Raw genomic sequence first — 57,671 nt, forward strand, 5'->3', positions numbered from 1 at the left:
TTAGCGCCGCGCGCCGGCTCAGCCGTGACGTCACGGCTGTCGTCACCGTCGCTGACGACGGCGGATCCTCGGGGCGGCTGCGCGCCGAACTGGGTGTCATCCCGCCGGGGGATCTGCGGATGGCACTCGCCGCACTCGCCGCGGACGACCCCGAGGTGCAGGACTGGACGGACACCATCCAGCACCGCTTCGGCGGAATCGGCGCCCTCGCCGGCCACTCGGTGGGCAATCTCATCCTGGCCGGCCTCACCGAAGTGCTCGGCGACCCCGTCGCCGCGCTCGACGAACTCGCCCAGTTGCTGCGGATCAACGGGCGCGTTTTGCCGATGTCGCCGATCGCCCTGGACATCGAGGCCGACGTGCAGGGCCTCGAGGCGGACCCGCGGGTCAGCCGCTGCATCCGCGGGCAGGTCGCGGTCGCGACCACCCCCGGCAAGGTGCGCCGCGTGCGACTGCTGCCGGCGAATCCGCCCGCCTGCCCGGACGCGGTCCGGGCGATCGAGGTCGCCGACATGGTCGTCCTCGGCCCGGGGTCGTGGTTCTCCAGCGTCATCCCACACGTCCTCGTGCCGGAACTCCTCGTCACGCTGATCGCCACCGCCGCGCGGAAGGTGCTGGTGCTCAACCTGGCTCCGGAGCCGGGCGAGACCGCAGGATTCTCCACCGAGCGTCATCTGCACGTACTGTCCCAACACGCACCCGAACTCACCGTCGACTTCGTCGTGGTCGATTCGGGTTCGGTTCCACCGGGGCGCGAGCGCGAGCACCTCGCCCGCGCCGCCGGACAGTTCCAGGCACGCGTCGTGTACGCCGACGTGTCGGAGCACGGCACCCACACGCACCATGCAGGAAAACTTGCGTCCGTTCTCGAACAGCTCTGGAGCGACCCCGATGCGGGGTCTAGGGGGAGCGAAGTGGCCGAGACACCAGAGGAAAGGGAGAGCGCTTCGTGGCAATGACAGCAGAGGTCAAAGACGAACTCAGTCGTCTCGTCGTCACTCATGTGAGTTGCCGGAAGGCCGAAGTCTCGTCGCTGCTGCGGTTCGCCGGGGGATTGCACATCGTCGGCGGCCGGGTCGTGGTCGAGGCGGAAGTGGATCTGGGGTCCACGGCCCGCCGGTTGCGCCGCGAGATCTTCGACCTGTTCACCTACAGCGCCGACGTCCACGTCCTCAGCGCCGGCGGGCTACGCAAGTCGTCCCGGTACATCGTGCGGGTCGCGAAGGAGGGCGAGGCCCTCGCCCGCCAGACCGGTCTCCTGGACCTGCGGGGACGCCCCGTGCGCGGGCTTCCCGCACAGGTGGTCGGTGGCAGCGTCGCCGACGCGGAAGCCGCGTGGCGCGGCGCGTTCCTGGCGCACGGTTCGCTGACCGAGCCGGGCCGGTCGTCGGCGCTCGAGGTCAGCTGCCCCGGCCCGGAGGCGGCGCTCGCGCTCGTCGGGGCGGCGCGCAGGCTGGGCATCTCCGCGAAGGCGCGTGAGGTCCGCGGCACCGACCGGGTGGTGATCCGCGACGGCGAGGCCATCGGCGCGCTACTCACCCGGATGGGCGCCCAGGACACCCGCCTCGTGTGGGAGGAACGCCGCATGCGCCGGGAGGTCCGTGCCACGGCCAACCGGCTCGCCAACTTCGACGACGCCAACCTGCGCCGGTCGGCGCGAGCGGCCGTCGCGGCCGCGGCCCGCGTCGAACGGGCCCTCGACATCCTGGGTGACGAGGTGCCCGACCATCTGGCGGCGGCCGGTCACCTCCGGGTGGAGCACCGGCAGGCGTCCCTCGAGGAACTCGGCCAGCTCGCCGACCCGCCGATGACGAAGGACGCCGTGGCCGGCCGCATCCGGCGGTTGCTGTCCATGGCGGACCGCAAGGCCAAGGAAACCGGCATCCCCGACACCGAGTCGGCCGTCACCGCAGACCTTCTCGACGACGCCTGACCGTCGTCGGCGGTCGCCTCCCGCCACCCCCGGTCCCGGACGAACGGGACGCTCGTTGCGCCAGATCGGACGAGCGTCCCGTTCGTTCGGGTCGGGGCGGCACGGAAAGGGCGCCCGGAGGTGACTGCGCGCGAGCGTGGCCCGCGCACTAGGGTAAGAGCCACATCGACCGATGAAACCTCGCGCCGACCACCCGTCGGTGGTGTCGTAGCGGCGCGGGAGCAGAGCTGCACAACCAGAATCATGCGCAAAGGAGCAGATTGTGACTGTCCGGGTAGGCGTAAACGGTTTCGGCCGTATCGGACGTAACTTCTTCAGGGCGGTGGATGCGCAGAAGGCGCTCGGAACCACCGACATCGAGATTGTGGCGGTCAACGACCTCACGGACAACGCTACGCTGGCGCATCTCCTGAAGTACGACTCGATCCTGGGTCGTCTCCCGCACGACGTCTCGCTCGAGGGTGAAGACACCATCGTCGTCGGAAACCAGAAGATCAAGGCACTCGCCATCAAGGAAGGCCCCGCAGCGCTTCCCTGGGGTGACCTGGGCGTCGACGTCGTCGTCGAGTCCACCGGCATCTTCACCGACGCAGCCAAGGCGAAGGGCCACCTCGAGGCCGGCGCCAAGAAGGTCATCATCTCCGCCCCGGCCAAGGGCGAGGACATCACCATCGTGATGGGCGTCAACGACGACAAGTACGACGGCAGCCAGAACATCATCTCCAACGCCTCGTGCACCACCAACTGCCTCGGTCCCATCGCCAAGGTGCTCGACGACGAGTTCGGCATCGTCAAGGGCCTCATGACCACGGTCCACGCCTACACCCAGGACCAGAACCTGCAGGACGGCCCGCACAGCGACCTGCGTCGTGCCCGCGCCGCCGCCCTGAACGTGGTCCCCACCGGCACCGGTGCCGCCAAGGCCATCGGCCTGGTCCTCCCGCAGCTGCTCGGCAAGCTGGACGGCTACGCGCTGCGTGTCCCGATCCCCACGGGCTCGGTCACCGACCTCACCGCGAACCTGAAGAAGTCGGCCAGCGTCGAGGACATCAACGCCGCGATGAAGGCTGCCGCCGAGGGGCCCCTCAAGGGCATCCTGAAGTACACGGACGCCCCGATCGTGTCGTCGGACATCGTCACCGACCCGCACAGCTCGATCTTCGACTCCGGCCTCACCAAGGTCATCGACGATCAGGCCAAGATCGTGTCCTGGTACGACAACGAGTGGGGTTACTCCAACCGTCTGGCCGACCTCATCGGTCTCGTCGCCAAGTCTCTCTGAGCGAAGGTCCGGTAACAGTGGCAGTTCAGACTCTCGACGATCTGCTGAACGCTGGGGTCGAGGGGCGCGCCGTGCTGGTGCGCTCCGACCTCAACGTTCCGCTCGACGGTGACCGGATCACCGATCCGGGGCGCATCATCGCTTCCGCGCCGACGCTGAAGGCGTTGGCGGAGGCGGGCGCCAAGGTCATCGTCACCGCCCATCTGGGTCGCCCCAAGGGCGAGCCCGACCCGCAGTATTCCCTCGCACCGGTGGCGGTGAAGCTCGCCGAGGTGCTGGGACGCAACGTCCAGCTCGCCGGCGACGTCGTCGGGCAGGACGCTCTCGCACGTGCCGAGGGGCTCACGGACGGCGACGTTCTCCTGCTGGAGAACATCCGCTTCGATCCGCGGGAGACCAGCAAGGACGAGGCCGAGCGGACGAAGCTCGCCAAGGCTCTGGTCGAACTCGTCGGCGACGACGGCGCGTTCGTGTCCGACGGATTCGGTGTCGTCCACCGCGCGCAGGCGTCGGTGTACGAGGTGGCCAAGCTGCTCCCGCATTACGCGGGCAAGCTCGTCGAAGCCGAGATCAAGGTGCTCGGCAAGCTCACCGAGGAGCCCGAGCGGCCGTACGCGGTCGTGCTGGGTGGGTCCAAGGTGTCCGACAAGCTCGCGGTGATCGAGGCGCTGGCCCCCAAGGTCGACACCCTCGTCATCGGTGGCGGCATGTACTACACGTTCCTGGCGGCGCAGGGCGTGTCGGTCGGCAACTCGCTGTGCGAGGAGTCGATGATCGACACGTGCAAGGCGCTGCTCGAGCAGTACGCCGACGTGATCCACATCCCGCAGGACGTGGTCATCGCCGACTCGTTCTCGGCGGACGCCGAGTCGAAGATCGTGTCGGTGCTCGAGATCCCGGACGGCTGGATGGGCCTCGACATCGGACCGCAGTCGGTTCGCCGGTTCGCGGCGATCCTGACCAGCGCGAAGACCGTCTTCTGGAACGGCCCGATGGGCGTGTTCGAGTTCGAGAAGTTCGCCGCGGGCACCAAGGGTGTCGCCGAGGCGATCATCGAGGCCACCGGGAAGGGCGCGTACAGCGTCGTCGGTGGCGGTGACTCCGCCGCGGCGGTCCGCCAGCTCGGTCTGCCCGAGGACGGGTTCTCGCACATCTCCACCGGCGGCGGCGCCTCCCTCGAGTACCTCGAGGGCAAGGAACTCCCCGGCATCGCAGTTCTGGAGGGCTGAGGCATGGCACGGAAGCCGCTGATCGCCGGCAACTGGAAGATGAATCTGAACCATCTCGAGGCCATCGCGCTGGTTCAGAAGATCGCCTTCTCGCTCCCGGCGAAGTACTTCGACAAGGTCGACGTGACGGTGATCCCGCCGTTCACCGACATCCGCAGCGTGCAGACCCTCGTCGAGGGCGACAAGCTCCTGCTCACCTACGGTGCGCAGGACGTTTCGGCCCACGATTCGGGTGCGTACACCGGCGAGATCAGCGGCTCCATGCTGGCCAAGCTGGGCTGCACGTTCGTCGTCGTCGGGCACTCGGAGCGTCGAACCCTGCACTGCGAGGACAACGACACCGTGCTGGCCAAGACCAAGGCCGCGCTGAAGAACGGGATCACCCCGATCGTCTGCATCGGTGAGGGCCTCGACGTCCGCGAGGCCGGCGAGCACGTGTCCTACAACGTCGAGCAGTTGCGGGGCTCGCTCGCCGGACTGTCCGGCGAGGACATCGCGAAGGTCGTCATCGCGTACGAGCCGGTGTGGGCCATCGGAACCGGCCGCGTGGCCAGTGCCGCGAACGCGCAGGAAGTCTGCGCCGCGATCCGCGCCACGCTCGGTGAGCTGGCCTCGCAGGACGTCGCGTCCGGTGTCCGCGTTCTCTACGGCGGCAGCGTCAACGCCAAGAACGTCGGCGAGATCGTCGGTCAGACGGATGTGGACGGCGCCCTCGTGGGCGGCGCCTCACTGAAGGCCGACGAGTTCGCGACGCTGTCGGCGATCGCTGCGGGCGGACCTCTGCCGTAAGGCGCCTTCGGCGCCCGTGCGCCTTTCCGGTACCTACAGCTACCGGAAAGGCGCACGGGCGGGCAGCGCCTGTAGGGTGTACGAGGTCGTTGTTGTTCCTACTGGATGGGTGGACGTAGACAGACATGGAACTGTTCCTGGATATCCTGCTGGTGGTCACCAGCTTGCTGCTGATTCTGCTGGTGCTGCTGCACCGCGGTAAGGGCGGCGGTCTGTCCAGCCTGTTCGGTGGCGGCGTCCAGTCGAGTCTGTCCGGTTCCACCGTGGTCGAGAAGAACCTCGACCGGCTTACCGTCTTCACCGGCCTGATCTGGCTGATCGCGATCATCGGAATCGGCCTGGAGATCAAGTTCGGCTGATCGGCTTCATCATGCGGACGGGCCGTCACCGGTCGATACTGGATGAATGATCGAAACCCCACGTGAGGCCACTGAACCACTCCGCGAAGACATTCGGCTCCTGGGCGGCATCCTCGGTCAGATAGTGCGGGAACAGGCCGGGGACAGCGTCTTCGACCTCGTCGAGAAGGCCAGGGTCGAATCGTTCCGGGTTCGTCGTTCCGAGATCGACCGCGCAGATCTGGCGGACATGTTCACCCAGGTGTCCACGAGCGACACCATTCCCGTCATCCGGGCCTTCAGCCACTTCGCCCTGCTGGCCAATCTCGCCGAGGACATCCACCGTGAACGCCGGCGTGCCGTCCACGTCGCCGCCGGTGAACCCGCCCCCGACAGCACCCTGACCGCCACGTTCGCCAAACTCGACGCTGCGCACCTCGACAGCGCCGTCGTCGCGGACGCGTTGCGCGGGGCGCTCGTGTCGCCGGTCATCACCGCCCACCCCACCGAGACCCGCCGCCGGACGGTGTTCGAAACCCAGTCCCGCATCACCGAACTGATGCGCTACCGCGAGCGGACCGCCCTGACCGAGAGCGAGACGGCCGACGTCGACGTCCGGCTGCGGCGGCAGATCCTCACCCTGTGGCAGACCGCGCTGATCCGGTTGTCGCGGTTGCGGATCCAGGACGAGATCGAGGTCGGGCTGCGGTACTACGACGCGGCACTGTTCGAGGTCGTCCCGAAGATCAACGCCGAACTGCGCGGCGCCCTGCGATCGCGGTGGCCGGACGCGGATCTGGGCCGGGAACCGATTCTGCGCCCCGGCTCGTGGATCGGCGGCGACCGCGACGGCAACCCGTACGTCACCGACGAGGTGGTCCGGCAGGCCACCACCCGTGCCGCGGCCACCGCCCTCGAGCATCACCTCGGGGAACTCGAGACGCTCGAGCGCGAACTGTCCATGTCGGCTCGCCTCGTCACCGTCACGCCCGCACTCGACCTCCTGGCCGCGGCCTCGCAGGACGATTCCCCGTTCCGCGCCGACGAGCCGTACCGGCGCGCGATTCGGGGTATCCGGGGGCGTCTCACGGCCACCGCGCACCGCATTCTGGGTGAGGCACCCGATCACGGGCTCGACCTCGGGCTCGCACCCTACGACACCCCGCGGCAGATGCTCGACGAACTCGACGTCGTCGACGACTCCCTGCGGCGCGGAGGTGACGGCACCATCGCCGACGACGGGCTGGCGAACCTGCGGGACTCGGTGGAGGTGTTCGGTTTCCACCTCTCCGGACTGGACATGCGGCAGAACTCGGACGTGCACGAGACCGTCGTCGCCGAGCTGCTGGCGTGGGCGGGCGTGCACCCCGACTACCCGTCGCTGTCCGAGGACGAGCGGGTGGAGTTGCTGTCGGCGGAGCTGTCCACCCGGCGCCCACTGACCACCGCGAACGCGGAGTTCAGCGAGCTGACCGCGAAGGAGCTCGCCATCCTCCAGGCCGGCGCCGAGGCGGTCCGGACACTCGGTGCGGGCGCCGTGCCCAACTACATCATCAGCATGTGCACCTCCGTCAGCGACATGCTCGAGGCCGCTGTGCTGCTGAAGGAGGTGGGTCTGCTCGACCCCGGATCGGGGGAGGCGCCGTCCTGCCCGGTGGGCATCGTGCCGCTGTTCGAGACGATCGAGGACCTGCAGCAGGGGGCCGCCACCCTCGAGGCCACCCTCGAGGTGCCGATCTACCGGGCCCTGGTGACGTCGCGCGGCGACTCGCAGGAAGTGATGCTCGGGTACTCCGATTCCAACAAGGACGGCGGCTACCTGGCGGCCAACTGGGCGCTGTACCGCGCCGAGCTGGATCTGGTGGACGCCGCCCGCAAGACGGGAATCCGGTTGCGGCTCTTCCACGGTCGCGGCGGCACCGTGGGTCGCGGCGGCGGACCCAGCTACGAGGCGATCCTCGCGCAACCGCCCGGCGCGGTGGCCGGGTCGCTGCGGATCACCGAACAGGGCGAGGTGATCGCCGCCAAGTACGCGGAACCCCGCCTCGCGCAGCGCAACCTGGAAACGCTGCTCGCCGCGACCCTCGAAGCCACCCTGCTCGACGTCGAGGGACTCGGCGACGACGCCGAACCGGCATACCGCATCCTCGACGAGCTCGCCGCGCTGGCCCGCCGCGCCTACGGCGAATTGGTGCACGAGACACCCGGATTCGTGGAGTACTTCGAGATGTCGACTCCGGTCGCGGAGATCGGGGCCCTCAACATCGGCAGCCGCCCGGCCTCACGGAAGCAGACCACGTCCATCTCCGACCTCCGAGCGATCCCGTGGGTGCTGTCGTGGAGTCAGTCCCGGGTCATGCTGCCCGGGTGGTACGGCACGGGTGCGGCGTTCGAGGAATGGACGCAGGGCGACCCCCAGAGGGTGGCCACGCTGTCCCGCCTGTACGAGAAGTGGCCGTTCTTCCGGACGGTGCTGTCGAACCTGGCGATGGTGATGTCGAAGTCCGACATGGGTCTCGCCGCCCGCTACGCGGAACTGGTTCCCGACGAGGAACTCCGCCGACGGGTGTTCGGCAAGATCGCCGAGGAGCACGAGCGGACCATCCGGATGTACAAGGCGATCACCGGGAACGACACCCTGTTCGCCGACAACCCCGGTCTGGAGAGGTCGGTGCACAATCGGTTCCCGTACCTCGAGCCCCTCAACCACCTGCAGGTGGAACTGCTGCGCCGCTACCGGGCCGGGGACGACAGTGATCAGACGCGCCGTGGCATCCAGCTCACGATGAACGGGCTGGCGACCGCGCTGCGCAACAGCGGATAGCCGGACCGGTTCCCGCGTTCCGCGAGAAGTGCGTGAACTTTCTTGCGGGGCGGGGGAACCGAACCGTCCTTCGCTGCGTCAAAACGGGAAAGAGCACGAACGTTTCCGAGACGAATTGGGGCGACGGATGAGGCGCTGCACGGGCAACCCGGACCATTGGCGCGGGGGAATCGGACGGCGGGGGACGAGCACGGCAAGCCCTCGTCGTGCCGGTCGGATCGTCACCGAATGCCGGGTCACCCGGTCACCGGTCGAGCGGGACCCTCGGTCGCCCGCCGGGTTACCGGCGGACGACGACGAGGACCCCGTCGGATGAGAGCGTCAGTTCGGCAGCCGGGACGCGGCCGACGTGTCGAGCAGCCACCGGGTCGCCGACAGCCCGCGGGCCCCGGACGCCGGGATCTCGACGGGGGGAGCGCCCGCGATGGCGGCGGCCACGGCCTCGGCCTTCGCGTCACCCGACACGACCAGCCACACCTCGTCGGCGTGCCGGACGGCGGGCAGGGTCAGCGTGACCCGCACCGGCGGCGGCTTGGGGGAGTCCGTCACCGCGACCACGAACCGGTGCTCCTCGCGTACCGCGTCGGTGTCGGGGAACAGCGAATTGACGTGTCCCTCACCGCCCATGCCGAGCAGGTGGACATCGAACACCGGGACCTGCTTGCCTCCGGCGTGCGCCCCGAGTACCTGCGCGTACGCGACGGCGGCCGCCTCCGGATCGTTCTCGTAGATGCCGTCCGCGACGGGCATGGTGTGCACCCGGTCGGGATCGACGTCGACGTGGTCGAGCAACGCGGCCCGCGCCTGCACGTCGTTGCGTTCCGGGTCGCCGGCCGGCAGGAACCGCTCGTCACCCCAGAAGATGTCGATCGCACGCCAGTCGATGTCGCCCGGGTTCTCCCGGACCTTCTCGAGCAGGCCGATCCCGGTGCCGCCGCCGGTGAGGACCACCGACGCCGTGCCGCGGTCCTTCTGGGCGGCGACGACGGTGTCGACGAACCGCTCCGCGGCCTTCGTCACCAGCGTGTCGGTGTCGGGGTGGACCTCTACGTGGATGTCACTCATACGTCACCTTCGTCAGCCCGGCGAGTGCGGTCTCGTAGACCTCGTCGGGGTCGAGTCTGCGTAGCTCTTCGGCCAGGCACTCGCTCGTTTCCCGCCTGCGGAGCGCGACCCGCGCATCGGGCTTGCCGGTGCGGGACAGCGTCGCCGTGGTACCCGTCTGGGGGCGGCTGATGGTCAACGCACCACCGTCGGCGAAGTTGATCTCCACGAACAACGGGCCGACCCGCCGGGTGACCGGGACGTCGACGCGGCTCGCCAACCACCCCGCGATCATGTCGACGGCGGGCTCGTCCACCAGTCCGGACACCACCGCCGACGTGATCGGCGAGTGTGGCGGCTGGTCGACGGCCGAGGTCAGGAGCGCACGCCAGTAGGTGATGCGGCTCCAGGCCAGGTCCGAGTCACCGGACGAGTACGACGCCAGGCGGCTCTTGATCTCCGCAGCCGGATCCGCGCGATCGGTCGCGTCGGTGATCCGCCGGATCGCGAGCTTGCCCACCGGATCCTCGGCGGGAACCTCCGGGGCGGTCTCCGGCCACCACACGACAACGGGAGTGTCTGGGAGGAGGAACGGCACCACCACGCTGCTCTCGTGGTCGGCGAGTTCGCCGAAGAGGCGCAGCACGACGACCTCCGACGCGCCGGCGTCGCCGCCGACGCGGATCTGCGCATCCAGGCGGGGTTCCGCGTCACGGGACCCCCAGGCGACGACGATGACGCGGCACGGATGCTCCCGGCTCGCCTCGTTGGCGGCGTCGATGATGTCCTCCGAGTACTCACTGTCGCGGGTGCACACCACCAGCGTGAGTACTCGTCCCAGGGTCACCGCGCCGCCCGTCTTGCGCAGCTCCACCAGTTTCTTGTTGACCTGTCCGGTGGTGGTCGCGGGAATGTCGGTGATCATCTACGGCCTTCTCCATTCGCGACCGGTGCGGTGCATCATTTCGTCTGCCGACGGCGGGCCCCACGTGCCGGCCTCGTACGGTTCCGGCCTGCCGTCCGCGGCCCAGTGCTCGAGCACGGGGTCGAGGATTTCCCAGGACAGTTCCACCTCGGCGTTCACGGGGAACAGCGAGGGCTCACCGAGGAGCACGTCGAGGATGAGGCGCTCGTACGCCTCGGGCGACGACTCCGTGAACGCCTGACCGTAGCTGAAGTCCATGTTGACGTCGCGGACTTCCATGCTCGACCCCGGGACCTTGGACCCGAACCGCATGGTCACACCCTCGTCCGGCTGCACCCGGATGACGAGGGCGTTCTGCCCCAGTTCCTCGGTCATGGTCTGATCGAACGGCAGATGCGGTGCGCGCTTGAAGATCACGGCGATCTCGGTGACCCGACGGCCGAGCCGCTTCCCGGTGCGGAGGTAGAACGGCACCCCCGCCCAGCGGCGGGTGTCGACCTCGAGGGTGATGGCCGCGAACGTTTCCGTGGTGGAGTCCTTCGAGAACCCTTCCTCCTCCAGCAGTCCGACCACCCGGGTACCGCCCTGCCAGCCGCCCGCGTACTGGCCGCGCGCGGTGGTCTCGTCGAGCGGCTGGGCGAGCCTGGTGGCGGAGAGCACCTTGATCTTCTCCGCCTGCAACTCGGACGGTTCGAAGCTGATCGGCTCCTCCATCGCGGTGAACGCGAGGAGTTGCAGCAGGTGATTCTGGATGACGTCGCGCGCCGCCCCGATGCCGTCGTAGTACCCGGCGCGTCCACCGAGACCGATGTCCTCGGCCATGGTGATCTGGACGTGATCCACGTAGTGGGCGTTCCAGATCGGATCGAACAACTGGTTCGCGAAGCGCAACGCCAGGATGTTCTGGACGGTTTCCTTGCCGAGGTAGTGGTCGATCCGGAAGACCGTGTCCTCAGGGAAGACCTCGTTCACGACCGCGTTGAGCTCACGTGCACTCGCGAGGTCGTGACCGAACGGCTTCTCGATGACTACCCGACGCCACTGGTCGTCGTTCGACTGCGCGAGACCGGCCTCGGACAGCTGCTTCAGGACGACCGGGAACGCGTCCGGCGGAATCGCGAGATAGAACCCGTGATTGCCGCCGGTCCCGCGTTCGCGTTCCAGTGTCCCGAGAGTGTGGGCCAGTTCCTGGAAGGCCGCCGGGTCGTCGAAGCTGCCCTTGACGAAACGCAGGCCCTCCGACAGTCGCTCCCAGACGTCCTCCCGGAACGGGGTGCGGGAATGGTCGCGGACGGCATCGTGGACGATCTTGCCGAAGTCCTCGTCCGACCAATCCCTGCGGGCGAACCCGACGAGAGCGAACCCGGGCGGCAGAAGACCACGATTGGCCAGATCGTAGATGGCGGGCATCAACTTGCGCCGGGCCAGGTCGCCGGTGACACCGAAGATCACCAGCGCACACGGCCCGGCGATGCGTGGTAGGCGCTTGTCCCTACCGTCGCGGAGTGGATTGACCCAATCGTCTGACGCTGCGGGTTCGCTCACGTATCAGCTCTTCTGCCCTGCTGCGCGCAGCTGCTCCGCGGTGGCCTCCAGAAGCTCGGTCCAGGACACCTCGAACTTGTCCACACCCTCGTCCTCGAGGACCTTGAACACGTCTGTGAGATCGATGCCGACGGCGCTGAGCTTGTCGAACACCTCCTGCGACTCGACCGCGGTGCCGGAGACGGTGTCGCCGACGACCTCACCGTGATCGGCGAACGCGTCGAGAGTCTTCTCGGGCATCGTGTTCACTGTGTTCGGAGCCACCAGTTCGGAGACGTACAGGGTGTCGGGGTAGTCGGGGTTCTTGACTCCGGTCGACGCCCAGAGCGCGCGCTGCGGGCGCGCACCGTCCGGCAGCAGACCCTGGAACCGCGGCTGCACCTCGAAGACCTGCTGGTACGCGGCGTACGCGAGGCGGGCGTTGGCGAGCGCCGCCTTGCCGCGCAGCGCAAGCGCCTCAGGGGTGCCGATCTTGTCGAGCCGCTTGTCGATCTCCGTGTCGACGCGGGAGACGAAGAACGAGGCCACCGAGTGGATGCGGGACAGGTCGTGACCGGCCGCCTTCGCGGCCTCGAGGCCGTCCAGGTAGGCGCCCATGACGAGCTCGTAGCGCTCCACGGAGAAGATCAGCGTGACGTTGACGCTGATGCCCTCACCGAGCACCTTGGCGATGGCCGGGATACCGGCCTCGGTGGCCGGGATCTTGATGAACAGGTTGGGGCGGTCGACGATCTTCCACAGTTCGACGGCCTGCGCGACCGTCTTGTCGGCGTCGTGCGCGAGGCGCGGGTCGACCTCGATGGACACCCGGCCGTCGACGCCGTGGCTCGCCTCGAACTGCGGGGCGAGGACGTCGCAGGCGGCGCGCACGTCGTCGGTGGTCACCGTGCGGATGGTGGCCTCGACGTCGGCACCGCGCTCGGCGAGCTCCCGGACCTGTGCGTCGTAGACGTGGCCCTTGCTGAGTGCGGCCTGGAAGATCGACGGGTTGGTGGTGACACCGACGACGCTCTTGGTCGCGATGAGCTCGGCGAGGTTGCCGGACTCGATGCGGTCACGGGAGAGGTCGTCGAGCCACACCGACACGCCTGCTTCGGAGAGCTTCTGGAGGTTGGGGTTCTGAGTCATGGCTGTCTATCCCTTCACGCGTGCGAGCGAGCGCTGTGCGGCGGCGGTGACGGCTTCGGCGGTGAAACCGAACTCGCGGAACAGGGTCTTGTAGTCGGCGGACGCGCCGAAGTGCTCGATGGACACGATTTCGCCCGCGTCGCCGACGAAGCGGTACCAGGGCATGGAGATGCCGGCTTCAACGGAGACCCGCGCCTTGACCGTCGGGGGGAGGACGCCGTCGCGGTAGGCCTGGTCCTGGGCGTCGAACCATTCGACGCAGGGCATGGACACGACCCGGGTGGGGATGCCGTCGGCCTCGAGGGTCTCGCGGGCGGCCACGGCGAGCTGCAGCTCGGACCCGGTGCCGATGAGCACGACCTCCGGTGCGCCGGTGGACGCGTCGGCGAGGACGTAGCCGCCGCGGGAGACACCCTCGTAGCTGGTGCCCTCGAGGACGGGCAGGTCCTGGCGGGTCAGGGCGAGGCCGGCGGGAGCGCGGGTGGCCTCGTCGGCGCCCTTCTCGAGGACGGCGCGCCAGGCGTGGGCGGTCTCGTTGGCGTCGCCGGGCCGCACGACGTACAGGCCGGGGATCGCGCGCAGCGCGGCGAGGTGTTCGATCGGTTGGTGGGTGGGCCCGTCCTCACCGAGTCCGATGGAGTCGTGCGTCCACACGTAGGTGACCGGGGTCTTCATGATCGCGGCGAGCCGCACAGCGGGACGCATGTAGTCGCTGAAGACGAGGAAGGTGCCACCGTAGGGGCGGGTCGGTCCGTGCAGCGCAATGCCGTTGAGGATAGAGCCCATGGCGTGTTCGCGGACCCCGAAGTGCAGGGTGCGGCCGTAGGGCTGGGCCGTCCACATCCGGGTGGAGATGGCTTCGGGACCGAACGAGTCGGCGCCCTTGATGGTGGTGTTGTTGCTCTCGGCGAGGTCGGCGGAGCCGCCCCACAGTTCGGGGAGCACCGGCCCGACGGCGTTGAGAACGGCGGCGGATGCCTTGCGGGTCGCGACGCCCTTGGGATCCGGCTCCCAGGTGGGGAGGACGTCGGCCCAGCCGGCGGGAAGGTCGCGGCCGATCAGACGGTCGAGGAGCTTCTTGCCCTCGGGGGCGCGCTGCGTCCACTCGTCGTACTGGGCCTGCCATTGCTTGTGTGCCTGCGCGCCGCGCTCGACGACCTTGCGGGTGTGGGCGATGACCTCGTCGGCGACCTCGAACGTCTTGTCCGGATCGAAGCCGAGAGCCTTCTTCACGGCCGCGACCTCGTCGGCACCGAGGGCGGCGCCGTGCGCCGCGCCCGTGTTCATCTTGGTCGGTGCGGGGAAGCCGATGATGGTGCGGAGCAGGATCAGCGACGGCTTGTCGGTGACCTCGCGGGCCTTGTTCAGGGCCTCTTCGATGGCGACGACGTTCTCGCCGCCCTCGACGATCTGCACGTGCCAGCCGTACGCCTCGTAGCGGGCGGCGGTGTCCTCGGACAGCGCGATCGCGGTGTCGTCCTCGATGGAGATCTTGTTGTCGTCGTAGATCAGCGTCAGGTTGCCGAGCTGCTGGACGCCGGCGATGGAGGAGGCCTCGGAGGTGACGCCCTCCTCGATGTCCCCGTCGGAGGCGATGACGTAGATGTGGTGGTCGAACGGGCTGTCGCCGAGCGCGGGCTCGGGGTCGAAGAGGCCGCGCTCACGGCGGGCGGCCATGGCCATGCCCACGGCGGAGGCGAGGCCCTGACCGAGCGGTCCGGTGGTGATCTCGACGCCGCGGGTGTGGCCGTGTTCGGGGTGGCCGGGGGTCTTCGAGCCCCAGGTGCGCAATGCTTCCAGGTCGTCGAGTTCGAGCCCGTAGCCGGCGAGGTACAGCTGGATGTAAAGGGTGAGGCTGGAGTGCCCGCAGGACAGCACGAACCGGTCGCGGCCGATCCAGTCGGCGTCGGTGGGGTCGTGGCGCATGACGCGCTGGAACAGGGTGTAGGCGAGGGGCGCGAGGCTCATGGCCGTGCCGGGGTGGCCGTTGCCGACCTTCTGCACCGCGTCCGCGGCGAGCACCCGGATGGTGTCGACGGCCTTGGTGTCCAGTTCGGTCCAGTCGGCGGGGTGAACCGGTTGCGTGAGGACGTGGATGTCGTCTGTGATCGACACGGGCAGAAGTCTCCTGACATGGGTGAACGTGGAGCCTGAGGATGCGTGGGCCTCTTGTGCGACTCCAGCCTAGTGTGCGGTCGTATCCGGGTCGATTCGGTTCGCGCATTACGGCGGTCTACCATCGTTTGTAGTAGACGGCCGGCGGTCGCGAAGGACTTCGGGAGCAGGCGCCGGCATTCGGATATGGAATTACGCGTGGTGCGAGGAGAGAACGTGCGGACAGGGCATCAGCCGAGCGGACACGGCTTCGGCAGCCCCAGCCCCGCCCCCCGCGCGACCGACACCGGTACGGTGCTGGGTCGCGTCACGGGCAAGGTCCTGGCCTACATCGCATTGACCAAGCCGCGGGTGATCGAGCTGCTGCTGGTCGCCACCATCCCGGCGATGCTGCTGGCGGATCGCGGCAACGTCGACATCGCGCTGATCCTCAGCACGCTGTTCGGCGGATGGATGGGTGCGGCGAGTGCGAACTCGCTCAACTGCGTCGTCGACGCCGACATCGACAAGGTCATGAAGCGCACCGCCCGCCGGCCGCTGGCCCGCGACGCGGTCCCGACGTCCCACGCGTTCGTGTTCGGCATGACGCTCGGTGTCGCGTCGTTCCTGTGGCTGTGGTGGCGGGCCAACCTGCTCGCCGGCTGCCTGGTCGTCCTGACCATCGCGTTCTACGTGCTCGTGTACACGATGGTCCTCAAACGCCGGACATGGCAGAACGTGGTCTGGGGCGGCGCCGCCGGCTGCATGCCCGTCATGGTCGGCTGGTCGGCGGTCACCGGGTCGCTGAGCTGGCAGCCCATCGTGCTGTTCCTGGTCATCTTCTTCTGGACGCCGCCGCACACGTGGGCCCTCGCCATGCGGTACAAGGAGGACTACAAGGCGGCCGGTGTCCCGATGCTGCCGGTGATCGCCACCGAGGAGCACGTCACCAAGCAGATCCTGCTGTACAGCTGGGCGATGGTGATCACGTCGCTCACGCTCGTCCCGGCCGCGGGTGTCGTCTATGCCGCCGTGACCCTCGTCGCGGGCGCCTGGTTCCTGCTGATGGCCCATCAGCTGTACCGCAGCGTCCGAGGCGGAGCGGCCGTGAAACCGCTCCGCCTGTTCCTGCAGTCCAACAACTATCTGGCTGTCGTCTTCGTCGGTCTCGCCGTCGACTCGGTGCTGGGACTGCAGACCGTCGGCAGCCTGCTGAGCTGACGCTCCGTGTCAGGGCCTGAGTTGACGCTCCGCGTCAGGGCCTGAGTTGACGCTCCGCGTCAGGGCCTGACTCGACGCTCCGCGTCAGGGCACCAGCACGATCGATCCCGTCGTCGCACGCGCCTCCAGGTCGCGGTGCGCCTCCTCGGCCCGCGCGAGCGGGTACTCCGCGCCCACCCGGACCGTCAGCGAACCGTCGGCGAGGGCGGAGAACACGTCTCCGGCCCGCCACGTCAGTTCCTCACGGTTTCGGATGTAGTGCGCGAGGGTCGGCCGGGTGAGGAACAGCGAACCGGCCGGGTTCAGCCGTTGCGGATCGAACGGCGGCACCGGGCCACTGGCCGCACCGAACAACGCGACCGTCCCCCGGATCCGTACCGACGCGAGACTGGCCTCGAACGTGGACGCTCCGACACCGTCGTAGGCGGCTGCGACCCCGTCGCCGTCCGTCAGTTCACGCACCCGGGCGGCGATGTCGTCGTCGTATCGCAGCACCTCGTAGGCGCCGGCGTCACGGGACAGTTGTTCCTTGGCGTCGGAGGACACGGTGGTGATCACCCGCGCGCCCAGCGTGGTCGCCATCTGGGTCAGCAGCAGACCGACTCCGCCCGCTCCGGCGTGGACGAGGACGGTGTCGCCGGACCGGATCGGGTAGGTGGAGTGGGCCAGGTAGTGGGCCGTCATTCCCTGCAGCAGAGCGGAAGCGGCCTGCGGGGCGGGCACGGAGTCCGGGACCGCGATTGCGACCGCCGCGGGGACGACCACCTTCTCGGCGTAACTGCCGGGGCCGGAGCACCAGGCCACCCGGTCACCAGGAGCGATACCGGTCACGTCGCCGCCGACGGCCTCCACGACACCGGAGCCCTCGTCTCCGGGAACGTAGGGCAACGGCCGTGGGTACAGCCCAGTCCGGAAGTAGGTGTCGATGAAGTTGATGCCGATCGCGTCGGTGCGAACCAGAAGATCCGTCGCCCCGATCCGGGGTTCGGGAACCTCTGCCGGTTCGAGGACGTCGGGACCACCGAGACGGGAAACCTGTATAGCGCGCATGGTTTCAGTTCTACACGGCGCGGGCCGCCGTACGGAGCCTGGCGGACACGATGCCGCTACCGCCCAGTATTCTCGGGGTCATGAGTACCGACACCCATGCCGAACAGGCGCCCGCGAGCCCGGCGCCCTCGCTGCCGTCCCACACGGTCGACGCGATCAAAAAGTTCGTGGCCGAGCACGGCGGTTCCGCCAGTGCCGTCATCCAGCCGATCGGACTCGCCGGCGTCCGCATCACGCTCGTCGGCGCCGACGGCATCCTCGGCGACCAGGTGGTCAAGGATCTCGCCACCGCGAACGCCGTCGTCGCATCCTTCGACGACGTCACCGTCTCGGAGTGGGACCGCGCGATCACCAGCATCGTCACGCCCCGCAAGGGTCACTTCCAGAAGATGGCCGGCTGGGTCGCGCGGCAGACGCGGTTCCCGAAGGCACGCAACGAGCGCTAGACGCTCGCGGTGTCCGGCTGCGTGACGTACTCGCGGGTGCGTCCCGCAGCCCACACCGCCGCGGTGGCCGCGGTGCATAACCCGGCACCCGCGACGTGGAATGCCACCAGGGCCGCGGGAACGTTCGTGAAGAACTGGACGAGTCCGATCAGCGCCTGCGCCACCACCAGTGCGAGCAGAACCTGCACGCGGATCTTCACCGCGCGGGTGGCGCCCACGGCGTACAGGCCGAAGCACAGGCCGACCAGCAACGCCAGGTAGCCCACCAGCAGTTGGGCATGCAGGTGCACGAGCGTGACGATCTCCACCTCGAGGCGCGGAACCACGCGGTCGAGACTCTTGTCTCCCGCGTGCGGTCCGGCGCCCGTGACCAGCGTTCCGGCGGCGAGCACCCCGGCCAGAGCGACACCCGACAGCGCGGTGAGCCATCGCAGCGGGGCAGGGATCACGTCGATTGCCGGTGCATCGTCGGGTTCGCAGATCTTCGCGTACATCACGGTCGCAAGCCACACCATCGCCATCGACGCGAGCAGGTGCACCGCCACCGTCCACCACAGCAGTCCGGTCAGCACCGTGACACCGCCGATCACGGCCTGCACGACGGTGCCGAGAGGCATCATCCACGCGTAGACGAGGACCTCTCGACGACGGCGGGCGCGGGTGACCGCGAGAACGATCAGAGCCGCGGCCACGACGACGACGAACGTGAGCAACCGGTTGCCGAACTCGACCGCCTGATGGACGACGGCGACCTCGCCGTGCCCGACCGGCACGAAACTGCCGGGGAAGCACTGCGGCCAGGTGGGGCACCCGAGGCCGGACGCGGTCACCCGCACGACGGCCCCGGTGACGGCGATACCGCCCTGCGTGAGGATCACCGCGAACGCGATGACACGCTGCACGGTCAGCGACGGAAGGGGGAGACGGTCTACCAGGCTCAGAAACCCGCGATACAGCACGACGTCGATGGTAGAGGGCCGTCAACTACAGCGTGTCGTTGGGCCGGTGGCGACGCGTTCGACTCCGTGCTACTCACCGCGAATACGCAGGATGCCGGTCACCGTGCCCTGCCAGAAGTCGCCGGTGTCGGTGACGAGTCCGGACATCTGCAGGGTGTCGTTGACCGCGGTGCCGGGGAGTGGGCTGGTGTGCTCGACCGAACCGTCCGCCGGATCGATCACCGCGAACGAGAAGCCGTCCAGGGGCGTCGTGACGTCGAACCCGTGACGGATCACGGTGTACAGGAGCCCGTCGCCGGTCGAGAGATGGGGCACCGCCGCGCTGCGGACGTCGTTGCTCCACACCTGGTGGCAGCCGATCGGGTCGATGTCGACACGGGTCATGCCGCCGGTGAACGGGGCGTTCGTCGGCACCGCCGGGCCCGCGCCGTCCGGAACCGCGGGATGCGGGTAGCCGTACGTCCCCGCGACGTACACCGAATTGGCGATGCCGATCGGGGAGTTCTCGCTGCCGCCCGGGCTGCCGAGCACCGGGACGGAGCAGATCTCGTCACCGGAATCGGCGCGGAAGACCCGAAGACTCACCTCCGGGTCGGCGTTGTCGACGATCGCGACGAAATCGCTGCCGGTCGACGGTCCGAAGTAGGTGGGGGTGGACCCGGTGCCGTGGCTGAGTTGCCCCGGCTTACGGTCCGGACCGCGGTCGTAGTCACGCCGCCAGTCCACACGCACCGCGCCGTCGCGGAGCGTGAACTGGTACAGGGCATGCGTCGTCGCGACCGCGGTGCCGGCGGGCGAGGTGGAGATGCTGTTCTGGACCTGTTCGCCCGCGGCCAACGGCAGAGCATGCGCGACGCCGGCGCGATCCACGGCTCCGACGACGCCGCCACCCGTGGCGAACCAGACGTTGCCCTGCCAGTCCGGCGTCAGCCCGGTCACGTTGTCGCCCGCCGGTACACTGCCGGACAGGTCGACGCGCGAGTCGACGGTGATCCGCCAGCGGCCTTCGGGATCCTGCGAATGTCCGAGGCGCAGTAGCTGACGGTTGCCGTCCACCACGACCAGCCGGTTGTCGTTGTCGAGGAACGCGTACACGCCGCCCAGGAGGCTGCCCTTCGCCAGCGCGAACGTGGCGAGCGAGTTGCCGAACGGGGCGGCGGGGGCGGCGGGGTCGATGAGGTGAACGGTGGGGACCTGGCCGGCCACGGTTGTGCACAAGGCGACGACGAGCCGGTCGGAACCCTGCAGGAGGGTGGGGCACGCCGAGACCAGCGGGTATGCGGACAGGGTGAACGGGCCGGTGCCGGGACCGGGCAGCGGAGTCACGTCGGTGGATCCCGCGTCGCCGTGCATCGTGGACGTGCCCGCGGGTCCGAGGAACGGGTTCGGCGCGGCGGGCGGACCCCACTGCGGTGCGGCGCCCGCGGGCAGGGTGCCGCAGCCGAGGACGGCGAGCAGGACTGCCAGAACGGTGCCGGCGCTGCGGGCGCGCCGGGCTGCAGGTCGGCGGATCACGTGAATCGGAACGTCCGGGCCGCCAGGGCTCCCGCGGCCGCACCCCAGACGACGAGGACGACGACGCTGAGCAGATCCACCGACCCCGACAGTGCGGCGTCGAGCGCGTGCGCGAGCGCACCGGACGGGATCAGCCGGGCCCCGGTGTGGAGGAGCCAGGGCAGCTCGCCGGTGGCGAACACCACGCTGCCGACGCCGACCATCACGAACCACAGGATGTTGGCCAGGGCGAGGACGATGTCGGCGCGGAGGGTGCCGCCGAGCAGCAGTCCCATCGCCGCGAACGTCACGGTGCCGAGGGCGATGATTACGGCGCCGAGAACCAGTCCCCACGCACTCGGACGCCAGCCGAGCGCCAGTCCGATCGCACCGAGGAGCACCGACTGCAGGGCGACGACGATGACCACGGCGGCGCTCTTCCCGGCGATGATCCCCCACCTCGGCAGGGGGGTGGCGCCGAGTCGCTTGAGGGCCCCGTACCGGCGGTCGAAGCCGACCGCGATGGCCTGGCCGGTGAACGCGGTGGACATCACCGCCACCATCATGACGGCGGGCACGACCTTGTCGACCCGCGACGTTCCGAGGTCGCCGATGGGCAGCAGGCACAGGCCGATGAGCAGTGTGATCGGGATGAACATGGTCAGCAGCAGCTGTTCGCCGTTGCGTAGGAGCAGTTTGAGTTCGAGCGCGGTCTGCGCCCGCAGCATGACCGCCGCGCCACTCGGTCGGGGGTCGGGTGCGAACGTGCCCGGGGCGAAACGATTCTCCGTCAGACGGTCACTGGTGCTCATCGTCATCCCCTCAGTTCCCGGCCGGTGAGTTCGAGGAAGACGTCCTCGAGGCTGCGCTGGTCGACGCGGATATCGCTGATCAGGGCGTCCAGATCGGCACACCACGACGCGACCGACGCCACCACCTTCGGATCGATCGGCCCTTCGACGAGGTAGGTGCCCGGTCCGGATTCGGCCACCCGGAAACCGTCGGGGAGGGCTTTGGCGAGGGGCTCGGTGTCCAGACCGGCGGGCGCGCTGAGCCGCAACTGGCCCTCGGCGCCGCGGCTGGTGACCTCGGCGGGCGTGCCTGCCGCGACGATCGACCCGTGGTCGATGATGACGAGCCGGTCCGCGAGTTCCTCGGCCTCGTCCATCAGGTGCGTCGTCAGCAGCACACTGACGCCGTCGCGGCGCAGGGCGTCGATCAGTTCCCACACGAGCAGGCGGGCCTGGGCGTCGAGTCCGGCGGTGGGTTCGTCGAGGAAGACCAATTCCGGCCTGCCGACCAGCGCGCAGGCCAGGGACAGGCGCTGCTGCTGCCCGCCCGACAGCCTGCGGTAGGGGGTGCGACGGGAATCCTCGAGTCCGAGGCTGCGCAGCAACCAGTCCGGGTCGAGGGGGTCGGCCGAGTAGGCCGCGACGAGGTCGAGCATCTCTCCGGCGCGGGAACCGGGGTAGGCGCCGCCGCCCTGGAGCATCACACCGATCCGGGCCCGGACGGCGCCGGCCTCCGCGACGGGGTCGAGTCCGAGGACGCGGACGGTGCCGCTGTCCGGCCGGACGAAGCCCTCACACATTTCGACGGTGGTGGTCTTACCCGCGCCGTTCGGACCGAGCAACGCGACCACCTGTGCAGGTTCGACGGTGAGATCGAGTCCGTCGACGGCCCTCACACCGTCGAAGGTCTTCACCACGCCTTCCAGGCGTACAGCAGGTTGCGCCGATCCGGGCGTTCGCGAGGTCACGGGGAATCAGCGTAAGCCCTGGCCTGGTGTGACCCGGCCGGTGCCCCGGCTTTCCGCGTCGGCGTCGTCCCGGGGCGGATCCGGGGTTTCCGGCACGGTCGGCTGCTGCTCCGAACCGACCCGCCACGGCAGCCGGTTGCGGGTGATCACGATCAGCGTTCCGGCCGTGAAGATGGTGGCGATGGCGGCCTGCACGATGACGAACGGCTGGTACTCGCCGCCGTTCGGCATCAGGATGACGCTGACGATGGACGAGAAGACGATGGCGGGGACACGGAAGGCGGGTGCCGTGGCCCAGGCCGCGAGCGGCAGGACCGCCCACAGCAGATACCAGGGCTGCACCACGGGGAAGAGGAGGACGACCGCGCCGAGGGACAGCCCCAGCGCGCCGACCGCGTGGATCCGGCCGACGAGCGTCGCGACGAGCATCCGCAGTGTGATGAACGCCGCAGCGACGGCCGCGATCGGCCGGGTCAGGCTCAGCACCGCCGTCGTGTGGTCGCCGAGGCCCAGCAGGACCCCGGCCAGTCCGGTGCCCAGCCCGAGGAGCGTGGGGATGGACATCCAACTGCGGACCGCGTTCGCGGTGCCGAGGGTGTGTACCCAGCCGACGCCGAGTCCGCTGGACGTGCTGATGACGAGGGTGACCACCAGGGCCACCCCGCAGAGTAGGGCGGCCGCGGTGAGCACCGCTTTCGGTGTTCCGCCCCATCTCCGGGCCAGCGCCATCCCCACGAATCCCAATGCGAGGAGGGAGGGGATCTTGATCGTCGACGACAGGGCGATGAGTGCCGCCCCCGACAGCATTAGGAGGAGGGACTGCCCGCGGATCGGCTCCGATCGTTCGACGGCCCGCAGCGCCAGCTCGATTCCGGCCAGCATGAGGCCGAGCATCAGGGCCTCGTTGTGAATTCCGGCGACCAGGTGGAACAGCAGCAGGGGGTTGGCGGCGCCCAGCCAGAGGGCGCTGACCTCGGCGACACCGCAGCGCCGCGCCAGCCGGGGGAGTGCCCACACGATCATGGCCACACCGGCGAGGGCCAGCAGCCGGTGCAGGAAAATCCCCGCGACGATGTTCTCGCCGGTCAGCCAGCTGATCCCGCGCCCCATCCAGAGGAACAGCGGCCCGTACGGCGCCGGGGTGTCGCGCCAGATCGTCGGCACGGTCCGGGTCAGGACGTGATCGACCCCGAGCGCACCGGCGGGACCGATCGCGTAGGGATCGAGCCCGCGGGCCGCGATCTCGCTCTGCGCGAGGTACGAGTACACGTCCTTGCTGAACATCGGCGGCGCGACGGACAGCGGGATGATCCACAGCAGAAGGGTGCGGTCGAGCTGGGACCGGTTGAGGCGACGCACGGCCCCGGACTGCAGGCTGCCGATCGCGAAGCGCCCGAGGAGGAGCCACGCGAGCACGATCATCACGGTGCCGGTCATGGTGAGCGTCAACGCGACGCTGGGGATCCGGGCGGGAAGCCCGATGACGCGAAGCCCCTGGACCGGGTTCTGCAGGACCGGCTGGGCGCCTGCGCCCAGCGCGCCCACCGCCATCAGGACGGCTCCGGTGGCGCCGAACCGGCGGATCCCGCGGAGCTGTGCGGTTTCCTGCTTGTTCAGCCCCGCGGTTTCCGGCTCGTCGCCGTGCAACGCGGCCGCCACCGAGGCGCGCGGGGAGCGGCCGTCGATGCCCAGCGCCCGGCGGGCGAGCTCGGCCGGATGTCGAAGAGCGGCGCGAGCCGTGAAGGTCGGCTCCGCGCGGGTCGGCTCCGGGTTCTCGGGGGTCTGCGGCACAAAGGCAGCGTAGCGGTGCGCCCAACACAAGCGGTTCGGCCAGTATTCCCGGGGCCGGGCGGCACATAATCACAGGTGTAAGGCAGGGCACCCTTAGTGGACCTGCGATCCGAATTCCGTCACACTGGTGTTGTGAAAACGGAAACGACACCACGTGCAACGACGGAAAGCGCAGTTCACGCGCCTTCCTCGGCGGCGCCTGTCGGAACCGCGTCACCCGTCGCCGTCGGCCACGAAGGCCATACCCGCGCTGCCGTCGTGAAGCTCCTCCTCGAGGAGGGACCGATCACCGCATCGGAAATCGGAACCCGCCTCGGCCTCAGTGCCGCCGGTGTCCGCCGGCACCTCGACGCACTCCTGGACTCCGGTGAGGCGCGCGAGGCGTCCTCCGTCGCCGTGCGTCACCGCGGACGAGGGCGACCCGCCAAATACTTCCAGATCACCGCCAAGGGCCGCGGCAGGCTCGGACACGCGTACGACGACCTCGCCGGCGCGGCCATGCGTCAACTGCGGGAGGTCGGGGGAGACGCTGCGATCACCGATTTCGCTCGTCGCAGAGTCCAGGCGATCGTCGGAAACGTGACCCCGGCCGCCGATCAGAGCGCCGAAGGCCTCGAAACCACCGCCGACGCCATCGCCGACGCGTTCACGACCGCGGGGTTCGCGGCGTCGACACGCCCGGTGGGCAACGGCGTGCAGATCTGCCAGCACCACTGCCCGGTCTCGCACGTGGCCGAGGAGTTCCCGGAACTGTGCGAAGCCGAGCAGGAAGCGTTCGCCCAATTGCTCGGCACCCACGTCCAGCGGCTCGCGACCATCGCGAACGGCGACTGCGCATGCACCACCCACGTTCCACTCGTCCCGCCGTCCGGTCCCAAATAACAACGCTTTCCCGATAGATCCCCTAGTCAGCAACCGTTTTCCACCGGCGACCAGCCCTCGCCGGTCTCGTAACAAGACTCCGGAAGGAGCTCGCATGACCGTCACATCAGACCAGGTGACATCCACTGCGTCGGCCAACGCCGAGCCGCTCACGCAGGAAGAGACCATCGCGTCACTCGGGCATTACGGGTACGGCTGGTCCGATTCCGACGAGGCCGGTGCCAGTGCGCAGCGCGGTCTGTCCGAAGACGTCGTGCGCGACATCTCGGCGAAGAAGAGTGAGCCGGACTGGATGCTCGACATCCGCCTGCGCGCGCTGAAGACCTTCGACAAGAAGCCGATGCCGAACTGGGGTTCGAACCTCGAGGGCATCGACTTCGACAACATCAAGTACTTCGTGCGCTCGAGCGAGAAGCAGGCCGAGAGCTGGGAAGACCTGCCCGAGGACATCAAGAACACGTACGACAAGCTGGGCATCCCCGAGGCAGAGAAGCAGCGCCTCGTCGCCGGTGTCGCGGCTCAGTACGAGTCCGAGGTGGTGTACCACTCGATCCGTGAGGACCTCGAGGCGCAGGGCGTGATCTTCCTCGACACCGATACGGGCCTGAAGCAGCACCCCGAGCTGTTCCGGGAGTACTTCGGCACGGTCATCCCCGCCGGCGACAACAAGTTCTCCGCGCTGAACACCGCGGTGTGGTCGGGTGGCTCCTTCATCTATGTCCCGCCGGGTGTGCACGTCGACATCCCGCTGCAGGCCTACTTCCGCATCAACACGGAGAACATGGGCCAGTTCGAGCGGACCCTGATCATCGTCGACGAGGGCGCCTCGGTGCACTACGTCGAGGGCTGCACGGCGCCGATCTACAAGTCGGACTCCCTGCACTCCGCGGTCGTCGAGATCATCGTGAAGAAGGGCGGCCACTGCCGCTACACGACCATCCAGAACTGGTCGAACAACGTCTACAACCTGGTCACCAAGCGCACCAAGGTCGAGGCAGGCGGATCCATGGAGTGGATCGACGGCAACATCGGGTCGAAGGTCACCATGAAGTACCCGGCCGTCTGGATGATGGGCGAGCACGCCCGCGGCGAGGTTCTCTCCGTGGCATTCGCCGGTGAGGGACAGCACCAGGACACCGGTGCCAAGATGCTGCACCTCGCGCCGTACACGTCGTCGACGATCATCAGCAAGTCGGTGGCACGTGGCGGCGGACGCGCGTCATACCGCGGACTCGTCCAGGTCAACAAGGGTGCTCACGGTTCCAAGTCGACGGTCAAGTGTGACGCGCTGCTGGTCGATCAGATCAGCCGCTCGGACACCTACCCGTACGTCGACATCCGCGAGGACGACGTGACCATGGGCCACGAGGCCACCGTCTCGAAGGTCAGCGACGACCAGCTGTTCTACCTGATGAGCCGCGGGCTCACCGAAGACGAGGCCATGGCCACGGTCGTGCGCGGCTTCGTCGAGCCGATCGCCAAGGAACTCCCGATGGAGTACGCCCTGGAACTGAACCGCCTGATCGAACTGCAGATGGAAGGGGCGGTGGGTTAGTGACCACGCCAGAAACTGGTGTCCAGAATCTCGGAGTCGCGGGAGCCGTCGCAGGCGAGAATCCGCGGATAGCGCGAACCGCCACCGGCTCGCCGATCAAGAACAAGGGTGAGGTCTTCACCTCGTTCGACGTCAACGCCTTCGAGGTCCCGGGTGGTCGCGACGAGGTCTGGCGGTTCACACCGCTGCGCCGACTCCGCGGACTGCACGACGGAACGGCCGTCGCGAACGGCACGGTCACCGTCGACGTCGCCGGTCCGGACTCCGTCCAGGTCGAGACCGTCGGACGAGACGACGACCGGCTGGGCAAGGCCGGCGTGCCCGCCGACCGGGTTGCCGCGCAGGCCTACTCGGGTTTCGAGACGGCCACCGTCGTGACCGTCGGCCGTGAGGTCGAGGTCGCCGAGACCATCAACATCACGGTCACCGGCCCGGGCGAGGACAAGGTTGCCTTCGGGCACCTGCAGATCCGGCTCGACGCCTTCGCGAAGGCGACCGTCGTCATCGACCAGCGCGGCAGCGGCACGTTCGCCGAGAACGTCGAATTCGTTCTCGGCGACAGCGCCCGCCTCACCGTGGTCGCCGTCCAGGACTGGGCGGACGACGCCGTGCACGTCGCGTCGCATCACGCGCGGCTGGGCCGTGACGCGGTGCTCCGCCACAACGCGATCAGCCTCGGCGGCGACCTCGTCCGCCTGTCCGCGACCGTCAAGTACGACGGCCCGGGCGGCGACGCCGAACTGCTCGGCCTGTACTTCGCCGACGCCGGACAGCACTTCGAGCAGCGACTGCTCGTGGATCACTCGCAGCCGCACTGCAAGTCCAACGTGGTCTACAAGGGCGCCCTGCAGGGTGATCCGAATTCGGGCAAGCCCGACGCCCACACCGTGTGGATCGGCGACGTGCTGATCCGCGCCGCGGCCGAAGGTACCGACACGTTCGAGCTGAACCGCAATCTCGTCCTGACGGACGGTGCACGCGCCGACTCGGTACCGAACCTGGAGATCGAGACCGGTGAGATCGTGGGTGCCGGCCACGCCAGCGCCACGGGACGATTCGACGACGAGCAGTTGTTCTACCTGCGCGCCCGCGGAATCCCCGAAGATGCGGCACGGCGACTCGTCGTGCGCGGGTTCTTCCACGAGATCATCAACAAGATCGCCGTCGCCGAGATTCGCGAGCGCCTCGAGGCAGCTGTCGAGGCCGAACTCGCCGCAGTCGGCGTGTGACCCGAGCCGCCGGACCACTACTTCCCATTTCTTCGAAGGATCACAATGTCTACCCCTGACGCTTCCACCCCCGAAATCTCGGTCCTGGAAATCAAGGACCTGCACGTCGACGTCGCGAACACCGACGAGAACGCTGACCCGATCAACATCCTCAAGGGTGTGAACCTGACGGTTCGTTCCGGCGAGACCCACGCGATCATGGGACCCAACGGGTCCGGCAAGTCGACGCTGTCGTACGCCATCGCGGGTCACCCCAAGTACCAGATCACCTCGGGCACCATCACCCTCAACGGTGAGAACGTCCTCGAGATGAGCGTCGACGAGCGTGCCCGCGCCGGACTGTTCCTCGCGATGCAGTACCCCGTCGAGGTTCCCGGCGTCTCCATGTCCAACTTCCTGCGCACCGCGGCCACCGCAGTCCGCGGCGAGGCCCCGAAGCTCCGTCACTGGGTGAAGGAAGTCAAGGAAGCGCTGACCGAGCTGGACATCGACCCCTCGTTCGGCGAGCGCAGCGTCAACGAAGGCTTCTCCGGTGGTGAGAAGAAGCGCCACGAGATCCTGCAGCTCGGTCTCCTGAAGCCGAAGATCGCGATCCTCGACGAGACCGACTCCGGTCTCGACGTCGACGCCCTGCGCGTCGTCTCCGAGGGCGTGAACCGCTACAAGGAGCGCCAGCACGGCGGAATCCTGTTGATCACGCACTACACGCGCATCCTCCGATACATCAAGCCGGAGTACGTCCACGTGTTCGTCGGCGGTCGTGTCGTCGAGTCGGGCGGACCGGAACTGGCCGACGAGCTCGAGGCGAAGGGCTACGAGCGCTTCACCCAGGCTGCAGCAACGCAAGGAGCATAAACGCAGATGACCACCTCGGTGCGCGTGTTCGACGTCACCCGGATCCGGGAGGACTTCCCGATCCTGGCGCGTACGGTCCGCGACGGAAAACCGCTGGTGTACCTCGATTCGGGCGCGACGTCGCAGCGCCCGAACCAGGTGCTCGACGCCGAGAGGGAGTTCCTCACCACCTGTAACGCGGCCGTGCACCGAGGCGCTCACCAACTCGCCGAAGAGGCCACCGACGCGTACGAGAACGCGCGCGCGGCGATCGCCGCGTTCGTCGGTGCCGACAGCGACGAACTCGTGTTCACCAAGAACGCGACGGAATCGCTGAATCTCGTCACCCACGTCCTCGGCGACGACCGCTTCGAGCGGCACCTCGGCCCCGGCGACGAGATCGTCATCACCGAACTCGAGCATCACGCCAATCTCGTGCCGTGGCAGGAACTCGCGCGCAGTACCGGTGCGACGCTGCGCTGGTACGGCGTCACCGACGACGGCCGGATCGATCTCGATTCGCTCGAGCTGACCGACGCCGTCAAGGTCGTGGCGTTCACCCATCAGTCCAACGTCACCGGGGCGGTGGCACCCGTCGAGGAATTGGTGCGTCGCGCCCGCGCGGTCGGTGCGCTGGTGGTACTCGACGCGTGCCAGTCGGTCCCGCACATGGCGGTGGACTTCCACGCGCTCGGCGTGGACTACGCGGCCTTCTCGGGGCACAAGATGCTCGGCCCGTCCGGCGTCGGTGTCCTGTACGGACGCCGCGAACTGCTGAACGCGATGCCGCCGTTCATCACCGGTGGTTCGATGATCGAGACCGTCACGATGGAACGCACCACCTACGCGCCGCCGCCACAGCGGTTCGAGGCGGGCGTTCCGATGACGTCGCAGGTGGTCGGGCTCGGCGCAGCAGTCCGGTATCTCGAGGAGATCGGGATGGACGCGGTCGCGGCGCACGAGCACACCCTGGTCGAGGCGGCACTGGCGGCGCTCGGTGCCATCGACGGCGTGCACATCATCGGACCCACGACGGCCGAGGACCGCGGCGGGGCCGTGTCGTTCGTGGTCGACGGGATCCACGCACACGATCTCGGTCAGATCCTCGACGACGAGGGGGTCGCCATCCGCGTCGGCCACCACTGCGCCTGGCCCCTGCACCGTCGTTTCGGTGTCGCGGCCACGGCGAGGGCGTCGTTCGCGCTGTACAACACGGTCGACGAGATCGACGCGCTCGCGGCGGCGGTGCGGCGCGCACAGGAGTTCTTCGGGGAGGTTCCTGCATGAGAATGGAACAGATGTACCAGGAAGTGATCCTGGACCACTACAAGCATCCCCACGGCCGCGGCCTGCGCGAACCGTTCGGCGCAGAAGTACACCACGTCAATCCCACGTGCGGTGACGAAGTGACGCTGCGTGTGCAGCTCGCCGACGACGGCACCGTCGTGGATGTGTCGTACGACGGCCAGGGCTGTTCCATCAGCCAGGCGTCGACATCGGTGCTCACCGATCAGGTGGTGGGGATGCCCGTCGAGCAGGCCCTGCAGACCGTTACCGCATTCAACGAGATGGTCAGCAGCCGCGGTACCGTCGAGGGGGACGAGGACGTCCTCGGGGACGGCATCGCCTTCGTCGGCGTCTCGAAGTACCCGGCTCGCGTGAAGTGTGCGCTACTGGGATGGATGGCATTCAAGGACGCGGTTGTTCAAATAGTGGACGACCGGGTCGTGGACGAACGGGATTCGGCCGTTCCGACAGCAGACGGCGAACCAGCTCGAATCGGAGGACAGGCATCATGAGCGAGACGCAGACGCCGGAGGCGGACGCCACGGCCGTACCGGAGCAGGCGACGGCCGACCAAGGCGGCGAGACCGCCACCGCCGCGTCGGGTGCGATTACCGACCCGAAACGCCTCGAGGAGCTCGAGGAGGCGATGCGTGACGTCGTCGACCCCGAACTCGGCATCAACGTCGTCGACCTCGGTCTCGTGTACGGGATCACCGAGGAAGAGGACGTCGTGACCCTCGACATGACGCTCACGTCGGCGGCCTGCCCGCTGACCGATGTCATCGAGGACCAGTCGCGGGGCGCGCTCGTGCGCAGCGGTCTGTGCAACGAACTGAAGATCAACTGGGTGTGGCTCCCGCCGTGGGGCCCCGACAAGATCACCGAGGACGGCCGCGAGCAGTTGCGCGCGCTCGGCTTCACGGTCTGACCACCCACCACGGGTAACGCGGAGGGGCTCGGCGAGATGCATCTCGCCGAGCCCCTCCGCGTCGGTTCAGGCGCGCTTGCGTTCCGAACTGGATGATTTCGCTGTGGCCTTCTTCGCCGCCGTCTTGGCCGGAGCTTTCTTCGCCGGCTTCTTCTTGGCCGGTGCGGCCTTCTTCCCGGCGGCGTCGACGCTGCGCTGCAGGGCCGCCACCAGATCCACCACTTCGGCGTCCTCGCCGCTCTTCTCGACCTCGGCGACGGGGATGACCTTCTTGCCGCCCGACTCGATCATCTCGTCGAGCAGTTCACGCAACTGCACCTGGTAGTCGTCGGTGAATTCGGTGGGGTCGAAGTCGTCGGCCATGCTGTCGACGAGCGTCTCGGCCATCGCGAGTTCCTTCGCCTTCGGCTTGTCGACGCCGTCGAGCGAGGAGAACTCGGCGACGCGTACCTCGTCCGGCCACAGCAGCGTCTGGATCACCAGCACCCCGTCGCGTGACCGCATCGCGGCCAGTCGGGTGCGCTGCCGGAGGGTGAAGTGGACGAGGGCTGTGCGGTCGCTGTTCTCGAGGGCAGTCGCGAGAAGGACATACGCCTTCGGAGAGCTGGAATCCGGTTCGAGGAAGTAACTCTTCTCGAACAGAATGGGATCGATCTGTTCGGTCGGCACGAACTGCAGAACGGGAATCTCGTGTTTCTCGGCGGCAGGCAGTTTCCCGAAATCATCGTCCGTCAACACCACGCGCACGCCGTCGTCGGAGTCGTAGGCCTTGTCGATATCGGCGTATTGGACGACGTTGCCGCATTCGGAGCAGACGCGGTTGTATTTGATCCGGCCGCCGTCCTTGGCATGGACCTGGTGAAACCTGATGTCGTGATCCTCGGTTGCCGAATAGACCTTGACCGGCACATTCACGAGTCCGAACGCTATCGAGCCCTTCCATATCGACCGCATGCGTTCCATGATGGTCTCCTTTTCGCGTTCGCGCGACAGTTCATCGAACTTCCCGGCGAAGCGTCGAACGGAGAATCACACTGCGGATATCGCCGGAGGATGCCCGAAACATCCGCCCCATTGCCGACAGGGTGCCGCGCGGATTCGATCGTTCAGATAGATATGCCGCCTGGAGTTGTGGCGGCAGATCGAAGAAATGCTCGAAGAATTCGGGGACGTGTTCCGCATCCAGATTCAGGAGGACGCGGAGACCAACCGACCGCAGGGACGCGACGGTGCGGGCCTTCCACGACCACAGTCGCGCGTTCGAACCGTCACGAAGATCGCGGGCTAGAACATCTGCGCACAGGAGCGACGCTGCGACGCTGTAGCCCGTTCCGGGGTGCATCAACCCGGCGCGGGCCCCGAAGCGCACCTGATCCGAGCTGTGGGCACGACCCGCCTCGGGAGGTGGCTCGACGGCGAATCTGACTCTCTCGACGTCCGAATGGGACGGCGCGGTGACGCCCCGCTGTCGGAGTCGGTCGTGGAGTCGGGTGGCGAGTTCCGAGATCGGGAGTGGCGGGCGACCGACCAGGCAGGTCTCTTCGAGCAGGAACCGGTCGTGCGCGAGCGGAACCCCGTAGAGGAAGGACGGCGCGTCCGAGGGTGATGTGCCGTTGTCGCGGCGCCAGTCCATGAACACCGCGGCCTCGCCGGCGAGCGCATGTGCGGCCGTGTCGGGGTCCACCACGACGCCGTATGCCGTCTGCTGGGCGAGGTCGGGGCTGTCGCCGGTGCCGCGGGCGTCGACGACGACATGCGCCTCCAGCGTGGACCCTCCGTCCAGCTGGACGGAGGTGGGGGAGAGGTCCACGGCTCTGCCTGGGAGAACAGTTCCACATTCCCTACTGAGTATTGATTGCAGTAAGGGTGTATTCAAAACACAATAGGTGCGATCGATGATGTGGCGACGTGTCGTCCAGGCTGCCGGGCGAGAAGTTCTCGTTTCGACCGCGTCCCTCGGGAGCCAGCTGGGGAGCTCGTCTTCCCACGCCGCGTACGTCGCGGTCCACGATCTGCGGGGGAGTGGGTCGACCGAGACGACCGTCGCACCGAGAGCCGTGGCCCTGTGTGCCAGGGCGCGGCCGGCAGGCCCGAGGCCCACGATCGCAACGTCCCAGATCGCTGGGCGGGGAGATGCTGTCACGCAGCAAGCCTGACACGGGGGCCGAGATCCCTGTCGAAACAAGCCTCCGTTCCAAAGTCGGACCCGGACGGAACTACAATATTTACCGAACTCATCGTCGTACGCTCCGAATGGCTCGGGGGAGTGGGGCTCCACCCGGCGCACGTCGCGCTCCCGTCGACTCGCCACGGCCGGCCCGGACCAGTGGGGGCGTTGAGGGGAGTGCTGACGCGTGGCCCGGCTAAGCGGGCGTGGGGGAGCGCGGTGCGTTGGACGAGATGCAATTGCGCGGGGCGGGGAACCCGGATGCGCCTGCGAGGTCCCGAAACATGCCGGTCGCGCTTCCCGGTCCACCAGGTTGGGAGTCGGTGTACTGAGTCGGGCCCGGACGGAACATCCTAGTTTCCCGAACTACCGTGGTGGCATTCACTCATCCCACCAACCGTCGTCACCGCAGCGCACACCTCGCGACTGCATCACACCCGATCGCCAGGCCGACGACGAAGAGGCCAGAGGCTTTCTACGAGCGGATACGGCCGCGAACGTTAGCGGGATCACTGGCGGGCGTGTTCCGAGTCGCCGGCGGTCGGGTAAAATTGCTGGTTCGTGTGTTCTTTGCGCAGTTTTTCTCATTCAACGCGAGCGTCATTTTCCTAGGAGTCTTGTTGATCACCGCTACCGACCTGGAAGTTCGAGCTGGAGTGCGGACGTTGCTGTCCGCGCCCGGGCCGGCTTTGCGGGTGCAGCCCGGCGACCGCATCGGGCTGGTCGGCCGCAACGGTGCCGGCAAGACGACCACCCTCCGCATTCTCGCGGGGGAGGGGGAGCCGTATGCGGGTGCCGTGGTGCGCACCGGCGACCTCGGATACCTCCCGCAGGACCCGAAAGAAGGCGACCTCGACGTCCTCGCGAAGGACCGCGTGTTGTCCGCGCGCGGCCTCGACGCGCTGCTGCGGGACATGGAGAAGCAGCAGATCCTGATGTCGGAGGTCGTCGACGACGCCGAGCGCGACAAGGCGGTGCGCAAGTACGGCAATCTCGAGGACCGCTTCTCGGCCCTCGGGGGGTACGAGGCAGAGAGCGAAGCCGCACGCATCTGCAACAGCCTCGGCCTGGCCGACCGCATCCTCGGCCAGCAGCTGCACACCCTGTCGGGTGGTCAGCGCCGCCGTGTCGAACTGGCGCGCATCCTGTTCGCGGCATCGGACGGTAGCGGCGGACGGTCGGACACGACCCTTCTGCTCGACGAGCCGACCAACCACCTCGACGCCGACTCGATCACCTGGCTGCGGGGATTCCTGCAGAACCACGAGGGTGGTCTGATCGTGATCAGCCACGACGTCGATCTGCTCAACGACGTCGTGAACCGGGTGTGGTTCCTCGACGCCGTGCGCGGCGAGGCCGACGTGTACAACATGAGCTGGAAGAAGTACCTCGACGCCCGCGCGACCGACGAACAGCGTCGTCGCCGTGAGCGCGCCAATGCGGAAAAGAAGGCCGGTGCGCTGCGCGCGCAGGCCGCGAAGCTCGGCGCGAAGGCCACCAAGGCGGTGGCGGCGCAGAACATGGCGAAGCGCGCCGACAAGCTGATGTCCGACCTCGACGCGGAACGCGTGTCCGACAAGGTGGCCCGGATCCGGTTCCCCGAGCCGGCCGCGTGCGGCAAGACTCCGCTGATGGCGGAGAACCTGACCAAGGTTTACGGTTCGCTCGAGATCTTCACCGGAGTGGACCTCGCGATCGACCGTGGGTCACGCGTCGTCGTGCTCGGTCTCAACGGTGCCGGTAAGACGACGCTGCTGCGCATTCTCGGCGGCGTCGAGACGCCGGACGCGGGCGGACTCGTTCCCGGACACGGGCTGAAGATCGGCTACTTTGCGCAGGAGCACGACACACTCGACGACAACGCGTCGGTGTGGGAGAACATTCGCCACGCGGCCCCCGACACGGGGGAGCAGGAGCTGCGTTCGCTGCTCGGTGCGTTCATGTTCACCGGGCCGCAGCTCGAGCAGCCCGCGGGCACCCTGTCCGGTGGTGAGAAGACGCGTCTCGCGCTCGCGGGTCTCGTGTCGTCCGCGGCGAACGTCCTGCTGCTCGACGAGCCGACGAACAACCTCGACCCCGTTTCCCGCGAGCAGGTGCTGGACGCGCTCCGCAGCTACACTGGTGCCGTCGTGCTGGTGACACACGACCCGGGTGCGGCCGAGGCACTCGACCCGGAACGGGTCATTCTCCTGCCCGACGGCACGGAGGACCACTGGTCGCAGGACTACCTGGAACTGATCCAGCTCGCCTGAGCACTGCGCGTAGATATCGCCGTCGCGGGGCTCTACCGTGGAAACCACCGTCGCTCGCCGACTGGAGGAGTTCATGGCTGACATCGGGGTCTTCGCCAAGAGCGCTCGGATCACGGGACCGTCGCGCGCCGATCTGCAGGCGGAGCTGAAGGAGCGCTACCAGGCCGGAGCGAGTATTCGTTCCCTCGCCCGTGAAATGGGGAGATCGTACGGATTCGTCCGCAACATTCTTGCGGAGTCCGAGGTGGAGCTCCGCGGACGAGGCGGAGCTCACCGTCGCAAGACCTGACCGGTGTCGGTGGGGGAGTGCGGTGTCAGTCGCGGCGTCGGACGGATTCCTCGACGAGGTCGAGCACGGCCGACAGGTTGTCGCCGGCGTGCCCGGAGGCGATGCGTGCGACGAGGCCGTCGAGAACCAGGTCCAGGTAGCCGATCAGGACGTCGGTCGGTACGTCGTCGCGGAGGCGGCCCGCGGACTTCTGCCGCGCGAGGCGCGCCATGGTCGCCTCGGTGAGTTCCGCCGACCGCTGTGACCAGCTTCTGCGGAAGTCGGGATCGTTCCGCAGCCGCCGGGCGATCTCGAGCCGGGTTCCCAGCCAGTCGAACTGTTCGGGCTGGGCGAGCATGTCCCGCATCACCTGGACGAGGCCCTCGTGGGCGACGACGTCCGCCATCCTGGTCGCGTCCTCGTGGGCGAGCGCCAGGAACAAGCCGTCCTTGTCCTTGAAGTGATGGAAGATCGCCCCGCGTGACAGTCCGGTCACTTCTTCGAGCCGGCGGACGGTGGCGCCGTCGTAGCCGTATTCGGCAAAGCAGCGGCGGGCGCCGTCGAGGATCTGACTGCGCCGTGCCGCGAGATGGTCTTCACTGACCTTGGGCAAAGGCTTCCTCCTTCGTCGTTCGCCTGTGCGCGTTTCGGCCCTTCGCGAGAAAGGTCACCTCATGCACTAAGCGCGCACGACCATGTGTCCGGGACGGTGAGATCCGCTCGAAGATGGTCGTGCGCGCTTAGTGCCTGTCCTGGCCGAAAACGCGCACAGGCGCGGTAGCGCCTAGAGCGCCTAGCCCTTGATCATGTTGCGGAGCACGTACTGCAGGATGCCGCCGTTGCGGTAGTAGTCGGCCTCGCCGGGCGTGTCGATGCGCACGACCGCGTCGAAGACGACCTTCTCACCGTTCTCGCGGGTTGCCGTGACCTTGACGGTCTTCGGCGTGACACCCTCGTTGAGCTTTTCGACGCCTTCGATGTCGAAGACCTCGGTGCCGTCCAGCTTCAGCGACGCAGCGGACTCGCCGGCCGGGAACTGCAGCGGCACGACGCCCATGCCGATGAGGTTGGAGCGGTGGATGCGCTCGAACGACTCGGTGATGACGGCCTTGACGCCGAGGAGGCTGGTGCCCTTGGCGGCCCAGTCACGGGACGATCCGGAGCCGTACTCCTTGCCGCCCAGCACGACCAGCGGGATGCCGGCCTTCTGGTAGTTCTGCGACGCGTCGTAGATGAACGCCTGCGGGCCGCCGTCCTGGGTGAAGTCGCGGGTGTAGCCACCGGAGACGTCGTCGAGGAGCTGGTTGCGCAGACGGATGTTCGCGAACGTGCCGCGGATCATCACCTCGTGGTTGCCGCGACGCGAGCCGTAGGAGTTGTAGTCCTTGCGGTCGATGCCGTTCGCGTCCAGGTACTGCGACGCGGGCGTTCCGGCCTTGATGTTGCCTGCCGGGGAGATGTGGTCCGTGGTGACCGAGTCGCCGAGCAGCGCGAGCACGCGGGCGCCCTTGATGTCGCTGACCGGGGTCGGCTCCTTCGGCATGCCGTCGAAGTAGGGTGGCTTCCGCACGTAGGTGGAGTTGGCGTCCCACTCGAAGGTCTTGCCCTCCGGGGTGGGCAGTCCACGCCAGCGCTCGTCGCCCTTGAAGACGTCCGCGTAACCCTTGACGTACATCTCCTGGCTGATCGAGGAGTTGATGGTCTCCTGGATCTCCTGGGGAGAGGGCCAGATGTCCTTCAGGAACACGTCGTTGCCGTCGGCGTCCTGGCCGAGGGCGTCGTGCTCGAAGTCGAAGTCCATGGTGCCGGCGAGGGCGTACGCGATGACCAGCGGCGGGGAAGCCAGGTAGTTCATCTTCACGTCGGGGGAGATGCGTCCCTCGAAGTTGCGGTTACCAGACAGCACCGCGGTGGCGGTGAGGTCGTTGTCCTGGATCGCCTGCGAGATCTGTTCGTCCAGCGGGCCGGAGTTGCCGATGCAGGTGGCGCAGCCGTAGCCGACGAGGTAGAAGCCGAGCTTCTCCAGGTACGGCCAGAGGCCGGACTTGTTGTAGTAGTCGGTGACGACCTGCGAACCGGGTGCCATGGAGGTCTTGACCCACGGCTTGGCGGACAGGCCCTTCTCGACGGCGTTGCGGGCGAGCAGGGCGGCGCCGAGCATGACCGACGGGTTGGACGTGTTGGTGCAGGAGGTGATCGACGCGATCACGACCGCACCGTGGTCGAGGATGAACTCGCCCTTGTCCTCGGACAGGACCTTGACCGGCTTGGTCGGGCGTCCCTCGGCTCCGTTGGCGGCCGACTGCACGTCGACGGCGCCGTCGTCGGCGAACGACAGGGCGGCGGGATCGCTCGCGGGGAACGACTCCTCGACGGCCTCGTCGAGCTGCGAGTGACCCGTGGGGTGGTGCTCCTCCACGTAGTTGTGGATGTCCTTGCGGAACGCGTTCTTCGAGTCCGACAACAGGATTCGGTCCTGCGGGCGCTTCGGGCCTGCGATGGACGGAACCACGTCACCGAGGTCCAGTTCGAGGTACTCGGAGTACTCGGGCTCGTGGTCGGCGTCGTGCCAGAGACCCTGTTCCTTCGCGTACGCCTCGACGAGGGCGAGCTGCTCCTCGGTGCGGCCGGTCAGGCGGAGGTAGCTGACGGTCTCGGCGTCGATCGGGAAGATCGCGGCGGTGGAACCGAACTCGGGGCTCATGTTGCCGAGCGTCGCGCGGTTGGCCAGCGGAACCTCGGCGACACCCTTGCCGTAGAACTCGACGAACTTGCCGACGACGCCGTGCTTGCGGAGCATGTCGGTGACGGTGAGGACCACGTCGGTGGCGGTGACGCCGGGCTTGATCTCACCGGTCAGCTTGAAGCCGACGACGCGCGGGATCAGCATGGAGACGGGCTGGCCGAGCATGGCGGCCTCGGCCTCGATGCCGCCGACGCCCCAGCCCAGCACGCCCAGGCCGTTGACCATGGTGGTGTGCGAGTCGGTGCCGACGCAGGTGTCGGGGTACGCCTGGCCGTTGCGGACCATGATCGTCCGGGCCAGGTGCTCGATGTTGACCTGGTGGACGATGCCGGTGCCCGGGGGGACGACCTTGAAGTCGTCGAACGCGCCCTGGCCCCAGCGGAGGAACTGGTAGCGCTCACCGTTGCGGGAGTATTCGATCTCGACGTTGCGCTCGAAGGCGTCTGCGCGGCCGGCGACGTCGATGATGACCGAGTGGTCGATGACCATTTCGGCGGGTGCGAGGGGGTTCACCTTGTTCGGGTCGCCGCCGAGTGCGGTGACCGCTTCACGCATGGTGGCGAGGTCCACGATGCAGGGGACGCCGGTGAAGTCCTGCATGATCACGCGGGCAGGCGTGAACTGGATCTCGACGTTCGGGTCGGCCGAGGGATCCCAGCTCGCGATGGCGCGAATGTGGTCGGCGGTGATGTTCGCGCCGTCCTCGGTGCGAAGCAGGTTCTCGGCGAGAACCTTCAGTGCATAGGGCAATTTTTCGGTGCCGGGCACGGCCGAGAGGCGGAAGATCTCGTAGGAGTTCTCACCGACCTCGAGGGTGCCTTTGGCGCCGAACGAATCAATACTCGTGCTCACGTCAGCTCCACTCGTCTATGAGGGTCGCCGCCGACGGGGCTGTGTCGACGGCTGCAGGCACTGCGGGCACGGCTGATCCGTGTGCGCTGTCGTGCTAGCGATGACGGAATCGGCCCATACCGCGGTACCTCCGATAGTCTAACAGTACGCTTGTCCTGTGAGAATTCGGGGCGGATCGAGCGTGGACCCCCCGGCGATTCTGCTCGACTCCGATGCGGGACGCGCGCGGACGGAACGGAACTTCGGGGACTCCTCACGTAGTGTTCACGCGAGGCTTACGTTCCTACAGCAAACCCGGATGAGAGATGCCTGCCCCTATCGCCACCGCACTTCCTGCCAGTGTCATGCTCCCCGTCCAGTCGGCCCTCCCGTTGTCGACGGACCTTCCGGAAGACATCGACGTCTCCGACGTGGTCGCGGACGTGTCCGACGACGGCGTGTCGGCGCCGTCCGACGAGGCGAGTGACCTCGCCGCCGTGGTCGATCGCGCGGCCGACCACGGGATCAAGCTGAGCATCGTGGTGCTGGACGAGGATCCCGGCCGCGATTCGCAGCTGCGCGACCTCGCGACCGAGGTCGGGGCGGAAGAGGGCGGCACCGTTCTGGTGCTGAGTCCCAGCTGGGTCGGCACGTACAGCGATTCGATCAGCCGGGTCCTGCTCGAATCGGGTCAGGACCGCACCTACACCGGCGATGCGGTGGTCTCCGCCAATCACTTCGTCGACGAGGTGATCGAGCCGGGACCCCCGTGGGCCTTGTTCACGGCCGTCATCGTCGCGATCGTCGTGATCGCGTCGGGCGCCACGTTCTTCGCGAAATCGCGCCGCAGGTCCGGATCGCGTGACGACACCGCGGAAAAGGGCGACAACGCCGCGGGGGCCGGCACGTCGTACGAGCGACAGAAGCCCTGACGCCTCCCGAATTTCCGGGATAACTCGGCGGCAATTTTCACGATTCGCCCGACTGTGGCCGCTGCCTGCGTCGATGCGCGTAAATAGCGCCGACGATTCACAGTTCGACATTTCCGCTGGTCAAATTACTCATGTGTTATTTGTGACTAAAGTTTCCATAGAGTCCGGAAGTGTCGTACGGTGCATTTGGCGCTCTTGGGGAAGAAGTGTCGCAGGCTGGTGATTGACGTCCAGAGTGACGGCGATCCGGTGTATGCCGGTGTCGTCGAAGCACGGGTAGGTGTGGCTTCCGCAAATTTCTCCCCACGACGAGCACGGCGCGGTGTGCGTGATCGGTGCAGAACCGAGGGAGAGAGTTGTGAAGCGACAAGCACGAGCTGGAGTGGGGCACCGTAGCTTCTCCCGCGGGCACACTCGCACGGCGCGCCTCCTGATCGGATTGGGCATCGTCGGAGCTCTGGTGGGCAGCACGCCCGGCCTGGCCGCCGCGGTACCACCCCCGCCGCCGAATCCGTCCGACAACGACATCGCGCAGGCCCAGACCCAGGTGTCGGCGGGCCTCGGACAGGTCAGTGAACTGATCAACCAGGTGGCCTCCGCGGATCAGCAGCTCGCTCAGCTCGACAACGAGGTCGCCATCAAGCGCGAGGACGTGAACCGGGCGCTGGTCGATCTGCAGAACGCCCGCAGCGCAGCCGATTTGGCGGCCAATGTGGTCGGGGCCTCCCAGCAGGCGCTGCGCGACGCCGGGGCGCAGATCGAACTCGCGCAGAAGGACTTCGACAAGTACGCCCGGTCGAGCTACACGCAGGGCACCAACGTCTCCTCGATCTCGACCTACCTGGGCGCCCAGGGGCCCGGCGACGTCCTGGATCGCGCGCAGGTTCTGAAACTCCTGGCCACCAGCCAGAATGCGGTGCTCGAGGGTCTGCAGCGGGCACGGACCGCGCAGGCCAACAAGGACTCCGCGGCACGCGAGGCCAAGCAGCAGGCGGACGTGGCCGCCGACCAGGCCGCGGCGAAGAAGTCGCTCGCGGAGCAGGCGATCGCGATCGCCCGGTCGGCGCTGCAGGATCAGGCTGCCAAGAAGGCACAGATCGAGAGCAACCGCGCCGCCGCCCAGGCCCAGCTCGAGGCCGCCCGCGGGAACGTCGCGGGGCTGCAGGGGCAGCGTGAGGCATACGCGACGTGGGAGGAGCAGAAACGCGCCGAGGACGCGCAGAAGGCGGCCATCGCCGCCGCGGCCCGGGAAGCCGCGACACAGGCCGCCGCGCGCGTCGCCGCCAACGAGGCGGCTCGACAGCGCGCCGCGGAACTCGCCGCCGGGCAGCGCGCGCACACCACGATCGAGGAGGACTCGGAGGACGAGGACTCCGACTACTCCGCCGACGGCGGGACGACCACACCGAAGTCCACCCCCAAGTCGAAACCGTCGACCAGCGGTGAGGACCTGACCGGCAGCGAGGCCATCGAGACCGTCATCGACCGGGGCCTGTCCCAGATCGGTGTGGAGTACGCGTGGGGCGGCGGCGACGAGAACGGACCCACCCTCGGCATCCGCGACGGCGGTGTCGCCGACAGTTACGGCGACTTCAACAAGGTCGGTTTCGACTGTTCCGGTCTGATGATCTACGCGTTCGCCGGGATCGGCATTTCCCTGCCTCACTACACCGGGTATCAATACACCGCGGGCGAGCAGGTTCCCTCGGAGGAGATGCAGCGCGGCGACATGATCTTCTGGGGCCCGAACGCCAGCCAGCATGTCGCCCTGTATCTCGGAAACGACGAAATGCTGGAGGCCCCGCAGTCCGGATCGACCGTCCAGATCTCCCCGGTGCGATGGGACGGCATGACCCCTTACGCTGTCCGTATGGTGTCGTGATCCATGATGTCGATGAAGTAGTCCGCAGTGCGGATCGTGCTTGGTTGCGGCGGGGGTTGCTTGCACCTGGAATAGTTGAGCAAGTACGTGAACGGGCGGAACGATCTAGGTGAAAGCGGTGGATTCTTGGTGACCTCACGTGATGATGCGGTATCGGAGGGTGCAGCCCGGAAGGAGTCGCCCGCGAAGGCCGCTCCCGAAGGTGTGAAGAACGGGGGTGCGGCCAACGGATCGGGTCCCCAGAACGTCACCGCGCCGAATGCACCCTCACAGAACGCGGGCACGCAGAGCGCGACGACGAAGACGGTCGCGCCCAATCTCGCCGCCGATGTCCAGACGCTGGAACGCGCAATCTACGAGGTCAAGCGCGTGATCGTCGGGCAGGACCGGCTCGTGGAGCGGATCCTGGTCGGTCTGCTCGCGAAAGGGCACGTGCTGCTCGAGGGTGTGCCGGGTGTCGCGAAGACCCTGGCCGTCGAGACGTTCGCGAAGGTGGTCGGCGGATCCTTCTCGCGTGTCCAGTTCACCCCCGACCTGGTGCCCACCGACCTGATCGGTACGCGCATCTACCGGCAGGGGCGCGAGGAGTTCGACACCGAACTCGGTCCCGTCGTCGCGAACTTTGTGCTCGCCGACGAGATCAACCGCGCGCCGGCGAAGGTGCAGTCGGCGCTGCTCGAGGTGATGGCCGAGCGGCACGTGTCGATCGGCGGCAAGCGGTACCACATGCCCGACCCGTTCCTGGTGATGGCGACGCAGAACCCGATCGAGAACGAGGGGGTGTACCCGCTGCCGGAGGCGCAGCGCGACCGCTTCCTGTTCAAGATCCTCGTCGACTACCCGACGGTGGAGGAGGAGCGCGAGATCGTCTACCGGATGGGTGTCGATGCGCCCGAACCCCACCAGGTCCTCGATCCCGAGGAACTCGTCCGCCTGCAGAAGGTCGCGAGCGGCGTCTTCGTGCACCACGCGCTGGTCGACTACGTGGTGCGGGTCATCGCGGCCACGCGCACGCCGGCCGAGTTCGGTCTCCCCGAGGTCGACGGCTGGATCGCGTACGGCGCGTCGCCGCGCGCGACGCTGGGCATCATCTCCTCGGCCCGCGCGTTGGCGTTGCTGCGTGGGCGTGACTACGTGGTGCCGCAGGACGTGCTCGAGGTGATCCCGGACGTGCTTCGTCACCGTCTCGTGCTGTCCTACGACGCTCTCGCCGACGAGGTCAGCCCGGACGACGTCATCTCCCGTGTGCTGCAGACCGTGGGTCTGCCGCAGATCGCCGCACAGCCGACGACGGTCCCGGCCGGCCCCGCCGGTCACCACGGACCGCCTGTCCCGTCCACGTCGGTGCCCGGACCGACGGCGATGAGCCAGCCACGGTGAGTGCGCGTACCGCCGGTGCGCAGAGTTCCGGCCCGCCGCCGTCGTTTCGCTCCGGCGAACTCCGTGATCCCAAACTGTCCGCCGCGCTGCGGACGCTGGAACTGACCGTCCGCCGCCGCCTCGACGGGGTGCTGCACGGCGACCATCTGGGCCTGATCCCGGGCCCGGGTTCCGAACCCGGTGATGCCCGCGAGTACCAGCCGGGCGACGACGTCCGTCAGATGGACTGGTCGGTGACCGCCCGGACGACGCACCCGCACGTCCGGCAGTCGGTGGCCGACCGGGAACTCGAGACGTGGCTCGTCGTCGACCTGTCGTCGAGCCTCGACTTCGGGACCGCCGGCTGCGAGAAGCGGGACCTCGTGGTGGCGGCTGCCGCCGCCGTCACGCATCTGACCAGCGGCGGCGGGAACCGGATCGGGGCGATCGTCTCCACCGGCGCCCAGACCACCAGGATCCCGGCCCGGGGCGGCCGCATTCATGCGCAGGCGATGCTGCGTCAGATCGCGACCACCCCGCACGCCCCGGACGGGGTGCGGGGTGACCTGCAGGGTGCGGTGGAGTCGTTGCGCCGACCCCAGCGTCGCCGCGGTCTGGCCGTCGTCATCAGTGACTTCCTGGGGCCGATCGACTGGGAGCGGTCGCTGCGGGCGATCTCGGGCCGCCACGACGTACTCGGTGTCGAGGTGCTCGACCCGCGAGATCTGGAATTACCCGACATAGGGGATGTAGTGCTGCACGATCCGGAGTCCGGACGGACCCGCGAGTTCACGACCACACCTCAACTGCGCGCCGACTTCGCGCGGGCAGCGGACGAGCACCGCCTGCAGGTGGAGCAGTCGTTGCGGCGCTGCGGCGCCCCGCTGCTCAGTCTGCGGACCGACCGGGACTGGATCTCGGACGTCGTGCGGTTCGTGTCCGCCCGGAAGCACAGCTACGGGACCGCGACGAACCAGAGGTCCCGCCGGTGAGCCTTTCCCAGTTCACCTCACCGTGGTGGCTGCTGTTCCTCCTGGTCGTCGTGGCATTGGTCGCGGGATACGTGTGGGTGCAGCGTCAGCGGCAGAAGCACACCCTCCGGTTCACCAACTTCGCGCTCCTCGAGAAGGTGGCGCCGTCGCGGCCGGGCCGGGCCCGGCACATTCCGGCGCTGCTGATGGTGCTGGCGCTGGTGTTCTTCAGTGTGGCGCTGGCCGGACCGACGGAGGACAAGCGGGTTCCGCGGAACCGGGCCACCGTGATCCTCGTCATCGACGTGTCGTTGTCGATGAAGGCGACCGACGTGGAACCGACCCGGCTGGCCGCCGCGCAGGACGCCGCGAAGTCGTTCGCCGACGGGCTCACCCCCGGCATCAATCTCGGTCTCGTCGCCTTCGCCGGCACGGCCTCGGTGCTGGTGTCGCCGACCACCAACCGGGAGGCGTCGAAGGTCGCGATCGACAATCTGCAGTTGAGCGAGCGGACCGCCACCGGTGAGGCGATCTTCACGTCGCTGCAGTCGATCGACACCCTGGCCGCGGTGCTCGGCGGCAGTGATCAGGCGCCGCCCGCCCGCATCGTGCTGCTCTCGGACGGCAAGCAGACGGTCCCCGAGAACCCGGACGATCCGCGCGGAGGGTTCACCGCGGCCCGGCAGGCGAAGGACAAGGACGTCCCCATCTCGACGATCTCGTTCGGCACCAGCTACGGCAAGGTCGAGATCGAGGACGAACGCATCCCCGTGCCCGTCGACGATCCGTCGCTGCGGGAGATCGCGAATCTCTCCGGGGGCAGCTTCTTCACGGCGTCGAGCCTGGAGGAACTGCGTGACGTCTACGACACCCTCGAGGAGCAGATCGGTTTCGAGACCACCCGCGGCGACGCCAGCCGCCCCTGGCTCGTGCTGGGTGTCCTGTCCGCCACGGCGGGGCTGATCCTCGCGCTGGTCCTGCGTCAACGGCTGCCGTGATCTGCGTTCCACCGCGGCCCCGCGCTTCCACTCCTGCACATCTGAACAGATAGGTTGATCCCCATGTCTACCCCACAAACTACTGACGCGTCAGTTAGGACGGTGTCCACTCCTCGGTCGGTGCTCGTCACCGGCGGCAACCGCGGGATCGGCCTCGCTGTCGCGCAGCGCCTCGCGGCGGACGGCCACAAGGTCGCGGTCACGCACCGCGGCTCGGGTGCGCCGGACGGCCTGTTCGGCGTCCAGTGCGACGTCACCGACACCGAGTCGGTCGACCGCGCCTTCAAGGAGGTGGAAGCGCACCAGGGTCCCGTCGAGGTTCTCGTCGCGAACGCCGGCATCACCGACGACACGCTGATCATGCGGATGACCGAGGAGCAGTTCACCTCCGTCGTCGACGCCAACCTGACCGGCGCGTTCCGTGTCGCGAAGCGGGCCACACGGTCGATGCTGCGGGCGCGGTTCGGCCGGTTCGTGTTCCTCGGGTCCGTCGTCGGTCTGGCCGGTGGTCCCGGCCAGGTGAACTACGCGGCGTCGAAGGCCGGCGTGGTCGGCATCGCACGGTCGCTGACCCGTGAGCTCGGTTCCCGGTCGATCACCGCAAACGTGGTGGCCCCGGGATTCATCGACACCGACATGACTGCGGTCCTGGACGACAAGTACAAGGACATGATCACCGGCGCGGTTCCGTTGCAGCGGCAGGGCAAGCCCGAGGAGGTCGCCGCGGTGGTGAGCTTCCTGGCCTCCGACGATTCCGCCTACGTCTCCGGCGCGGTGATCCCCGTCGACGGCGGCCTCGGCATGGGCCACTAGCTCTCCCCACTCCACTTCCCGGACTTTTTCTCACAGGAGGACACCTCATGGGCGGATTGCTCGAAGGTAAGACCATTCTCGTCACCGGCATCATCACGGACGCGTCCATCGCGTTCCACGTCGCCAAGGTCGCCCAGGAACAGGGCGCCAAGGTGATCATCACCGGATTCGACCGTCTCCGGCTGATCGATCGCATCGCGCAGCGCCTGCCGCAGCCGGTGCCGCCCGCGCTCGAACTGGACGTGCAGAACCCGGAGCACCTCGCGAGCCTCGCCGACCGCATCCGGGAGATCGCGCCCGAGGGTGTCGACGGCGTCGTGCACTCCATCGCGTTCGCGCCGCGGTCCTGCCTGGGCAGCCCGTTCTTCGACGCACCGTGGTCGGATGTGGGAGTGGCGTTCGAGGTCTCCGCCTACTCGTACGCGTCGCTGTCGAAGGCGCTGCTGCCGGTGCTGAACGACAACGCGTCGATCGTCGGCATGGACTTCGATCCCGCGCGCGCGGTGCCGTTCTACAACTGGATGGGCGTCGCCAAGGCCACGCTCGAGTCGGTGAACCGGTATGTCGCCAAGGAGGTCGGCGAACGCGGTATCCGCTCCAACCTCGTCGCGGCCGGCCCGATCAAGACCCTCGCCGCCAAGGCCATCGCCGGTACCGCCACCGACGACGCCAAGCAGATGAACGAACTCAACACGGCGTGGGACGAGCGTGCGCCCATCGGCTGGAACGTCGATGACCCGGAGCCGGTCGCGAAGACCGTGTGCACCGTGCTGTCCGACTGGCTGCCCGGCACCACCGCGTCGATCATCTACGTCGACGGTGGCGCCCACGCGATGGCCGGCTAGGGCACGACCCGGGGAGTGCGCCCCGAACGGCACCACGGAAGATGGGGATCATGATCGCTGCGAATTCGACGGACGGTTCCGGTTCCCGGTTCGATGCCCTTCTCGTGTTGTCGTTCGGGGGTCCGGAGCAGCCCGCCGACGTGCGCCCGTTCCTGGAGAACGTCACCCGGGGCCGGGGGGTGCCGCCCGAACGTCTGGACGCGGTCGCCGAGCACTACCTGCACTTCGGGGGTGTGTCGCCGATCAACGCCCTCAATCGCGACATCATCTCCCGCGTCGAATCCGAATTGGCAAGCGCCGGAATGGATTTGCCCGTCTATTTCGGTAACCGGAACTGGCATCCGATGGTCGAGGACACCGTCGCCCGGATGGGCGCGGACGGGGTGCGATCCGCGCTCGTGTTCCCGACGTCGGCGTGGGGCGGGTACTCGGGCTGCAGGCAGTACCACGAGGACGTCGCCCGGGCACGGGCCGCGGCCGGAGACGGGGCACCGCACCTGCGGAAGCTGCGGCAGTACTACGACCACCCGCTGTTGATCGGTGCGTTCGCCGACGCCGTCCGCGAGGCCGCGGCGCAGCTGCCCGCCGACCGGCGGGCCGACGCACGGCTGGTGTTCACCGCGCATTCCGTGCCGGTGTCCGCGGACCTCAACGCGGGACCGCCCGCGGAGGGCGGTCATCTCTACAGCCGGCAGGTGGCCGAGGCGGCCCGGCTCACCGCCCGCGCCGCCGGCTTCGACGACTTCGACCTGGTGTGGCAGTCCCGGTCCGGGCCACCCCAGGTGCCGTGGCTCGAGCCGGACATCTGCGACCACCTCGACGCCCTCGCCGCCCGCGCGGTGGGCGCGGTGATCGTGTGCCCGGTGGGATTCGTGTCCGATCACCTCGAGGTGGTGTGGGATCTCGACACCGAGGCCCGGGACAGGGCGGCCGACCTCGGCATCGACTTCGTCCGTGCCGCCACCCCCGGAACGGATCGGCGTTTCGCGGAACTCGTCGTCGCACTCGTGACCGAGCAACTGTCCGGCACGCCCGCCGAGCGGCTCGGGTCCGAGCCGCTGCTCGGTTCGACCCTCGACGGTCAGTCCTGCGCGGTCGACTGCTGCAAGGCCGTCGTCAGGCCGTCAGGCCGCCCCGCGCACACGCATTGACGGCGGCGGTGCGCGCCGAGCGCACCGCCGACCGCAGCGGCCGCAGCAGGTCCTCGAGCGTGGCCGCACCCGACGCGGACACGGTGCGTGCGGGGGCCATCTGCTCGGCGACCGTGAGGATCGCGGCCACCTGATCGGCCGAGTCCAGGATCCGCAGCGCCCGCGGGGCGATCGTCGTCGGATACCGGTGCCGCGCGGACTGCGCCAGCGCATCGGCGATCAGCGCGCGCGGATCGGCGCCGAAACCGGAATCGAGCATGTGCAGCGCCTCGAGCGCGGCCGCGGCGTCGCGCACCGCCTGCCGCATCGAGAACTCGGCCTCACCCAGCCCGGTGTGGTGGGCGTCGAGGGGAAGCCGCTCGATCGTCGACACCGTCCAGCGCAGCACGTCGGGACCCTCGACGTGCGGGACCAACCCCGTTCCGGACCGGCCGGGCGGTCCGACGAGCACACCCTCGCCTGCGCTGATCGCGGCGGACGCGAACTCGGTGCCCGCGGGAAGCCCGCGGACGTCTCCCGGGCCGGGCAGCACCAGCCGGATCTCGGTCTCGGGTTGCGACACCGAGCGGCGCATCGCCTGCAGCAGCGCCGTCACCCCGGCGTCCCGCGGGTGGGGCCACGGCAGCCCGGTGCGGCCGGCCGTCTCCTCGTCCCCGGCGCAGGCGAGATGCATCGGCGCCCACGCGTGGAGGGCGTCGATGACGTCGTCGGGTGCACTGTTCCCGGCGAGCCAGGAACTGGCCCACACGGTGAGAGTGGCGCTGGGTGAAGTCACGATAAACGAGCATATGTCGGCGTGGCGGCGTGTGCGTAATGGCGCCGCTGGCATAGCGTCAGCGCCCGTGAGCGGAGGCGACAGATACGGCGACATCTTTTCCGGGCACCCACGCGCGCGCAAGCCCGTGACGCCGACGGTCCCGGCCGAGCGGGACCTGGTGGTCGAGGATGCGGGCACCGGTTTCTGCGGGGCGGTGGTGGGGTTCGAGCGCACCTACGACGGCGATTTCGTCCGCCTCGAGGACGGGGCGCGCCGCACCCGGTTGTTCGCGATGCGGGAGGCGGCGTTCCTGATCGACGGGAAACCGGTCACCCTGGTCCGCCCGGCGGCCAAGCCCGCCGGACCGGCCACCACCCGATCGGCGTCGGGATCGACCAAGGTGGCGGGGCTGCGGGCCCGGACGGCGCTGGCGAGCCGGATCTGGGTGGAGGGCGTGCACGACGCCGCCCTCGTGGAACGGGTGTGGGGGCACGACCTGCGCGTCGAGGGTGTCGTCGTCGAGCACCTCGAGGGTCTCGACAATCTCGGGGAGCGGCTCGCCGAATTCCGGCCCGGCCCCGGACGGCGCGTCGGTGTCCTCGTCGATCACCTCGTCACCGGATCGAAGGAGACGCAGCTGACGCAGGGACTCGGGCCGAACGTGCTCGTGACCGGGCACCCGTTCATCGACGTGTGGGAGGCGGTCCGCCCGTCGGCGGTGGGCATCGAGGCGTGGCCGAAGATCCCGCGCGGTGAGGACTGGAAGACCGGGGTGTGCCGCGAATTGGGGTGGGGGACACCGCGCGACGGCTGGCGCCGGGTCTATTCGGCCGTCAACACGTTCCGGGACCTGGAGGCGCCGCTGATCGGGGCGGTCGAACAGTTGGTCGACTTCGTCACCGTCGGTTCCGGAGATTCTGGTTAGATGGTGTTGTGGCTGCATTGATTTGGCTGGTAGCGGGGGTGCTGCTCGCCGCCGCGGAAGCGTTGACGGGGGATTTCTTCCTCCTCATGCTGGCGGGCGGTGCGCTGGCCACGGCCGGGGTCACCGCGATCACCGACTTCCCGGTCTGGGTCGACGCGGTGATCTTCGGGGTGCTGTCCCTCGCCCTGATCCTCGGGGTGCGGCCGGTGTTGTTGCGTAAGTTCGAGACCCCGCCGCCGACCCCGACCGGGATCGAGGCGCTGACCGGCAAGCAGGCCCTGGTGCTCGAGGAGGTCGCCGAACACGCGGGGCAGATCAAGCTCGGCGGCGACGTCTGGACGGCCCGCCCGCTCGACAGCACGGAAGTGTATCCACCGGGAACGACCGTGACGGTAATGCAAATTGACGGCGCGACCGCCGTCGTGTGGAGGGGACCGTAGATGGCAGCGCTCATCGTGTTGATCGTGCTCGTGTTGTTCGTCGCCCTGGTGGTGGCCAAATCGGTGGCGCTGGTGCCGCAGGCCGAGGCCGCGGTGATCGAGCGACTCGGCCGGTACGCGCGGACCGTGTCGGGCCAGTTGACGTTCCTGATCCCCTTCGCGGACCGCATCCGGGCCAAGGTGGATCTGCGGGAACGGGTGGTGTCGTTCCCGCCGCAGCCGGTGATCACCCAGGACAACCTGACACTGAACATCGACACCGTCGTGTACTTCCAGGTCACCAACCCGCAGGCCGCGGTGTACGAGATCAGCAACTACATCGTCGGCGTCGAGCAGTTGACCACCACCACGCTTCGCAACGTCGTCGGGGGCATGACGCTGGAGGAGACGCTCACCTCGCGTGACTCCATCAACGGGCAGTTGCGCGGCGTGCTGGACGAGGCCACCGGCCGGTGGGGCCTGCGCGTCGCCCGGGTCGAACTCAAGAGCATCGATCCGCCGCCGTCCATCCAGGAGTCGATGGAGAAGCAGATGAAGGCGGACCGCGAGAAGCGGGCCACCATCCTCACCGCCGAGGGTCACCGGGAGTCGGCGATCAAGACGGCGGAGGGCGACAAGCAGTCCCGCATCCTCGCCGCGGAGGGCGCGAAGCAGGCGTCGATCCTCACGGCCGAGGGTGAGCGGCAGTCCCGCATCCTGCGGGCGCAGGGTGACCGGGCCGCGAAGTACCTGCAGGCGCAGGGGCAGGCGAAGGCGATCGAAAAGGTGTTCGCCGCAATCAAATCCGGCAAGCCCACCCCCGAGCTCCTCGCCTACCAGTATCTGCAGACGCTGCCGCAGATGGCGCAGGGCGACGCGAACAAGGTGTGGCTGGTGCCCAGCGACTTCGGTGACGCCCTCAAGGGTTTCGCGAAGACCCTCGGCGCGCAGGGGCAGGACGGGGTGTTCCGGTACGAGCCGTCCACCACGGAGGAGGATCTGCCCAAGCCCGAGGACGATTCGGAGGAGGTCGCCGACTGGTTCGAGACCAAGTCCGACCCGGCCATCGCGCAGGCCGTCCGCGCCGCCGAGGTCGAGGCACGTCGTCCAGTCGACGGGCCGGGACCGCTCGCGAAGTCCGGTGGCGCCGACGAGCATCCGCCGCTGGATCCGGGTGGCGCGCCCGGGCAGCTGCCGCCGCCCGTCACGCCGCCGGGTCACTGACCGACTCCGACGCGGCGTAGCGGCCAGCAACGGCCGGAGTACTCCGAAGAGCTGTTCGGGTGTGTGCTCGAGGTAGAAGTGATCGCCCGTCATGATGCGCACCTCGCGCAGCTCGGTGGTGTGCCGATCCCAGGCGTGCAGATCCCGCTCGCCGACCAGCGGATCGGCGTTCGCTTCGAGCACGTGCATCGGACAGGGAAGCGGCGGGTCTGCGGGATCGCGGTACCCGGTGCAGAGGCGGAGATCGTCCCGCAGTGCGGGGAGGCAGCGGTCCCGCCACGCCGGCCGGGCCGGGAGGTCGGCGGGCAGCCCGCCCGTGGCGCGCAGCAACTCGATCAGGGCCGGGTCGTCCCAGGTCGTCGACCGGCGGCAGCGGCGAGGGCAGGTGCGGCGCCGAGTACGCGGACAGTAGCAGCGCCCGCGGGAGCGGGTGCCCGGCCGCGCGCCGGCGGCACGCGAGCCGGTACGCGATGAGCGCCCCCATGCTGTGCCCGAAGAAGACGTGCGGCTGCGTGAGTGGTTCGGCGAGCTCGGACTCGAGTGCGGTGACGAGGGACTCGACGCCGGTGAACCCGGCTTCGCCGGCACGGCTCTCCCGGCCTGGCACGGCAACAGGCCATACCGACACGTGCGGGCTCAGGGCGCGGTGCCAGTGCCGGTACGTCGAGGGTCCGCCGCCGGCGTGGGGGAAGCAGAACAGCCGGAGGGTGCCGGGCACGGCGCTACGCGGCCGCGACGAGCGTGGCGAGTTCGTCGGCGAGAGCTGCCACCGTGGACCGGATCTGGTCCTCGGTGTGGCACGAGGTGACGAAGAAGCGCAGCCGCGCGAGGTCTTCCGGCACGGCCGGGTAGAGGATGGGGTTCACGTTGATGCCGCGCCGGAGCAGGGCGTTGGACAGGGCGAGGGTGCGGAGTGAATCCCCGACGATGCACGGGATGACCGGGGTGTCCTCCGAGTCCCCGGTGTCGATTCCGGCGTCCGTGGCGAGCTGCAGGAAGAGCCGGGAGTTGCGGCGCAACCGGTCCAGGGCCTCCGGTTCGGCGCGCATCTGCCGGATCGCGGCCAGGGACGCCGCGGCATTCATCGGCGTGATCCCGACTCTGTAGACGAAGCCGGGCGTCGTGTACTTCAGGAAGCGGATGAGCTCGGCGCTGCCCGCCACGTAGCCGCCGCAGCCGGCCAGGGCCTTCGACATCGTGCCGGACCACAGCTCCACGTCGTCGCGGTCGACGTCGAAGTGCTCGCCGATGCCCCCGCCGGTGGCGCCGAGCACCCCGATACTGTGCGCCTCGTCGATCATCATCAGCGCCCGATGCTTCTTCTTCACCGCGATCATCGCGGGCAGGTCGGGGATGTCGGTGGTTGGGCTGTGCAAGGCGGCATGGGAGGGCCGGTGGCCTTCTCGGCGCACAGATCCGGGTGACCGAATCTGTGACCGTGCGGAGCTCGATTCTTATCTGGGCAGGCCCGGATGGGAGTGTGTGGGAGCGACGCCGGAGCGGGGGGCGTCGCTGGTCAATCCAAAAAGATGTTGCGGGACAGCACTTCTGGTGAGGTGTATCGAGGTATGCACGGATCGCGGTTCGAGTCCGCGGGGCAGCAGGCGGGGTTGAGCCGGATGCTCGACGGCGCGCCCGAGGGCCGGTTCGCCGGTGGCGTGGTTCGGGCGGTGCTTGAGTTCCTGACGGAGGTCAGGCCACCTGGCGGCTCGTAGGCTTGGTCTTGGCGGGCTGGGCTGTTGGAGCGCATCGCGACTCCTGGGACTCCTGGCCCGCCACGTGCTTGCGGCGCTCACGCATCCGCTGGTATCGGACGTTGTCGCGCCGCCGCGGGTCGATCTTGTAGCGCGCCGTGACGATCGCCCGGCCCTCGGCCTCGGTGATCGGCGTGCCGTCGACGTCCCGCAAGGCGTACGGCTGGCCGGCACGCATACAGGCGGCGATCCGGGTGACCAGATGGGTGGCCAGATGACAGATCGCGGACTCGTGGTGCCGGTCGCCGACCATCAACCGCTGGTACTTCGCCGCGAACTGGGTATCGACCCTGCGGGCCTGGTCGGCAGCGGTGCACAGCATCTCACGCAACAGCGGATCCCCGGCCTTGGTGATCGAGGACTCGACCTTGCTCACCCCGGACTGGCTGACCTTGGGAACCAGAGCGATGACCGCGCTGATCACCGCCCCCACGCCGGGAGCAGAGGCAACGATGCCGGCCGGGTCGGCGTCGGCGTAGAGGTTCGCGACTCGCTCGTCGATCTGCTTGATCTGACGGGTCAGGAACAGTGCCTGTTCGGCTTCGTGGGCGATGTCCTCAGCGAGCTCGGCGAAGTCTAGCAAGGGCAGCCGGGCGAGCAATTCGGAGTCGATCCGGTCGTTCTTGGTGTGCTTGGAGTAGTACTTACGCAGGTCGGCCGACTGGGTGGTCGGGACCATCACCACGCGTGCACCGTGGCGACGGAACCACTCCGCCAACACGATCCACGCGTTCCGGGTCGGCTCGACCACCACGGTCAGCTCTGCCGGATCGGGCAGGTCCAAGTCCGCCCACAACCGTTCCAGAACTTCCGGCCACGCCATACCGTGGCACCATCACGGGCGAGCGTTGCCTGATGCTCCGCCCGGACAGCCACGTCGATCCCCAACGTCAATGCCATCGTCATTACTCCTGTCGGTCCACATCCCTGTTCACCAGGTGACTGACCATCGCGGCCACGGCCCAGACATTCTCTAAGCAGGAGTCCACGCCTACCGGCCGGCTCCAAGATCCCGAACAAGGACACCGTTCGACCAGACACCGAGCCCGCAGACGACCACTCAGAAAGCCAGGGATCACCAGGTGTCCCGGTCGGACGTTCGGCCCGCCTGCGGACTCCCTCCGAGGCTAAATGTCGGAGGTCGGCGTTACAGTCGAGGTCCTGCGAGACAAGGGGTGCCACATGTGCTGGTGGGAGGGTTGATGGATGACGTCAGGGCGGTGCCGGCATCGTTGTCCGGTCGGTTCTCTGCGCTGCGGTCGACACGGAATCACCACCGGCTGTGGGGCGGCGCCGCCGCGCCGACGGATCCACTCGCCGATCCACGCACCACTCCTGCACAAACCTGCCGCGTCGTGGGAGTCGCCGGGACGGTGAGCATGGCGGGCGATCGCGAGTCGTCTCGGACTGCGACGGTGCTCGCCGCTCATGAATTGGGCCCGGCATGACCGGGCCGGGATCGACCGTGCCGCGGCAGTTCGCGTTCACCACCCGCGCCCATGTGGCGGTCGACGCCGTGACCGGTGAGCCGATCGGCCTCGACGACGTCGACATCCGGGTGGGGTGGCTGCTGGACCTGATCGCGGCGGCGGGTGCCGAGTTGGTATCGCGGCTGTGGAAGCCGGCAACGTTCGATGTGCTCGCCGCCGGTCGGGACCGCCAGGACCGCAGACTGCCCGCACAGGGTCATGTCGCCGCGGCCCGCCTCGGCTGGAACCCGACCTACCCGGACGGGGTCTATGTGCCGTCACGGGTCACGCGGGTGGTTACCGCTCAGGTGATGGCCACCCTGCGGACACTGACGCACCGGGACACCGCGATCACGGCGCTCTCTCACCGATTCGACCCGGCCACCGGAGCTGTGGCGTGGCCGACCGAGCCGGGCGACCATGTGTCGGCGGGCTTCCTCCGCGGCGTGCGACGTCAGCTCGCCGCCCGCGCCCGCGGCGGTGGGGCACCGGCCGGCCGGTTGCGGATTAGCGACGTCCAGGGACTGCCGCAGACGAGCGCGATGGCCTGGCTGTCGGCCGCCGATCGACAGCTCGCACAGATCGCCGTCACAGACCGTGACCTGGTGTTGACGGTAAAGCTGCCCACCAGCCCGGCCCCGTCGGGGCGGGCGCAGTGGCGGCGGGTGCGGCTGACCGCCGCCATCCCCGCGCACCTGCACGGCAGAGCTGTCATCGACTGGCATCTGCCGACCCTGGTCCTCGACCGCCGGGGCCTGCTGTGGCGGTGCGCGGCGACCGAACCCGTCCCTGCCGACGACCTGGACTCGGCCACCGTCGCGGTCGGGGTCGACTGGTCCCCGTCCACTCTCGGTGCCGCCGCCCTGACCGCCGACAACCCGGACGGGCTGGTGTCGGACTACCGGGGCTTCACCTACGACGACCGCGGCCTCGGGATCAAACTGGCCCGCCTACAGGCCGAGGGGCAGCTGCTGCACGCCAAGGCGGCCCGGTTGACGCAACTGGCCGCCACCGCCCCGCCCGAGGTCCGCGCCCAGCTGGAGGAGAAGATCGCCGTCCTCGACGCCCACCGCAAAGCGGTGGGTATCAAGCGGGGGAAAATCAACCGGGAACTCGCGTTCCACTTCGCCCGCCAGGTCACCGACTACGCCGCCACCGCCCAGGCGCAGCTGATCGCGGTCGAGGATCTCACCACCCTCGAGACCCGCGGGCACGGCCGGGTCAACAACAACCGGGCCGCGCAGTCCGCCCGCCGACAAGCCGTCGCCGCCCTCGCCCACACCGCCGCCGGTGCCGGCATCACGGTGGTCTCGGTGCCCGCCCGGGGATCGTCCGCACAGTGTCCGGGCTGCGACGAACCACTTGCACGCCCCGGCGGCTACCACACCGCGTGGTGCCCTCGCTGCCGGGTCGGCGGCAACCGCGACCACGTCGCCGGGGTGAACCTGGCCAAACGCGCACTGCTCGGAAAAGGCAAGGTCACCCGTCGGCGTGGGCAGTTACCCGCGGTCCGGGTGGCCAAGCACGCGCCGGTGCGGCCATCGCGAGACAAACACGGTCCCACCCCGAGTCGGCCACGGCATCGCCGGGTCCGCCGCAGCCTGCCCACCGCACCACGGCGGTTGGGGGTGAATCCGAAACAGTATGTTCCTGCATCACAAGCGTCGGTGTGGGACACGGTCGAACCCGCACCGCCGCACGGTGATGCGGGTAGCCGTGACACACGTCCATCTCTAACGCCCGCCACACCAGTGGCAAAGGACATGAGATCTACGTAGACGCTGTCGTGGATGACCAGGCAGTGACGTTGGTGGCGTGTCCGCTCACGAGGGCGATCCGTCCTCGGTGCCGAGCAGGCCGGCCAATTCGGCTTTGAGTTCGCGGTGTACCGGATTCTCCCCGGACAGCAGCCGACTGGCCGAGCGGGAACTGCCGTCGCGGGCGACCGCGTCCTGCACCGCCGACACGACGGCGGGGTGCCCGGACATGCCGAGGTAGTTCTACCGGGGCTGCGCCCCAGCCCGACGAGGCATGTGGGGGCGGGCTGCAGTCAGGGGCCCCGGCCAGTCGGGTGATGACCCTGGTCGACGTTGTCGATCGGGTGTATGAACCGTCGTAGCGGTTGGTTGGCCTACCGGCCGCCCGATCGTCCGGAGCTCATCATGACCATACCGCGCAGCGTCGCCGATGTGCTGACCACGCACACGCTCTTCGAGGTCGAATGCATCGACCGGATGTACCTCAACGTCTACGTTCCCGGGCTGCAATACGCCCCGGGTCTCGTCGCCTACGTGCACCGACAACTCGGGTTGCCGGTCGCCTCGACCGCCCCGTTGGCGAGGATCACCGACCGCTTCTCGGCGGCGGTGCACCGTTTCGCCGACACCCGACACATCCCGTGGGTCGACTTCGTCAAGGGTCAGCGCAAGGACGACGTCATGCACGAGCACCTGCAGCACTTCACCGCGGCCGAGGGAGTGGTGTTCATCGGACGGGCGCAGGAGAAGACCCCGTTGTTCCGCACCGAGAAACGCCGCGACGCGGACGGCAACAGCTACCCGTGGATCGTCAAAACCACCGGCATGGTCAACCATTACTACTTCTACTGCGTCGACGCGGACTTCGGACCTTTCTTCCTCAAGTTCTGCTCGTACTTCCCCTACAACGCCAAACTCTGTATCAACGGCCACCATTGGGCCCAACGTCAGGCGGCGAGGGCCGGGCTCGGGTTCACCGCGCTCGACAACGCCTTCGCCGCCGTCGACGACCCCGACGCGCTGCAGGCGATCTGCGATCGGCTGACCGGTCCCCGGATCGATGCCCTGCTCCGCAAGTGGCTGGCGATTCTGCCGGATCCGTTCACCGACGCCGATCGGGACGTCGGCTACCGCTACGACCTGTCGATCCTCCAGGCCGAGTTCTCCCTGACCCAGATGCTCGACGCCCCGGTCTCGGGGCGGGTGTTCTTCGAGCAGGTCATCCGCGACAACCTCGATCTCGGTCGCCCCGATCAGGTCACGCTGGTGTTCGACCGGCGGTTGATGCGCCGGGGGCCGCGTGCCACCCCGGGACGATTCCGCACCCGGGTGATCACCGAAGGCGTCATCCCCAGCCTGCACGTCGACTACAAGCACACCACCATCAAGCAGTACCACAAACAGGGACGCGCCCTGCGTACCGAGACCACCATCAACGACACCCGCGATTTCCACCTCGGGAAACGACTGACACATCTGCCCGCCCTGCGGGAGATCGGCTTTCACGCCAACCGACGCCTGCTGCGCGCCGGGCGACTCAGCCACGACCCGATCACCGGCGCCGACGCCCTCGCCGCCATCACCG

49 protein-coding genes and 2 pseudogenes (2 of these 51 only partly in view) are annotated in these 57,671 nt (G+C 68.3%); 31 read left to right on the forward strand and 20 right to left on the reverse strand.

From position 1 onward, the window contains the following. The 7 genes from RHA1_RS35020 to ppc all read left to right on the forward strand — a co-directional run. On the forward strand, positions 1-959 hold the 3' portion of the coding sequence (locus RHA1_RS35020) for a gluconeogenesis factor YvcK family protein (RefSeq protein ID WP_011598875.1). It extends 67 nt beyond the left edge of the window; 959 of the gene's 1,026 nt are visible here — the last part of the coding sequence; the start codon falls outside the window, past its left edge; its stop codon occupies positions 957-959. Next, positions 950-1,933, forward strand: a complete 984-nt coding sequence (whiA, locus tag RHA1_RS35025; RefSeq protein WP_005262275.1) for a DNA-binding protein WhiA — start codon at positions 950-952, stop codon at positions 1,931-1,933. Before RHA1_RS35020 ends, whiA begins: the two co-directional genes overlap by 10 nt. A 262-nt stretch (positions 1,934-2,195) precedes the next feature. Continuing rightward, positions 2,196-3,215 carry a type I glyceraldehyde-3-phosphate dehydrogenase gene (gene gap, locus RHA1_RS35030; protein ID WP_005241784.1) on the forward strand — a complete coding sequence of 340 codons (1,020 nt, stop codon included), beginning with the start codon at positions 2,196-2,198 and terminating at the stop codon, positions 3,213-3,215. 17 nt (positions 3,216-3,232) lie between these two features. Continuing rightward, complete coding sequence (locus RHA1_RS35035) at positions 3,233-4,444, forward strand: phosphoglycerate kinase (RefSeq protein WP_009480445.1); 1,212 nt, start codon at positions 3,233-3,235, stop codon at positions 4,442-4,444. A 3-nt stretch (positions 4,445-4,447) separates the two neighbouring features. After that, the gene (gene tpiA / locus RHA1_RS35040; protein WP_011598877.1) at positions 4,448-5,233 is read left to right on the forward strand and encodes a triose-phosphate isomerase; all 786 of its coding nucleotides are present in this window, start codon (positions 4,448-4,450) and stop codon (positions 5,231-5,233) included. Positions 5,234-5,358: 125 nt separating this feature from the next. Continuing rightward, complete coding sequence (gene secG, locus RHA1_RS35045) at positions 5,359-5,592, forward strand: preprotein translocase subunit SecG (protein WP_005241788.1); 234 nt, start codon at positions 5,359-5,361, stop codon at positions 5,590-5,592. Positions 5,593-5,638: 46 nt separating this feature from the next. Beyond that, positions 5,639-8,395: a phosphoenolpyruvate carboxylase gene (gene ppc / locus RHA1_RS35050; protein ID WP_011598878.1), complete on the forward strand. Its 2,757-nt coding sequence runs from the start codon at positions 5,639-5,641 to the stop codon at positions 8,393-8,395. A 321-nt stretch (positions 8,396-8,716) separates the two neighbouring features. Here the strand turns inward: ppc and pgl are convergent, their stop codons facing one another. From pgl to tkt, 5 genes are read right to left on the reverse strand one after another with little or no spacing between them, the layout of a single operon-like run. Continuing rightward, positions 8,717-9,460 carry a 6-phosphogluconolactonase gene (gene pgl, locus RHA1_RS35055; protein WP_005564790.1) on the reverse strand — a complete coding sequence of 248 codons (744 nt, stop codon included), beginning with the start codon at positions 9,458-9,460 and terminating at the stop codon, positions 8,717-8,719. Next, complete coding sequence (opcA, locus tag RHA1_RS35060; RefSeq protein ID WP_009480448.1) at positions 9,453-10,364, reverse strand: glucose-6-phosphate dehydrogenase assembly protein OpcA; 912 nt, start codon at positions 10,362-10,364, stop codon at positions 9,453-9,455. The genes pgl and opcA overlap by 8 nt, the downstream gene beginning before the upstream one ends. Beyond that, positions 10,365-11,909, reverse strand: a complete 1,545-nt coding sequence (zwf, locus tag RHA1_RS49040; RefSeq protein WP_011598879.1) for a glucose-6-phosphate dehydrogenase — start codon at positions 11,907-11,909, stop codon at positions 10,365-10,367. Between the two features lie 3 nt (positions 11,910-11,912). Next, positions 11,913-13,037: a transaldolase gene (tal, locus tag RHA1_RS49045; protein WP_011598880.1), complete on the reverse strand. Its 1,125-nt coding sequence runs from the start codon at positions 13,035-13,037 to the stop codon at positions 11,913-11,915. Between the two features lie 6 nt (positions 13,038-13,043). Further along, positions 13,044-15,152, reverse strand: a complete 2,109-nt coding sequence (gene tkt / locus RHA1_RS35075) for a transketolase (protein WP_011598881.1) — start codon at positions 15,150-15,152, stop codon at positions 13,044-13,046. 216 nt (positions 15,153-15,368) lie between these two features. On the opposite strand from tkt, the gene RHA1_RS35080 reads away from it, so the two are divergent. Beyond that, positions 15,369-16,352: a heme o synthase gene (locus RHA1_RS35080; RefSeq protein ID WP_009480452.1), complete on the forward strand. Its 984-nt coding sequence runs from the start codon at positions 15,369-15,371 to the stop codon at positions 16,350-16,352. An 84-nt stretch (positions 16,353-16,436) separates the two neighbouring features. On the opposite strand, the gene RHA1_RS35085 is transcribed toward RHA1_RS35080, so the two are convergent. Then, positions 16,437-17,402, reverse strand: a complete 966-nt coding sequence (locus RHA1_RS35085) for a quinone oxidoreductase family protein (protein ID WP_011598882.1) — start codon at positions 17,400-17,402, stop codon at positions 16,437-16,439. A gap of 80 nt (positions 17,403-17,482) precedes the next feature. On the opposite strand from RHA1_RS35085, the gene RHA1_RS35090 reads away from it, so the two are divergent. Then, on the forward strand, positions 17,483-17,848 hold the full coding sequence (locus tag RHA1_RS35090) for a hypothetical protein (protein ID WP_016880338.1): 366 nt from the start codon (positions 17,483-17,485) through the stop codon (positions 17,846-17,848). On the opposite strand, the gene RHA1_RS35095 is transcribed toward RHA1_RS35090, so the two are convergent. The 5 genes from RHA1_RS35095 to mptB all read right to left on the reverse strand — a co-directional run bounded on the left by RHA1_RS35095 (position 17,845) and on the right by mptB (position 23,851). Beyond that, a complete protein-coding gene (locus tag RHA1_RS35095; protein WP_011598884.1) occupies positions 17,845-18,807 on the reverse strand; it encodes a COX15/CtaA family protein in 963 nt (320 codons plus the stop codon). The two genes, RHA1_RS35090 and RHA1_RS35095, sit on opposite strands and share 4 nt — an antisense overlap. Positions 18,808-18,876: 69 nt before the next feature. Further along, entirely contained in the window at positions 18,877-20,322 is a 1,446-nt protein-coding gene (locus RHA1_RS35100; protein WP_011598885.1) for a hypothetical protein, read from the reverse strand. Continuing rightward, a complete protein-coding gene (locus RHA1_RS35105) occupies positions 20,319-21,119 on the reverse strand; it encodes an ABC transporter permease (protein WP_011598886.1) in 801 nt (266 codons plus the stop codon). The genes RHA1_RS35100 and RHA1_RS35105 overlap by 4 nt, the downstream gene beginning before the upstream one ends. Next, complete coding sequence (locus RHA1_RS35110) at positions 21,116-22,060, reverse strand: ABC transporter ATP-binding protein (protein ID WP_011598887.1); 945 nt, start codon at positions 22,058-22,060, stop codon at positions 21,116-21,118. The genes RHA1_RS35105 and RHA1_RS35110 overlap by 4 nt, the downstream gene beginning before the upstream one ends. Before the next feature lie 6 nt (positions 22,061-22,066). Next, a complete protein-coding gene (mptB, locus tag RHA1_RS35115) occupies positions 22,067-23,851 on the reverse strand; it encodes a polyprenol phosphomannose-dependent alpha 1,6 mannosyltransferase MptB (protein ID WP_011598888.1) in 1,785 nt (594 codons plus the stop codon). Positions 23,852-23,947: 96 nt separating this feature from the next. On the opposite strand from mptB, the gene RHA1_RS35120 reads away from it, so the two are divergent. The 7 genes from RHA1_RS35120 (at position 23,948) to RHA1_RS35150 (ending at position 30,566) form a co-directional block, all read left to right on the forward strand. After that, positions 23,948-24,733, forward strand: a complete 786-nt coding sequence (locus tag RHA1_RS35120; protein ID WP_009480460.1) for a helix-turn-helix transcriptional regulator — start codon at positions 23,948-23,950, stop codon at positions 24,731-24,733. A gap of 94 nt (positions 24,734-24,827) precedes the next feature. Beyond that, positions 24,828-26,288 (forward strand): Fe-S cluster assembly protein SufB, encoded by a 1,461-nt coding sequence (gene sufB, locus RHA1_RS35125; protein WP_009480461.1) that lies wholly within the window; start codon positions 24,828-24,830, stop codon positions 26,286-26,288. After that, positions 26,288-27,517 carry a Fe-S cluster assembly protein SufD gene (gene sufD / locus RHA1_RS35130; RefSeq protein ID WP_009480462.1) on the forward strand — a complete coding sequence of 410 codons (1,230 nt, stop codon included), beginning with the start codon at positions 26,288-26,290 and terminating at the stop codon, positions 27,515-27,517. The genes sufB and sufD overlap by 1 nt, the downstream gene beginning before the upstream one ends. 45 nt (positions 27,518-27,562) lie before the next feature. Then, a complete protein-coding gene (gene sufC / locus RHA1_RS35135) occupies positions 27,563-28,372 on the forward strand; it encodes a Fe-S cluster assembly ATPase SufC (protein ID WP_009480463.1) in 810 nt (269 codons plus the stop codon). A gap of 6 nt (positions 28,373-28,378) precedes the next feature. Continuing rightward, positions 28,379-29,638, forward strand: a complete 1,260-nt coding sequence (locus RHA1_RS35140; RefSeq protein ID WP_009480464.1) for a cysteine desulfurase — start codon at positions 28,379-28,381, stop codon at positions 29,636-29,638. After that, the gene (sufU, locus tag RHA1_RS35145) at positions 29,635-30,150 is read left to right on the forward strand and encodes a Fe-S cluster assembly sulfur transfer protein SufU (protein ID WP_009480465.1); all 516 of its coding nucleotides are present in this window, start codon (positions 29,635-29,637) and stop codon (positions 30,148-30,150) included. Before RHA1_RS35140 ends, sufU begins: the two co-directional genes overlap by 4 nt. Then, positions 30,147-30,566: a metal-sulfur cluster assembly factor gene (locus tag RHA1_RS35150; RefSeq protein WP_009480466.1), complete on the forward strand. Its 420-nt coding sequence runs from the start codon at positions 30,147-30,149 to the stop codon at positions 30,564-30,566. Before sufU ends, RHA1_RS35150 begins: the two co-directional genes overlap by 4 nt. Positions 30,567-30,632: 66 nt before the next feature. On the opposite strand, the gene ku is transcribed toward RHA1_RS35150, so the two are convergent. Continuing rightward, positions 30,633-31,520 (reverse strand): non-homologous end joining protein Ku, encoded by an 888-nt coding sequence (gene ku / locus RHA1_RS35155; protein ID WP_443216062.1) that lies wholly within the window; start codon positions 31,518-31,520, stop codon positions 30,633-30,635. A 40-nt stretch (positions 31,521-31,560) separates the two neighbouring features. Then, positions 31,561-32,709 carry a lycopene cyclase family protein gene (locus RHA1_RS35160; RefSeq protein WP_029537770.1) on the reverse strand — a complete coding sequence of 383 codons (1,149 nt, stop codon included), beginning with the start codon at positions 32,707-32,709 and terminating at the stop codon, positions 31,561-31,563. A 644-nt stretch (positions 32,710-33,353) separates the two neighbouring features. On the opposite strand from RHA1_RS35160, the gene RHA1_RS35165 reads away from it, so the two are divergent. Both RHA1_RS35165 and RHA1_RS35170 read left to right on the forward strand, forming a co-directional pair. Next, positions 33,354-34,985: an ABC-F family ATP-binding cassette domain-containing protein gene (locus RHA1_RS35165; RefSeq protein WP_009480469.1), complete on the forward strand. Its 1,632-nt coding sequence runs from the start codon at positions 33,354-33,356 to the stop codon at positions 34,983-34,985. A gap of 73 nt (positions 34,986-35,058) precedes the next feature. Beyond that, entirely contained in the window at positions 35,059-35,274 is a 216-nt protein-coding gene (locus RHA1_RS35170; protein ID WP_005255033.1) for a helix-turn-helix domain-containing protein, read from the forward strand. Positions 35,275-35,299: 25 nt separating this feature from the next. Here the strand turns inward: RHA1_RS35170 and RHA1_RS35175 are convergent, their stop codons facing one another. Together RHA1_RS35175 and acnA are read right to left on the reverse strand one after the other, a co-directional pair. Continuing rightward, positions 35,300-35,866: a TetR/AcrR family transcriptional regulator gene (locus RHA1_RS35175; RefSeq protein WP_009480470.1), complete on the reverse strand. Its 567-nt coding sequence runs from the start codon at positions 35,864-35,866 to the stop codon at positions 35,300-35,302. Between the two features lie 180 nt (positions 35,867-36,046). Continuing rightward, positions 36,047-38,851 carry an aconitate hydratase AcnA gene (gene acnA / locus RHA1_RS35180; RefSeq protein WP_009480471.1) on the reverse strand — a complete coding sequence of 935 codons (2,805 nt, stop codon included), beginning with the start codon at positions 38,849-38,851 and terminating at the stop codon, positions 36,047-36,049. A gap of 305 nt (positions 38,852-39,156) precedes the next feature. Here acnA and RHA1_RS35185 point away from each other — a divergent pair, with 305 nt between their 5' ends. The 8 genes from RHA1_RS35185 to RHA1_RS35220 all read left to right on the forward strand — a co-directional run bounded on the left by RHA1_RS35185 (position 39,157) and on the right by RHA1_RS35220 (position 47,781). Continuing rightward, on the forward strand, positions 39,157-39,762 hold the full coding sequence (locus tag RHA1_RS35185; protein WP_009480472.1) for an Rv1476 family membrane protein: 606 nt from the start codon (positions 39,157-39,159) through the stop codon (positions 39,760-39,762). Between the two features lie 358 nt (positions 39,763-40,120). Next, positions 40,121-41,644: an NlpC/P60 family protein gene (locus tag RHA1_RS35190; protein WP_009480474.1), complete on the forward strand. Its 1,524-nt coding sequence runs from the start codon at positions 40,121-40,123 to the stop codon at positions 41,642-41,644. Positions 41,645-41,848: 204 nt separating this feature from the next. After that, the gene (locus RHA1_RS35195; protein ID WP_011598891.1) at positions 41,849-43,024 is read left to right on the forward strand and encodes an AAA family ATPase; all 1,176 of its coding nucleotides are present in this window, start codon (positions 41,849-41,851) and stop codon (positions 43,022-43,024) included. After that, positions 43,021-43,995: a DUF58 domain-containing protein gene (locus RHA1_RS35200; RefSeq protein WP_011598892.1), complete on the forward strand. Its 975-nt coding sequence runs from the start codon at positions 43,021-43,023 to the stop codon at positions 43,993-43,995. Before RHA1_RS35195 ends, RHA1_RS35200 begins: the two co-directional genes overlap by 4 nt. Next, a complete protein-coding gene (locus RHA1_RS35205; protein WP_009480477.1) occupies positions 43,992-44,972 on the forward strand; it encodes a VWA domain-containing protein in 981 nt (326 codons plus the stop codon). The genes RHA1_RS35200 and RHA1_RS35205 overlap by 4 nt, the downstream gene beginning before the upstream one ends. A gap of 63 nt (positions 44,973-45,035) precedes the next feature. Further along, a complete protein-coding gene (fabG1, locus tag RHA1_RS35210; protein ID WP_005241843.1) occupies positions 45,036-45,785 on the forward strand; it encodes a 3-oxoacyl-ACP reductase FabG1 in 750 nt (249 codons plus the stop codon). A gap of 47 nt (positions 45,786-45,832) precedes the next feature. Then, positions 45,833-46,630, forward strand: coding sequence for an NADH-dependent enoyl-ACP reductase InhA (gene inhA / locus RHA1_RS35215; RefSeq protein ID WP_005241845.1), 798 nt, complete (start codon positions 45,833-45,835; stop codon positions 46,628-46,630). 41 nt (positions 46,631-46,671) lie between these two features. Continuing rightward, positions 46,672-47,781 (forward strand): ferrochelatase, encoded by a 1,110-nt coding sequence (locus RHA1_RS35220; RefSeq protein ID WP_011598893.1) that lies wholly within the window; start codon positions 46,672-46,674, stop codon positions 47,779-47,781. On the opposite strand, the gene RHA1_RS35225 is transcribed toward RHA1_RS35220, so the two are convergent. After that, positions 47,747-48,556, reverse strand: coding sequence for an Rv1486c family protein (locus tag RHA1_RS35225; protein WP_041812260.1), 810 nt, complete (start codon positions 48,554-48,556; stop codon positions 47,747-47,749). The two genes, RHA1_RS35220 and RHA1_RS35225, sit on opposite strands and share 35 nt — an antisense overlap. A gap of 67 nt (positions 48,557-48,623) precedes the next feature. On the opposite strand from RHA1_RS35225, the gene RHA1_RS35230 reads away from it, so the two are divergent. From RHA1_RS35230 to RHA1_RS35240, 3 genes are read left to right on the forward strand one after another with little or no spacing between them, the layout of a single operon-like run. Next, positions 48,624-49,463: a DUF3097 domain-containing protein gene (locus RHA1_RS35230; RefSeq protein ID WP_011598895.1), complete on the forward strand. Its 840-nt coding sequence runs from the start codon at positions 48,624-48,626 to the stop codon at positions 49,461-49,463. An 8-nt stretch (positions 49,464-49,471) separates the two neighbouring features. Next, the gene (locus tag RHA1_RS35235) at positions 49,472-49,903 is read left to right on the forward strand and encodes an NfeD family protein (RefSeq protein WP_005241863.1); all 432 of its coding nucleotides are present in this window, start codon (positions 49,472-49,474) and stop codon (positions 49,901-49,903) included. Then, a complete protein-coding gene (locus tag RHA1_RS35240; protein WP_009480482.1) occupies positions 49,904-51,106 on the forward strand; it encodes an SPFH domain-containing protein in 1,203 nt (400 codons plus the stop codon). On the opposite strand, the gene RHA1_RS53725 is transcribed toward RHA1_RS35240, so the two are convergent. The 3 genes and pseudogenes from RHA1_RS53725 to RHA1_RS35250 form a co-directional block, all read right to left on the reverse strand. Beyond that, positions 51,087-51,824, reverse strand: a complete 738-nt coding sequence (locus tag RHA1_RS53725; protein ID WP_011598897.1) for a thioesterase II family protein — start codon at positions 51,822-51,824, stop codon at positions 51,087-51,089. The genes RHA1_RS35240 and RHA1_RS53725 overlap by 20 nt on opposite strands. Before the next feature lie 4 nt (positions 51,825-51,828). After that, complete coding sequence (locus RHA1_RS35245; RefSeq protein WP_411755684.1) at positions 51,829-52,536, reverse strand: aminotransferase class I/II-fold pyridoxal phosphate-dependent enzyme; 708 nt, start codon at positions 52,534-52,536, stop codon at positions 51,829-51,831. A 262-nt stretch (positions 52,537-52,798) separates the two neighbouring features. Continuing rightward, a pseudogene (locus RHA1_RS35250) lies at positions 52,799-53,766 on the reverse strand (IS110 family transposase). Positions 53,767-54,304: 538 nt separating this feature from the next. Between RHA1_RS35250 and RHA1_RS35255 the strand changes: the two are divergent. Next, positions 54,305-56,107: a zinc ribbon domain-containing protein gene (locus RHA1_RS35255; protein ID WP_016880348.1), complete on the forward strand. Its 1,803-nt coding sequence runs from the start codon at positions 54,305-54,307 to the stop codon at positions 56,105-56,107. Between the two features lie 22 nt (positions 56,108-56,129). Here RHA1_RS35255 and RHA1_RS35260 read toward each other — a convergent pair. Then, positions 56,130-56,329 (reverse strand): annotated as a pseudogene (locus RHA1_RS35260) (aminotransferase class I/II-fold pyridoxal phosphate-dependent enzyme); the annotation flags it as partial. 162 nt (positions 56,330-56,491) lie between these two features. On the opposite strand from RHA1_RS35260, the gene RHA1_RS35265 reads away from it, so the two are divergent. After that, positions 56,492-57,671, forward strand: the 5' portion of a protein-coding gene (locus tag RHA1_RS35265) for a hypothetical protein (protein WP_011598903.1). It continues 437 nt past the right edge of the window; 1,180 of the gene's 1,617 nt are visible here — the first part of the coding sequence; the start codon lies at positions 56,492-56,494; the stop codon falls past the right edge of the window.

Origin of the sequence: Rhodococcus jostii RHA1 (assembly GCF_000014565.1) — a bacterium.
Classification (GTDB): domain Bacteria; phylum Actinomycetota; class Actinomycetes; order Mycobacteriales; family Mycobacteriaceae; genus Rhodococcus_F; species Rhodococcus_F jostii_A.

Bases quoted from the DNA above. Each gene is read 5' to 3' on its own strand.
- tpiA (WP_011598877.1), top strand. From the start codon at position 4,448: ATGGCACGGAAGCCGCTGATCGCCGGCAACTGGAAGATGAATCTGAAC.
- secG (WP_005241788.1), top strand. From the start codon at position 5,359: ATGGAACTGTTCCTGGATATCCTGCTGGTGGTCACCAGCTTGCTGCTG.
- ppc (WP_011598878.1), top strand. From the start codon at position 5,639: ATGATCGAAACCCCACGTGAGGCCACTGAACCACTCCGCGAAGACATT.
- pgl (WP_005564790.1), bottom strand. From the start codon at position 9,460: ATGAGTGACATCCACGTAGAGGTCCACCCCGACACCGACACGCTGGTG.
- opcA (WP_009480448.1), bottom strand. From the start codon at position 10,364: ATGATCACCGACATTCCCGCGACCACCACCGGACAGGTCAACAAGAAA.
- tal (WP_011598880.1), bottom strand. From the start codon at position 13,037: ATGACTCAGAACCCCAACCTCCAGAAGCTCTCCGAAGCAGGCGTGTCG.
- RHA1_RS35085 (WP_011598882.1), bottom strand. From the start codon at position 17,402: ATGCGCGCTATACAGGTTTCCCGTCTCGGTGGTCCCGACGTCCTCGAA.
- RHA1_RS35090 (WP_016880338.1), top strand. From the start codon at position 17,483: ATGAGTACCGACACCCATGCCGAACAGGCGCCCGCGAGCCCGGCGCCC.
- RHA1_RS35105 (WP_011598886.1), bottom strand. From the start codon at position 21,119: ATGACGATGAGCACCAGTGACCGTCTGACGGAGAATCGTTTCGCCCCG.
- sufB (WP_009480461.1), top strand. From the start codon at position 24,828: ATGACCGTCACATCAGACCAGGTGACATCCACTGCGTCGGCCAACGCC.
- sufC (WP_009480463.1), top strand. From the start codon at position 27,563: ATGTCTACCCCTGACGCTTCCACCCCCGAAATCTCGGTCCTGGAAATC.
- RHA1_RS35140 (WP_009480464.1), top strand. From the start codon at position 28,379: ATGACCACCTCGGTGCGCGTGTTCGACGTCACCCGGATCCGGGAGGAC.
- sufU (WP_009480465.1), top strand. From the start codon at position 29,635: ATGAGAATGGAACAGATGTACCAGGAAGTGATCCTGGACCACTACAAG.
- RHA1_RS35150 (WP_009480466.1), top strand. From the start codon at position 30,147: ATGAGCGAGACGCAGACGCCGGAGGCGGACGCCACGGCCGTACCGGAG.
- ku (WP_443216062.1), bottom strand. From the start codon at position 31,520: ATGCGGTCGATATGGAAGGGCTCGATAGCGTTCGGACTCGTGAATGTG.
- RHA1_RS35170 (WP_005255033.1), top strand. From the start codon at position 35,059: ATGGCTGACATCGGGGTCTTCGCCAAGAGCGCTCGGATCACGGGACCG.
- RHA1_RS35185 (WP_009480472.1), top strand. From the start codon at position 39,157: ATGCCTGCCCCTATCGCCACCGCACTTCCTGCCAGTGTCATGCTCCCC.
- fabG1 (WP_005241843.1), top strand. From the start codon at position 45,036: ATGTCTACCCCACAAACTACTGACGCGTCAGTTAGGACGGTGTCCACT.
- inhA (WP_005241845.1), top strand. From the start codon at position 45,833: ATGGGCGGATTGCTCGAAGGTAAGACCATTCTCGTCACCGGCATCATC.
- RHA1_RS35220 (WP_011598893.1), top strand. From the start codon at position 46,672: ATGGGGATCATGATCGCTGCGAATTCGACGGACGGTTCCGGTTCCCGG.
- RHA1_RS35240 (WP_009480482.1), top strand. From the start codon at position 49,904: ATGGCAGCGCTCATCGTGTTGATCGTGCTCGTGTTGTTCGTCGCCCTG.
- RHA1_RS35255 (WP_016880348.1), top strand. From the start codon at position 54,305: ATGACCGGGCCGGGATCGACCGTGCCGCGGCAGTTCGCGTTCACCACC.